Source organism: Calothrix anomala FACHB-343 (genome assembly GCF_014696435.1).
Classification (GTDB): Bacteria; Cyanobacteriota; Cyanobacteriia; order Cyanobacteriales; family Nostocaceae; genus Aulosira; species Aulosira anomala_A.
The window spans coordinates 1-57,671 of sequence record NZ_JACJQG010000055.1 but is presented as its reverse complement, the minus strand read 5'-3'; the positions used below and the strand labels follow the sequence as shown (position 1 = coordinate 57,671).

Below are 57,671 nucleotides of genomic sequence, written 5' to 3'. Positions count from 1 at the left end.
AATCGCCCAAAGATGGCTTCTAATTTATCAGTGGGAATTCCCCGCCCGCGATCGCTAATTTGAAAGAGTACGAAATCTGTTTGTTGTTGGACGCTGATAATGATAGTGGAATGGGAAGGTGAAAATTTCAGGGCATTACTTAAAAGATTATTAAGTGTTTGCATAATTGCATCAGCATTTGCGCAAACTTGAGCATCTATAACATTAATGTTAAAAGTAATATTTTGTTGTTCGGCGATCGCTTTTACCCCTTCAACTGATTGGTAAATTAAATCAGCCGCATTGCAGGTAGTTTTGTCTAAAACAGATCTGCCTGATTCTAAGCGCTCTAAATCGAGAATATCGTTAACTAAGCGGACTAAGCGATCGCTATCGAGGGCGGCAATCTCAATCATCCGCTTAAACTTGTCTGGCCTGTTATCGTAAATACCACTATTTAATAAACCCAAGGCGGCACGAATGGCTGTTAAAGGGGTGCGGAGTTCGTGACTGACAATACCGATAAACTCACTTTTAATTTGCTCAACTTTTTGCAGTTCGGTGATGTCTTCAGCAATCCCAGCAATTCGGACAATATCCCCCGATTCATTTTTAATTGGGAAAGCGCGATCGCGAATCCAGCGTATGGAATTATCGGGGCGGATAATCCGATATTTGACATCAGATCGCCCTGTACTGACTTGTTGGCTAAGTGAATTGTCAACAATTTGGCGATCGTCTGGGTGAATGCTATCTATCCACTCGCCAAAATTTTCATAAACGCTTTGACAAGTTTTTTGCCAGATATTTTCAAAAGCTTTGCTGATATAGATCACTTGCTGAGTTTGCAAATCTGTCATCCAAAATACTGCTTGGATGTGTTCTGCAAGCTGACGAAACTTTTCTTCGCTTTCGCGTAAAGCTTCTTCTGCTTGTTTGAGTTGAGTTAAATTGTGCAAGATAATCAGCGCACCAGAAATAGTACCATCTGCTTCCCGGTAAGGTGTATAGGTGATGCTCATAAATCGTCGAGGAAAACCAGCACGATCGCACCAATGATCGCTGTGAATAGTTTCTCCCGCAAAACATTTATCTAAGCGCGGCTTGACATTGGCTGTAAACAAATCCTCACCCAGGATCTCACCCATTGTCTGGCCAATCATCTCCCTATCAGACTGATGCCACCAATCTTTATAAGCTTGGTTGACAATTCTATAAGTATAGTTGCGGCTTATCAGTGCTGTGGCATCGGTAGTATGAGAAACGATGCGTTCATATTGATGCAGGATTTCTTCTGCTCGTTTGCGATCGCTAATATCTAATAATACGCCGAGCGATCGCAAAGCTTTTCCCGACTCATCATAAATTGCTCTGGCTCGTCCCATTAACCAATGTACTGAACCATCTGGATAAATTACCCGGTACTCGGCGGCGTAATCTGTATGGGTTTCGATAGAGGCAAAAAACCTCTGTTCTACCCAATCAACATCTTCTGGATGAATTCGACTGCGCCAAAGTTCATAATTAGGCTCAATTGTTTCCGGGGTAAAACCCAGTAAAGTAAACATATTATCGTCCCAGATGAGTTCGCCACTGGATAAATGGAAATCCCAACAGCCTATAAGAGTTAAATCTAAAGCTAGACGGCGGCGTTCCTCACTTTCAATAAAAGCTAATTGTGCTTGTTTGCGTTCGGTAATATCGTTATTGATTTCTAATATTTTTACAGGGTTACCAGCATTGTCTTTCTGTAAAACCCAGCGACTAGCGACAATAATCGCTCGCCCATGCCGGCTAAAATGGGTAAGTTCGCCTTCCCAATAACCTTTGGCCAAGAGTTCGGCTTCAATTTCTGCCTGTGGTTGGGGTAATTGACTTTGCAACAGCCCGTGTAAGTTTTTCCCCAACGCCTCAACTTTTTTCCAGCCATACATAGCCTCTGCACCCTCATTCCAAAAGAAAATTTCTCCGTTCAAGTCGCGGGTGATAATCGTGTCATGTGCGAGATCGAGTAGTTGCGCCTGTTCTAATAGCTGGAGTTGGTTTTTTTGCTGCTCTATGACTGTTTCTAGTAGGCGTTGGTTGACTTCGATTAGTTCCGCCGTGCGCTCTTTAACGCGAATTTCTAACTCTTGCTTGGCTTGTTGCAGTTGAGCTTCAGCTTGTTTGCGTTCGGTAATTTCCTCGCAGACTGTACTAATACCAATGATGCGTTCCCCTTGTTTTAAGGGCAAAAAGCTTTCTACCCAAATTCGCTGCACCCCAGGTTGAGCCGGAGTTGTCCCCATGATTTCTACATTCAACACGGGTTGACCGGTTTCCAGAAGAGAACGCAGCAGAGGTTCAACTGTATCTGCTAGTTCGGGTAGCAATTCTCGGATGGTGTGTCCTAAATGTGCTGCTACAGAAAAACCATTAATTTCTGCTAAACGTTGATTAATGCGAATAAAGCGGAGATCTGTATCCAAGACGCTTAAGCCGATGGGGGCTGATTGATAGATGGTTTCGATTTCTGCTAGTTGACGTTGCAGCTGAATTTGCTGTTCTTTGAGGGCAGCTTCTGCTTGTTTGCGCTCTGTAATATCTGTACAGGTACCAATCCACTCGCTAACTTTGCCGTGACGATCGCAAATTGGCACGCCGCGCACGGCAAAATCACGGTAAATGCCATCTTTCATCTGCAGGCGATATTCTGCAGCGTACAAGGTACCGTTGGTAAAAGATTCTTGCCAGCTTTGCAAAGTTTGTTCGCGATCTTCAGGGTGGACAAAATCTAGCCAACCTAAACCTAAGGATTCTTTGGCGGATTGTCCGGAAAGTTCTTCCCAAATTTCTGGGGCGCTAATTGTCATGCCATCGCCATCAGTGCGCCAGACAATCTGCGCCGAAGCATTAACTAAGGCGCGGTAGCGGTGTTCGCTTTGCTGTAAAGCTGTTTGAGCAAGTTTGCGATCGCTAATATCGCGACATACGCAAAATCGCAGTAATTCCCCTTCCCATTCCACAATGCTAGAGCTGATCTCGACATCGTAAATTGAGCCATCTTTGCGACGGTGGCGAGTTTCAAACACTCCTGTTTTCACGCTCAAAGTATCATGTAACATTTGCTGAATTTCTTGCGGCGTAAACACCGCATCCCAATCAAAAACGCTCATCTGGGCAAGTTTTTCGCTGCTGTAGCCCAGCATTTGCGCAAATCGCGGATTGGCATCGATGACATTTCCTTTGGCATCTAAAATAACGATGCCATCAAATGAGGTTTTGAACAGAGTTTGAATTCGTAGTAGTTGTTTGCCTAAAGTTTGTTCAGCTTGCTTGCGCTGATCTATTGCCATCACAGTTCCCGCCATCCTCAGCGGCTCACCTGCTGGGTTATAAAATGCTTGTCCTCTGACTTCCAGCCAGTGCAGGCTACCATCTGGCCAAATAATCCGATACTCGTGGTGGAAGTTGTTGCGATTTTGTAGGGCTTGTTTAACTACTTGCTCAAGTATGGGGCGATCTTCTGGATGTAAGTAAGTTAAAAATGTTTCATATCTACCATCAAAACTACCCACAACCAAGCCAAATAACTGGTGACATTCTGCTGACCATTTCACATCATTGGTGAGTAAATTCCAATCCCACATTCCCATGTGAGCGGCAGACAGCGCCATTCGCAGTTGTTCGGCATTTTCCTGGGCTAACTTTTGACTGAGTTGTTGGATTTTCTTTTTGCTTTCATGCAAACTGCCTGTGACTAAATTAATCGTCAAGCTAACTAGTAAAAATACCGTCAACCGCAGTAAGCTTTCTGGTTGCTCGAAGCGCAGTTGATGTACATTTTTAATCAAGAAGGTTTCAATTGCCAAGAATGACAGCACAATTGCCACCATTCCTGGGCGATAGCCGCCATACCAGCTGGTAATAATTATCGCTATGTAGAAAAAAGCATTAACGACTCTAAATAGCAGTGGTTCAAACCAGACTGTCAACATTAAGGCGATCGCAGTTGTCCCTATCGCCACAGCATAAGGTAACCATTGCCGATAATATCTGTTCATGGTTGAACCTCCCTAGCTCTTCCTGGTTGCCAGCGCTGGCGCAATCTTTGAATGCGGCTGATGACTCTGGTGACTAGTTCTGGCCCCAGTACTGGCTTGCTAATAAAATCATCGGCTCCCGCAGCAAAGGCTTGCTGGAGAGATGCAGCATCGGTATGACTTGTTACTACTAAAATTGGTAAATCTCCCCATTGGGCATCTTGCCTGACTACTTGACACAACTCTAAACCATTGACTACTGGCATTTCTAAATCTAACACCACTAAATCAGGCAATGTAGTAATTAGTACTTCCCAAAAATGCTGTGGTTCGCTTAAGGTTGTCACCTCTAACCCCCAAGGCGTGAGTAATGCTGATAAGCCAGTGAGAATTAGCGGATCGTCATCGACAATTAACACTTTGGCTTCGGAAGTTTGGCGTTGGGGAAGTACCCTGGCGATCGCCTGAAAGATTTGCTCGGTAGTTGCGGGTTTGTGTAAAAATTGCCTTGCCCCTAAGCGCGATACCGCCAAGCGATCGGCTAAACTATCGCGCCCAGTAAACACGACTATTGGTAAATTAGGCGATCGCAATCCCAATTCTCGCAGCAAAGTCAATCCATCTTCGGCTTTACCTGGAAAGCTCAAATCTAGTAACACCGTGTCTGGCGTTGTTGTAGCTAGGTAGGAGCGTGCAGCAGACAAATCAGGTGCAATTTCTAGCTTCATTCCCCAATTATCAGCTTCTTTGACTAATCTTTGGGTTAACAGCGTATCATCATCAATCGCCAATATGCAATAATTCACTGGCACAGTGACAGCTGGCACAGTTTGAGTTACAGGTGCCTTGGTTAATTCCTGTTGCAATGCCTTGACTAATTGAGAAAATTCAGTATTTTCTCTATCTGTTAATGGTTGATTTTGTAACAATAAATGCTCTATTTTCCTAGCTAACCGCGAACCTTCAGGATAGCCAAAGGTGCCCATTGCTCCCGCTAGTTTATGGGCTTCTTGCTTGGCTGTTTGCTGTAATTCCTCAGATAAATTTCCCGCTAACAGAGCAGAGTTTGCTTGGACTAATAACTCTACTTGTTGGGTAAAAGAATCCTGAAATCGCTGCAAAGCGCGATTAACGGCGGTTAAATTAGGTTTTTTACTTTCCTTCTCATTGCCACTGACGGTATTAGCGGCTAAGGCACGATTTGGTACAGGCTTGAGACGGTAACCAATGCCATAAATCGTCTCGAGAATATCTTCTTTTAACCCTGCGGCTTTAAGCTTTTTACGTAAATCTTTAATATGGGTAGTAACTGCATGTTCCACCGGCGCTTCATCGAATCCCCAGAGGCGATCGAGAATTACCTGACGGCTAAAAATCCGATTGGGGTTTTGTAAAAATAATTCTAAGAGATTATATTCTGTTACCGTCAGCCCAATTAACTGTTCCTCATAAGTCACTTTGCCTGCTGTTTGGTCTAAACAGAGATTTTCCCAAGTTAACTTACATGAGGCTATTGTCCCACTGCGGCGCAACAAAGAACGAATTCTGGCGAGTAATGCTTCTGGTTCATAGGGCTTAATCACATAATCATCAGCACCAGCATCTAAACCCGCAATAATATCTGCATTACAATTTTTAGCGCTGAGTAGCAAAATTGCCTTTTGGTAACCTTGCGATCGCAGTTGCCGACACAAACTGATACCATCTAGTTTGGGGATGAGCCAATCTAGTAAAATCAAGTCATATTCACCAGATATTGCCAGCTTTAATCCCGTTTCGCCATTATTAGCTAAATCAAGACTGTAATCATTTGCTGTCAGCAACTCTGCCAAGGCCATACTCAGTAATTTATCATCCTCAATCAATAAAATTTTCATGGGTGGCATCAATATAAGATGCTGACGACAATTTAAGTTTCATCTATTGTGAAATAACTTTTTAGATTATTTCATCCATAAAATTACTAGAGTGGGGCATTGGGCATGGGGCATGGGGCATTGGGCATTGGGCATTGGGCATTGGGCATGGGGCATTGGGCATTGGGCATTGGGCATTGGACATTGGGCATTGGGCAAAAGTCAAATAGAATTCTTAATTTTGAATTTTGAATTTTGAATTTTGAATTGATTTTGTCCCCCTTGTCCCCCTTGTCCTCCTTGTCCCCCTTGCCCCCTTCCCTGCCTAAATTACAAACGGCTCAACTGGACTATGAGACCAATTTTCCCCAGAGCGTTCTGTAACTAGGGGTCTGACGGTAAACTTGGGTGGTGTACCTTCATGAACATCGATGCGCGCGCAGGAATATGCTAGTTTCTTTTGGAAACCGTAGCCTGTGCGCCCTAAATAAAGTAGGGAGTCGGCGACTTTGCGGGTGGGAGTTTCGGGAATCTCGCTGAAAGTCTCTAATAATTCACTACCTTCTGGACGTTGGCGACGGGGGCGGCGACCGCTACCACCGGAGATAATATAGTTGATATGGGAGTCAGCGTAACCAGTATCAACGGTGCGGAGATATTCAAGACAGTGGGCATGACCGCTAAGAATTAAATCTACTATGGGGCGTTCTGTGACTTGCTTCCCTAGAGTTTCGGCTACTTGTTGAAATACCCAGCGCAAACGGTGACGCACGGCTAAAGTTTGGGCTTGATGCCATTTCGTGGCTTCGGTGACGTAGGGGGGATGGTGGAGATAAATAACCCGTCCGCGAACTTCTGAGTTATGCCAAGATTCAATTAACCGTTGACGCAACCAATCTAGTTGTTCTATGTCAATGGTGGCTGGTGTATGGGCTGTGAGTTGTTTTTCAATGTCGAGTTTCACCTCATTAATTTGGTCTAATTTGGCACTTAGGTCATCGAGTTGTTCCGCATCTTCCGGGTTATCGGGATTGAGGCGATCGCTCAATTCTAAAATCTGTTCTTCTTCTCTATCTATCTCCTGGCGCTGCTTTTGCAGTTCTCGCCGGGACAGATCCCCTGCTTGAGTTGTTGGTAAAGGCGAAGGATCGTTAAATGTATTGGAATCGAGAGCGAAAAAATCTATACCGCCATACCTAAAAGTGTAATAACGGTTAGGTAAACGGGTAAAAATTCCCGGTTCGTAGCGCAAACATCTGCCGGTATCTACTTTGGCGGTGTAATGATTGTCTAAATGCTCTTTTAACTGCTCAGGAGAGGCAATACTAGCGAGATAATCGAGAAACGCCTTAGCATAAGCATTGCCTTGATTGGAACCATGCCAACCAATTTCAAAATCCTTGTAGCGTAACATCCGCCGCAAGCGCAGGGTACTGCCTGTCAAGAGACGATACATCAAAGGCACATCATAATAATCGTGATTGCCCAAGACCGGCAGAAAAGGTAAATTAAACACCATGCGATCGTAAGCAATATTTTTGGGATTTTCTCCACCTACCAGGAATTCCCGGTAAGGTTCAATAAAATTTGCTGGGTAATATTCATGGGAACCTACCACATAAATTACATCGCCTGTGTGCAATACAAAACTGCTTTCAGCTTTATGTTCTAGCATCAGCTTTGCCACTAGACGCTGGGGGTGGTAACCGTAATGAGACTTAGTACCGCTATCGCCAATCACCAAAAAAGAGAATTCTGAATTATCATTTTGGCGATCGTCAATTACTAAACTAGTTTGGTCGATTCCCCGTTCTACAATATTGGGGTGCAACCAGCGTACCCTTTCCTGCATTTTGTGAATTTTCACAGGAACTGTAGGTTCAGATATTAATTTCATTAGTAATTACTCCATAATTTGGGCATGGGGCATGGGGCATTGGGCATGGGGCATGGGGCATTGGGCATTGGGCATGGGGCATTGGTGAATAGTGAGGCTGAAAGGTGCAAGGTTGAGGTTTAAAGATGCATCTTTCGAGATAAAAGCTGCAACTTCCGACATCAAAGGCGCAAATTCCGAGATAAAAGCTGCAACGTTCAGGTTTAAAGCGGCAACTTCCGAGATAAAAGTCGCAACTTCCGAGATAAAAGCCGCAACTTCCGAGATAAAAGCCGCAACTTCCGAGATAAAAGTCGCAACTTCCGAGATAAAAGCTGCAATTGACTTGTTCAAAACCGCAACCTCCGCGATTAAAAGTCTAACTTCCAACTTCAAAGCCCCTAATTCCTAGCCCAATGCCCAATGCCTCATACCCAACACTCAATGCCCAATGCCCAATGCCCCATGCCCCATGCCCTATTGATACCCCGCCGCTTGTAACCAGAAAAGCTTGGCATATTGTCCGTCAGCTGCCAATAATTCTGCATGAGTTCCCTGTTCTACAACTTTTCCGGCTTCAATCACCATGATTTTATCTGCCATGCGGACTGTGGAGAAGCGGTGAGAAATCAAGAATACCATCTGATTTTGGGTGACGGTGCGAAAATGATTGAAAATATCAAACTCCGCTTGGGCATCCATTGCTGATGTGGGTTCGTCTAAGACTAAAATATCGGCTCTAGTCCGCATAAAGGCACGGGAAAGGGCGATTTTTTGCCATTGTCCCCCAGAAAGTTCATGTCCGCCTTTGAACCATCGCCCTAGTTGGGTGCTAAAATTATCGGGTAATTGGTGAATAAACGGTTCCGCCATGCCTTTTTGCGCGGCATTTTGCCAGCGATGGCTATCATCTAAATATTCCACATCGCCAACGCCGATATTTTCCCCGACTGTGAACTGATAGCGGACAAAGTTTTGAAAAATCACGCCAATTCGCCGCCGCAAGACTTCTATATCCCATTCTTGCAAATCTACACCGTCAAGAAAAATCTTCCCGGAGTCTGGCGCGTATAGTCGGGTGAGTAATTTAATTAAAGTCGTCTTCCCGGAACCATTTTCCCCGACGATGGCGAGTTTTTCCCCCGGTTTTAAATGTAGAGAAATATTGTTTAATGCCGGCTTGCTGTTTCCGGGATAGGTAAAGGAGACATTTTCAAAGCGAATCCCATCTTCAGGATTGATACCAATGGTGACTGTACCCCAAGGTTGGGGTGATTCTTCTTCTAAGAAGTCGTAAAGATTAGAAAGATACAGGTTATCTTCGTACATCCCGCCAATAGAAGTTAAAGCAGCCGCAAAAGTTGACTGCCCTTGGCGAAAAACGGTGAGATACATTGTCATATCCCCTAAAGAAATTTTCCCTAGCACCGTTTCGATGACAATCCAAGCGTATGCGAGGTAAAAAGCGGCGGTACTTACCAAACTCAACAAGTAACCCCACAATCCCCGGCGCAGAGTTAAGTCCCTATCTTCACCGTAGAGTTGATGAAAAATGTTGCGATATCGCCGCAGCAGCATTCCCCCTAGTTGGAAGAGTTTAATTTCCGTGACATAATCTTCTCGCGCCAAGAGATTTTCTAAATAATGCTGCTGACGAGTTTCAGGCGCGCGCCAACTAAACAGGCGAAAAGCTTGGGTAGCAAATTTAGTTTCCGCAATAAAGGCAGGCATGGCGGCTACAATCAGCACAATCACCGCCCACACCGAGAACTTGACTAATAAAATTCCGTAAGTCACCAATGACAGGGCACTTTGCACCAGTCCAAAGGTACGATTTACCAAAGAAAGGGGACGTACCGAGGCTTCCCGGCGAGCATTGAGGAGTTTATCATAAAATTCCGAGTCTTCAAAATACTTTAAATCTAATGTCTGCGCCTTCTCCAAGATAAGTACATTCACGCGCTGACCGAGTAGTGCGCGTAACAGTGATTGACAGACAATCAAACCGCGCTGACTGCCAGCCAATAACATGACAGCGATCGCTTCTAATGCTACATATAATAATGGGCGGGAAATATCACCATTAATACCAGCTTGAGCCGAGAACACCACCGCATCGACTATTAACTTGCCGAGATAAGCGATCGCAGCCGGTAACAAACCAGCAATTAAAGTTAAACTAGCCAGAATAATTGTCAAACTACGACTAGTAGTCCACACTAGCGCAATAGCCCTTCCACTGTAACGGAAGACAGCTAGTGATTGTCGCAGAGCCTTTCGTGTCTTTTGAGTCTTCATTATTCTGTTTATAGCGCGAAAAACAGTGCGATCGCTGGGTAATATCGATGGAAGTATCTACAATCGCCAAACCGATATACCGCCCGCACCCTAGAAGGGTGGGGCTAACGCTACATGAGCTTACCTGCGTGGGCTAATTTTCTTCAGCCTACGAAGGTGGGCAAAAGGATGCGAACTTAAAAAAGAACCTCGTGAATGAGGCTTTGAACTCGGTTAATAGGCTTTGAACTGCCAAACTACTTGTAACAAATGAGAATTTTCCTCAAACCCCCGATTTACTCGTTTTTCACCTGATGAACGGAAGTATAACCGTATAGAAAACCCTTTATAATGTTATGTTATGCCAGTCAGAGATATCTTTCACAACGCAGTCAAAAAAGGGCTAGAAAAAGAAGGGTGGAAAATTACCCACGATCCCTTACCAGTCAGTTTCGAGTTAGGGGATATGTACATCGACTTAGGCGCAGAAAAAATTCTAGCAGCAGAAAGAGAGGGTGAAAAAATTGCTGTTGAAATTAAAAGCTTTTTTAAAACATCTGCGATTTCTGAATTTCACACAGCTTTAGGACAGTTTATCAACTATCGACTAGCATTATCTGAACAAGAACCAGACCGTACTCTCTATTTAGCGGTTCCCCTCGATACATATACTTCCTTCTTTACTATCAGACTTGTGCAAAATATTATCAAAACATATCAACTAAAATTGATTACTTATCAGCCTGCAACGGAGGAGATTATCGAATGGATAAACTAACAAAATACCAACAAATAATTCAGCAACTTCTCCAAGAATATGCGGCAATTTCTAGTAAAGACCCAGAAATTGAAACCCAATTAATTTTTGATACAGAACATCACCACTATCAACTTGTAAATGTCGGCTGGAAAAATCAACGTCGTGTTTATGGTTGTTTTTTACATTTAGATATTAAAGATGGTAAGGTTTGGCTGCAACACAATGGTACAGAAAATGAAGTAGGAGAAGATTTAGCTTCTTTAGGTATCCCCAAGCAAGATATTGTCATCGGCTTTCATTCGCCATTTAAACGCCAATTTACAGATTATGCTGTGGGTTAAATAACAAGTTTACTTGTATTTGAACCACAGTCAGAGGATATTAGGAATCGCTTACGTTTATTGACATTTGACCGAAAGCAAGAGGTAATTGTGCAATGGATACCTTAGAAATATATCAAAAAATTATCGAGAAAATTCTGAACGAATATATAAAAATACCCTACGCTAATCGGCAATTAGAAATAAAACTTATCATCGATCGCACAGCTACTAATTATATAGTCATGACTTTGGGATGGGAAGGAGAACAAAGAGTTCATGGTTGCATTATCCATATTGAAATTATTAATGGAAAAATTTGGATTCAGCGTGATGGAACTGAATATGGTATTGCTAATGAACTAGTATCAGCAGGAATTCCTAAAGATAAAATTGTTTTAGCTTTTCATCCCGAAGATGTGAGACAATACACTGATTTTGCAGTTGCTTGATTGGACAAAAATGCGATCGCACTTTTTTGATGAATGCGATCGCACAGTGTAAAGCTAAAAAATTAGAGAAATCAGTTATGCAATTATCATAACTAGGTTAGCTTCTTATTAAGCCACTCCATATCCCGTGTAAGGACGTTTATAAGGTGGCTGTAAACCCAAAACAATATCTTCTTTTGGTACTCCCATCTCCAAGAGTTCTTCTGCTAAATCTACATCTGTCATATTGTGCTGAATCCATATTTTATAGTTTTTAATATCAAAATGCATGACAATGTGATAAACCCGACTTAAACCATGCCAACCTATACGCATTAACTGATAATGATCGTGCAATGTATCAAATATTAACTCGTTTTCAACCTCTTCTCGATGAGGTTTGTAATTAGCATATTTAGTTAAAATTACTTGGACATATTGGCGATATTGTTCTAGTGTGTCCATGACACAATCACCTCCATAATTCACCAACAACATCCTCCCCACAGTGCAAGCATTTTTCTTTTCGCGATAACATATAAGCGCGAAGTTCTATCTGTGGGTGGATATGTAATGATGCCTATACGTCAAACCTTCTCCAAGTCTGACATTCAACTGTCTTACTTAGAGTGGCACCAAGGTCAAGAACCCTTATTGCTATTACATGGTTTAGCCGACAATGCTCTAGTATGGTCTAGCTTAGGGGATTATCTAGCCGCAGATTACCATATAGTTGCCCCAGATATGCGCGGTCATGGCGAAAGCAGCAAGCCGGAAGATGATTATAGCTTTGAAAGTGCGATCGCGGATTTAGAAGCCCTCATGGATAGTTTAGGATGGTCTAGTGCCCATGTTGTCAGTCATTCATGGACGGGTAAATTAGCCGCTATCTGGGCGAGACAAAATCCCGAACGGTTGCGGAGTATGATTTTGATAGATCCAATCTTCATCTGGAAAATGCCCAGCTACTTTAAACTGACATTTCCCCTGTTATACCGGGTGTTACCATTTCTTAAAAGTATGGGGCCTTTTGTTAGTTACGAGTCAGCCAAACAGCAAGCGCAACAATTAAGCCAATATCAAGGTTGGACTGATTTACATCAGCAAGTCTTTGATGCGGGAATTGAACAAAAGCCTGATGGTAGTTGGGGGAGTAAATTTACTATAGCCGCCCGCGATCGCATTTTTGAAGATGTTATGCGCCTACCTGGGTTAACAGAGCCAGTTTATTTACCAACTCTCTTCATCCAACCCCAAAAAGGCGTAAATCGTCAAGATTGGCAACTTAAACCCTACAAAACTCATCTAAAAAACTTAAGCATCTGCCAAGTTCCCGGAAATCATTGGCCTTTCTTGACACAACCAGAAGCCTTTAACCAAACTGTAGCAGCATTCTTAAATCAACACAAATGTAAAGTTTGAAGGATGCAGGATATAGACAGCTTGCACAAAGCTAGTACCGCAGGGCGGAATTCAAAATTCAAAATTCAAAATTCAAAATTAAGAAAGAGTAAGCTTTTTGTTGATTTGGAATGGGTAGTTTATTTCCGCCGACTTGCACTAGGATGTAGAGAAGTTTTGATATCAAAGTTTGTCTGTAATTAATTTTGCGGCAAAAAATTTCTAGCCATTCTTGCTTCTATATCCTTAATTCTTAAATATTACCTATTAACTAATCATGAGCCTTTGTATTAATCCAGTTTGTCCTCAACCCAATCAATCCAGCCAGGAGGAACATCGTTTTTGTCAAAGTTGTGGTTCCCAATTACAACTTTTAGGACGCTACCGTGTCACGCGCTTATTAAGTGAAAAAACTGGTTTTAGTAGGATATACGAAGCATACGAACAAGATACACCAAAAATCATCAAAGTTCTCAGAGAAAATTTATCTAATGAACCTGAGTTAGTCGAACTATTTCAGCAAGAAGTCACCGTACTCAAACAGTTAAATCATCCCGGTATACCTCAAGTCGATGGCTACTTTCAATATCAAACCCGCAACGGTTTATTATTGCACTGTCTAGCAATGGAGAAAATCGACGGACTGAATTTAGATCAATGGCTGAAACAACAAGAAAATCTCCCAATTGCCCAAACACAAGCTATATATTGGTTGAGACAATTACTAGAGATTTTAGCAGTCTTACATAGCCAGCAATATCTACATCGGGATATTAAACCTAGTAATATTATGCTGCGCAGTTCACCAGATACCCAAGGTAAAAAAGATGGGGGAGATTTGGTGTTAATAGATTTTGGCACAGCTAAAGAATTCGCCCAATCTTTAAATGGGGAAACTGCAATTTTATCATCTGGCTATAGCGCTCCAGAACAAATGCATGGCGCAGCCGTACCCCAATCAGATTTTTTTGCTTTAGGACGCACCTTTGTATTTTTACTCACAGGTTACCATCCTTTAGAAATGTACGATATTCAGCATAATGTTTTGCATTGGCGAAATCGGACAAATAATATTTCCAGTTTATTATTAAATTTAATTGATTGGTTAATGGCTCCGGAAATTGAAAACCGTCCCGCCACTGCTCAAGCAATTTTAGATAAATTAGCCGAAATTGAAAAAATATTAAATGCCAGTATAACTACAACTACAACAGTAACTGCACCGGATACTCACCAAACCGCACAGTTACCTGCACCAGCAATTAAAACTGTTAAATCTCCCGAAAAACCACCAGAAAAACTCCCCTTAATTGCATTAATCGCTGCTTTACTTGCATCATTAGGGTTACTAGGTTTAATAGCTTTATTTTTAGGAAATCTCAAATTTAATTCCTTACCTAATTATGGACAAGCACCAGAAAGAAAAGGTAAAGTAGATTATTTCCCTTATGTAGAAGGGCAAGATAGTCAAGGTAGAAGCGCTGAGTTTAATATCGCTGTTTTATCTATAGAATATAAATGGCTTTTAGGCAGTAACTTCCAAATTAAATATAACGATAAAGTTATCAGTCTGGAAGCCTTAAAGTTAAACTTAGAACAAGAAGGTATTCAGAAGATAATGGAAAATCCCAGTGAGATTATCTCTGTAGGTACAGCTTCTTGCGAAGGTGATACAGCAATTGAACAACGCCGCGCTTTAGAACGTTCTCAGCAAATCCAACTTTTAGCTAAGAAATTATTTAGTAATACACCCAGCGTTAAGGGTTATCGCTTATTAAATTTAGGACAATTTCAACGCAGTGATTGTCAAGCCAGTCAAGATTTAACTGCATATCAAAGAAGTATTATTATTATTGGCGTCAAAAATAAATCATCAGGTGTAATTGTTGATGAAGCCTTGAGAAATCGCTTAGAGAAGAAACCGTTTGCAGATTTTAAATTAGATGATTATTCTTTAGGTTCAGCCGAAAAATTTAAAACCATACCCAATAATTTATAGCGAATGCATGTAACAATCGTAGGGGTGGGGTTTCCCCACCCTTACCACAGGTTGAAAGGATTAGGTTGTCAACAGTCAACAGTCAACAGTCAACAGTCAACAGTCAACAGTCAACAGTCAACAGTCAACACCAATATTTTTCAAACCTGAAACTTGAATTTTGAATTTTGAATTTTCTAAGCGCCCATACCAGAATAATGCTTTAAACCCATGCGCCAAAGCAAGCGATTTACACCTAAAAATATTAATATCCACCCTAGCAAAGCTAAAAATCCCCGCCCTATATCTATAGGTAGCCCAATTAAAATATTGGCTGGTAAATCCACTAAATAAGGAAAAGGTGTCCAAATCAGTACGGCTTTGACACTTTCGGGAAATACTTCTAGGGGTGCAATAACTCCAGAGAGAAATAAATAAAATAATAACCAAAGATTATCTAAAGCAATAGCTCTTTCTGTCCAAAAAGCGAACATCGCAAAGGTATATTGAATCAGAAATCTTAAAATAAATGCCATGATTACTGATAATATAAATAGCAAGAACCTACCCAAATTTGGTATCCAAAAAGCTTGAGGATATAAAATAAAAAATAATACAATCAATATTAATGTAAACTGAAGCCTAGCAAATCTATCGGCAACATGTCCAGCAAAGTGATGCCATACAGGATCTAAAGGTTGGATTAATCTAGGTGAAAGTTTCCCTTCTACTACTTCTCGTTGAAAGTCCCAAATTACCCAAACAGCAGTAAATTGTCGAATAATAAAAACTGTTAAAAAATACCGAGCAAAATCTACAGGTGTTAAATTTAAACGTCCACTCTGAGCCGCTTGTATCCAAATACCCATGAATATAATTGGTAAAGAACCAGATAATACCCATAAAATCATTTCTGCTCGGTACTCAAGCATATAAGCGTAGTAAACTGAGAGCAAAGTTAGCGCTTTTCTAATTATTCGCTGCATGATTTACCGCATTTATTTTGAGAGTTTGTAGTAAGCACTTGAGTGCTTAAAAATTAAGGAATGAAGTCCTTACTACGAATTGATTTAACTCAGAGAATTGAGAAACTCAGCTATTCTCTCAACAGCAGTTTCTAAAATAGCTGGTTCATGTACTAACGCAAAACGAACATAACCTTCACCCGATTTACCAAAACCAGAACCAGGAGAAGCTGCTACACCAGTTTGCTTAACTAGTTGAATACAAAATTCTTGAGAATTTAAACTACAATTTGCAGGTAACTTTGCCCAAATATACATTGTGGCTTTGGGAGTGGGAACATACCAGCCAATACGGTGTAAAGCATTAATGAATGTATCGCGACGCTGACGGAAGATAGCAACTCCTTTTTCCACGCCAATTTGGGAACCTGTTAAAGCCGCGATCGCACCGTTCAAAATTCCCCGATACTGATTAAAGTCCACTGCTGCTTTGACTTGACGTAAAGCCCGGATTAATTCCGCATTACCAATCGCATAACCAATCCGGAAACCGCCCATATTATAAGACTTGGACAGGGTGAAAAATTCAATCGAGATACTTTTGTCTGGGTCAGCTTGTAAAATTGAGGGTACTAAAGCTTGGGTATCAGCCTGATTTTTATCCTCATTCTCTGGAAATACCAAATCTACATAGGGGAAATCGTGAACTAAGACGATATTATGTTGCTGACAAAAAGCTACAGCTTCTTGGAAAAATTCTAAAGTCGCGATCGCAGCTGTAGGATTATGAGGATAACTCAACACCATCATCCGCGACTGTGCCACAACCGGAGCCGGAATATCGTTAAATACTGGTAAGAAATTATTTTCTTCCAGTAATGGCATGGCATAAATTTGACCGCTAGCTAAGTAAACTCCGCCCATGTGAGAAGGATAGCCTGGGTCGAGTAATAAGGCGAAATCTCCCGGATTTAAGACTGCTAAAGGTAAATGTGCCGTACCTTCTTGGGAACCAATTAACGGCAATACTTCAGTTTCCGGGTCAACTTTAATACCAAATTTATTTTCATACCAATTAGCAGCCGCTTGCCGAAAACTTTTAGTACCGTGAAACAGCAAATAGCCGTGAGTACTCGGATCGTACAACGATTGCGCGATCGCTTCAATTACATGAGCTTCTGCTGGTAAATCTGAAGATCCTAACGATAAATCAATTATCTCTCGTCCAGCAGCCAAAGCCGCAGCCTTAGCTCTATCCATATCTGCAAAGACATTAGATTGCAGGGGTTGTAACCGCTTGGCAAATTCCATAGTTGTTAATACTCAATAGTTATAATCAATAGCCAACCAATTTTAACTTCAGGATGTTCAATGATAGATTAAGCCCGTACCTTTAGGTATGGGCTGGGATAAAAAATCTTCGATTTTACATCTACTCCCGAAGAAATTCGGAAGTAGAAAAGCTAATAAAGCCTAATTAAATTTTGGATTTTGATTTTTTCATCCAAAATTGACAACCTCAGATTAAGTCAGCAAGCTGGGCTTGAAACCCGTGACTAATTTTTATTGAAATATTCATCTAAGAGGCTGATTAATTTATCTTTACTCATGACTCCCTCAGTGGATGCCAATAGTTTTTCACCTTGAACTAACCTGATAGCAGGTACGCCTTCCACTTGGAATTTTTTAACAGTAGATGGGTTGGGGTCAATTTCCATTTTAACTACTTTTAGGCGATCGCCATACTTGTTAGCAGTCTGGTTAATTACTGGTGACATTAGTTGACAAGGCCCGCACCAGGAAGCCCAAAAGTAAAGCAATACTGGTAAATCAGCTTTTAAAACTTCGGTTTCAAAATTAGCATCAGTTATGGTGATTACACCTGTACTCATTACAGTCTCCATCGGGTGGCATCGATCAAAGTGGGCACACAAAATACTGTATCTCAATCTGAGTGGTCATTGGTCAACGGTCAACGGTCAACAGTCAACAGTCAACAGTCAACATTTGGACTATTGACTATTGACTATTGACTATTGACTTTTGACTTTTGACTAAAAAAGCAAAATCCCACAACCTAAAGGTGTGGGACTAGTTGGAAGAAGTTATAAAACAAAATTACATTTGATCCAATTGTTTGCGTAAGGATTCCAACTCAGAATCTACTACATCATTATTAGCTTTAGGTTGGGTAGTTTCTTGTTGTGGTGGTAGTTGGGGTTGATTGGCTGAACTAGCAGGGCCTAAAGTCATTTGGGCTTTTAAAGCGGCTAATTCATCATCAACATCGCTACCAGCTTCCAAACGCGCAAACTGGGTTTCTAAGTCAGCACCAGCTAACTCGGCGGCTGATTGAGCGCGTGCTTCTTGTAGTAAAACCTTCTCTTCCATGCGCTCAAAGGCTGCTAATGCACTGCTGGTATTCATCCCGCTTACCATATTTTGCAGTTGCTCTTGGGCTTTAGCAGTGGTAATCCGCGCTTTGAGCATTTCTTTCTTGGTTTTAGCTTCAGAAATCTTGCTTTCTAGCTGAATCAGGTTGCGCTTGAGGGTTTCGACTTGAACGTTTTGCTGATCTAAGCTAGCCTTGAGGGCGGTGCCAGTTTCAGTGTAAGTCTTTTTCCGTTCTAGGGCTTGTCTTGCTAGGTTCTCATCACCTTTTTGCAGGGCTAGTTGGGCGTTGCGCTGCCATTTGGTGATTTCATTTTGGGCATCATTGTACTGCTTATCAGTGCGTTTTTGGGCAGCGATCGCTTGAGCCACACCCTGACGTAGCTGAACTAAATCTTCCTGCATCTCCAGGATAGATTGCTCTAGCATTTTCTCAGGATCTTCAGCTTTATTTACCAGGTCGTTGAGGTTAGCACTGACTACTCGCTTAATACGATCAAATAATCCCATAAGTTTGTTTTTTCCTTGTGTTGTTTACGCAATTTGTTGGCAGTTAAGCTTTTACTGTTTAATAGCTACTTATTCCAATGTAATCTTTCCAGCCAGGAACAGTACCTCCCAACACCCCTTATTTGTTAAGATATACTCCCACTTACCCAATTGCCCATCATGTTGGCTCTTGACTTTTGGGTAGCTGTTGTTTTGGACGTACTTCCGCAGCATCATTTACAACCTGTAGTTTCATTGCTGCTAACTCGGTGTCAATATCATCCGTAGCTTCCAACGCCGCAAATTTTTTTTGTAACTCATCACCACCCAATTGAGCTATAACTTCTGATTGTGCCTCTAGCTGCAAAACCTTTTCTTCCATGCGCTCAAAGGCATTTAAGCTGCTAGTGGCAGAAACACTACTCAGCATCTCTTGAAGCTTAAAGGAGGCTTCTGCCGAACGAGCGCGGGCAATGTACAAATCTTTTTTCGTTTTTGCTTCCGCTATTTTTAACTCTAGCGTCCGCATATCCTTTTTCAGTTTATCCACCACTTCAGCTTGCTCTATTCTTTGACTCAAGAGCGCTTTGGCAGTTTCCTGATAAACTCGCCGTTTAGTTAGGGCTTCCTTAGCTAGAGCTTCGTTTCCTTGTTGCAGCGCCAATTGAGCGCGACGATACCATTCTTCGGCTGTAGACTCAGCCGCCGCCGCCTGTCGTTCCGTCCGTTTTTGAATGGCGATCGCACTTGCAACTCCCCGCCGCAGTTGCATCAAATTTTCCTGCATTTCCATCACAGTCTGTTCCAAAACCTTTTCTGGATCTTCTGTACTGTTGAGGAAACTATTCAGATTCGCTTGTACCACCCGCAGGATACGCTTCATCACTTCCATGTCGGCTCTCCATTCACTTTTGCCAGTCACGTAGGGGGCAGGGGAAGGGAAGGAGGACAGGGGGGACAAGGAGGACAAACAATTCAAAATTCAAAATTCAAAATTCAAAATTAAGAATTCTCTTTGACTTTTGCCCAATGCCCAATGCCCAATGCCCCATGCCCCATGCCCAATACCCTATGGCTGCTGCACTCTAGCTTGAATTCCGTTTTTCTCTAGTAGTTGTAGCTGTTTTTGAACTTCTTTTTGAGTTTTAAAAGCACCCAGGAAAATAAATTTGTTATCGGTTGATAAATAAGCATCGGGAACTACTCGCCGTACTGAGGCAAAAGTGCGATCGCTCTCATTATCAATCACTACATGATAAAAACCATCTGCTGAGGGTTTGAGTTGGGGATTGGGTAGTGTTTGACTGCTGGTTGGCGTGCTAGGCGTTACTGGTTGCGCCTGCGGTGATGGCGCTACTGTCAGGGGATTTACAGCTTGTGGGGGAGCTACTTGTGTAGGCGGTTGAATGGGGGGATTAACTGGTTGTATTGGCACAGGATTGGGCGCTGTGCGGGGAGTTTCTTGTCCTTTTGGTTGTAAGCCGACAACATCATTAGGATCGTTGACTTCGGGAAACTCTTTAGTCGCCAGATTGGGATACTTGGGTATGGGCGTGAGTACTGGTTCTGGTTGGGCTGGGGTATTGCCTACAGGAACTGTAGTTTTTTCTGTAGGGGTAGTAGAGGTAGAAGATTGAGAACTAAATAATTTACTCAGGTTCAAATGAGTCAAACCTTTGGGATTGAAAATTACATACCCCAACGTCAGACTTGCTACCAAAAGCAGTAGCATCGAACCTATACCCAACGGTGAGAGTAAACCATCATTAGCCGTGCTGGGCTTTTTCTTTTGCGGTTCTTCATCCGTGACGCTCCGCAGCAGTGCTTCGCTAGATTCTAAATAATCCTCCGGCTCAATCGGGGTGTCATCTGCTTTTAAGCCATTACTATTTTGCTGTGACTGTCCTGTTGGTATGATGCTGGTAGTAGGATTCACTGGGGGCGGCGGTGGCGGTGGCGGTGTTTGGGTCACTTCTGGAGTAGAAGATAACAGCAAATGATCCATTTCATCTAACTCGGCTGGCTCTGTAACTGCTTCCATTGCTGGCGTATCAGCTGTCACAGACGGTGCTACAGATGGTGGAATACTGGGTTTGGTTTGTGCTGCTTGAGACTGCTCCATAATAGCCGCCGCGATCGCTTGCGGTGAACTACCGACATAACTAATTACACGTGCAGAATTTGGTAACCTAGAAGTGTTGCGTGTACGTCGGTATCTAGCTAACTCCCGATCTAACTGGACTTCTAAACTCGCCAGTGCTGCTGCTAGTACTGGCTTTAAAGTCGGTGTTTTAGACAATTGAGTGTCAGAATTTACTCGCGGATTTTGACTCATTGCCTGCTCCCTAAAACTGATACAAAGCCGGACATATCTAGAGATGAATTTTTACTTTCTGCTGCTGCAAAGATGGTTAATAGTATCCCATCCACAGCTAAAACTAGTTGAACCAGCCGTGTTAAAGTCACGGTGAATCTCTTAATCATAATTAGAACAAATATCAACAAGTTGTTACAGTCACACATAAGTCGCCAATATCGGGAAAATGCCCCTGGACATTGGCTACCCTACAAGCATCTAAGCTAATGCGCATCTAAATTGCATAACTACTAATCAGGGCTGTCAACAGTCAACAGTCAACAGTCAACAGCCCTCACAATGGATTGTGCAACTTAAAAGTAGATTAGCTGCTTCCCCGTTGTAGCAAGTGGTGCGGAAACCTGCCAGACTGTGCTGCTTCAGAAATACAGCGCTCTCCGCAAGGCGCTGGCTAATTTTTTTAGTATCTTGAATGAATTTTTTTAGTATAGATCCCAGACCTCAGCTCAATTTTTACTCTTTTCTTGCAAGATGTCCTTTGAATCAGTTAATGATATTCTAGATATTCTCCAAAAGCAGGCTCAATGGCAAGAACAACCTTTGCAACTGGTGCTGAAAATTTGGGCAGAAGTTGTGGGAGTTGTTGCTAACAAACATACTCGACCATTATCAATCCAGCGAGATGTTCTGTGGGTAGCGACTTCTAGCGCAGCTTGGGCACAGAATCTGACTTTTAAACGTCAAACTCTATTGTTAACGTTAAATGAAAAACTCAGCATCTGTCTGGTGGATATTCGCTTTTCGACTGCTGGGTGGAAATCTTCGCCAGAAAAAGTCAAGTTACCAACAAAAGTTTTGCCATCGCAACATCCTAGTTATGTAGATGATGCGACTACCTCTAAAAGTGCGATCGCATCCCCTCATGCCAATAATACTGATATAAATAATGCCAATACAGCTTTTGGGCGTTGGGCAAAGTTAATCCAAACGCGATCGCAAAGTTTACCGCTTTGTCCCCAGTGTCAATCTCCCACACCTCCTGGTGAACTTCAGCGTTGGCAGATTTGTGCTTTTTGTGCCGCTAAACAGTTGTGAATGGTCATCAGTTATTTTTTTGTCCTTTTCTTAACCGCCTCAATCCCTTGCCTAATGGGAAAATTGCCTTTTATCTTGAGATTCCTTAATTTTTCTTTATATATCTGTGTTTATTTGTATCCGAAATTGGGATAAATAATAATGATTCATTTTTTTAGAACAGATTTTTACTCAACAACTTTACTGACAAACACTGTTGCTCGAAGTTGTTGCTAACAAAAACTATTGCTAGCAACTGTCTCAACGCGCAATAACACCACCAATCCCCAATCCCTATAACCCACCCATTGGAATTTTATGTTGAATTTATAAATTATTTTTCCGATGATTGCTAAATTACTATTGTGAGTTTTGTAGATATACTTATGCCATCTGCAAAATTCTCTAGTTAGGCAGTCTGGAAGATTTTTGAGCGTTTACTCTCAAGACCCTCAGACAAAAACATTATTGGCAACAAACTTGCTAATTTGCATTCAGTATCAATGATACTGAACTGATTTTTGACGGCTATCCTCAAAAATTTTAGTCAAGCAGGCGCTGAAATTAATTATCAGCAATCTCCAAAAGCCAGGGGCGGTTAAGGAAAAATTACCGCACAGAAATTACCAATTCCCTACCATTGGTAATAGTCTTTGAATTCTAGATAATTTCCAGTAAATTACCTCAAAAGTATGAGAACAAGCTGCTTGACTCTACCTCAGTTCCTATTCCTTAGGATATAAATTAATAAATTGGACAAATCCAAGTTTATTATTTTAGCCTTGATCCCCAATTGTTTTTAGTCAAAATTTAGCATGTCCATAAAACAATTAACATTGAAAAATATAACAGAATTATAAAAACATCCTAAAGCTAAAATTTGACTGGGGATCGCTACAACGTAGACCAATTAATGCATTTTGGCTCTACTACGTATTTATATCTAGAAGGAAAATATAGAGACATAAATTAGCCCTAAATGGGACTAAAAGATGAGCCTCAAATGAAACCTAATAAATTTTTGACATCTGCCTGTAGATATTGTCGCCATTATCAACCAGAAGGTCGCCGTGGCGGAATGTGCCAACAGTTAGGGGCCCCAGTTCAAGGAACTTGGAAAGCTTGCTCGTTAGCACTACCACCTTTTGCTCCTTCCTGGGAAACTTTAGAAGGTGCTTGGAGTTTACCAGATGCAACACCAGTTATAGTTGCATCTCCCAGCGTAGGTTCAGAATTAGAAAATAATACTCTTGTTTCCGTCCCAGAAACTCCTGTTTTTACAGCCGAACCGACAAAAACAGAGAAAGTACTGATTTAGCCATCTTTTATTCCCTGACTACTACCAATTTTGGATTTGCCAAAAAGTTTAGCCGCTATCTTAGACTGCTGTCTTAATTTATGGCTATCTTTTTTAGATAGGTTTGAGGTGAAAAATACTGCTAGTGTAGTGAAGATTTCTCCCGAAGAGAAACAATAACTATTGCATCCAAACTGGTATGAGTTTGTATTCTGATTGCAATTAATATTTGCCTTTAAAATTTTTGGTGCTGTCAATCTTCTGAGAAAATAGCCCCTATTAACAGGGGCTATTTTTGCCCTATTTTAGGGTAACCAAGGGAAATCGCGAAAATTAGGCGATCGCTTTTCTAAAAATGCTTGTTTCCCCTCAGCGCCTTCTTGTGTCATGTAATAAAGTAAAGTGGCATTACCCGCGAGTTCTTGCAAACCAGCTTGTCCGTCACAATCAGCATTCAATGCAGCTTTGAGACAGCGAATAGCAATGGGGCTTTTATCTAAAATTTCTTGCGCCCATTGAATACCCTCAGCTTCTAGTTGTTCGACTGGGACAATGGTATTAACTAAACCCATATCTAGGGCTTGTTGGGCGTTATATTGACGACAGAGAAACCAAATTTCTCTAGCTTTTTTTTGTCCGACAATGCGGGCGAGGTAGCTAGCACCAAATCCACCATCAAAACTCCCAACTTTCGGGCCAGTCTGCCCAAAAATAGCATTATCAGCCGCAATAGTCAGGTCACAAATCAGGTGCAAGACATGACCACCACCGATCGCATATCCTGCTACTAGAGCAATCACAACTTTTGGTAAGGAACGAATCAACCGTTGTAAGTCCAGTACATTTAAGCGGGGAGTTCCATCTTCATCTAAATAACCGCCATGACCCCTGACACTCTGATCGCCACCAGCACAGAAAGCGTATTTACCATCAGTATGGGGGCCTGCACCAGTAAATAAAATTACGCCAATAGAAGTATCTTCGCGGGCATCACAAAAAGCATCATACAGTTCAAATATAGTTTTGGGGCGGAAAGCATTACGTTTGTGGGGACGATTGATGGTAATTTTGGCAATACCATCGGTTTTTTGATACAAAACATCTTCGTAAGTTTTGGCTGTTTCCCAGTTAATTTCCATTGCTGTGGAATCCGCTATTGTGCTTGAGAATTTTAGCGCGGACTTAGGGACAAGCGATCGCTTCTAGCGCAATTAGCGAAGAAACAGATGGAAGGGAGATAAGGAAGACAAGGAAGCAAATAACTATTGACTTTTGCCCAATGCCCAATGCCCCATGCCCAATGCCCAATGCCCATTTTCAAACCAGGAACAGCGCCAATGCTACAGTTGTCCTATTCTGGAGAAGGGTAATAATCTTGTGGGTGAGACTGTGTTTTTCAGTGTTGTAATACCAACTTATAATCGCCAACCAATTTTAGAAAAGTGTCTCCGCGCTTTGGAAGTACAGAAATTTTCTTTGCCAACTGCGATCGCAGGTTACGAAATTGTCTTGGTAGATGATGGTTCTACGGATAGCACTTTGGAATGGTTAGCAGCCCATAAAGAAGAATTTCCTCACGTGCGATGTTTTGAACAAGACCACAAAGGCCCTGCGGCGGCGAGGAATTTGGGTGTAGAACAAGCACGAGGGGACACGATTATCTTTATTGATAGCGATCTAGTCGTACTAGAAAATTTCTTACAATCTCATGCTGATGCACTGGTGCAAGGGCAGAAGAAATTAGGAAGCGATCGCTTTTTTACCTATGGTGCAGTCATTAATACTTGTAATTTTGACAATCCCACTGCTGAACCTTATAAAGTCACAGATTTTTCTGCGGCTTTCTTTGCTACAGGAAACGTAGCCATTCCTAAACATTGGTTAGAAAAAGCTGGACTATTTGACACTAGCTTTCAACTTTATGGCTGGGAAGATTTAGAACTAGGCGTGAGGCTAAAAAATCTCGGTTTACAATTAATTAAATGTCCAGCAGCCGTAGGTTACCATTGGCATCCAGCCTTTAATTTAGAACAAATTCCTAACTTAATTGATAAAGAAATTCAACGCGGACGTATGGGCGTTTTATTTTATCAAAAGCACCCAACTTGGGAAGTGCGGATGATGATCCAAATGACTTGGTTACACCGCTTACTTTGGGGTATTCTCTCACTGAATGGTTCACTAAATGAGCGGACAATGGCACCATTTTTGCAATGGTTAATTAATTTAGGTAAACCCCAATTAGCTTTAGAAATTGCCCGAATCTTTCTCAATTGGTACAACGTTAAAGGCGTATATGAAGCCTACGCGCAATTAGAGGCTAGGGGTTAGAAATTTTCAAAGCTTTTTGCAGGGTTTGTTGGATTTACCCAAACTTTAACCAAGCTACGAATGTTATTTACTAATTCTGAAATATCATAATTGTGATAACTAATGCTATAGAAATCCGATTTGATTATTGAAAAAATTTAACTATGTGTAGTGGACTGACATAACTAAAATAGTGCATTAGATGTAGGTTGGGTTGAGGCTTTGCGAAACCCAACATGAATTTCAAAAACTCAACATAGATGCTGGTGTTGGGTTTCCTTACGTCAACCCAACCTACACAATTTTAGGTTTCTAACTCTAAAAATTACAAATGACCAATGACCAATGACTAATGACCAATCACTAATTCAAAGCTTCTTGATAAATTATTTCTTGAAACTGAATCATATCTTTTTGCGGGTCGGCAAGGCTGACTTTAACTAATAAATGTTCGCCTAAATTTACCGAACGTCTAAAAGACATGGGCAATTGTAACCCTAAATCTTCTAATAGAATTAGCGCTAAATTGCTGTCTTCCCGCAGCCACATTAATACTGTTACCTGCCAAACTTGCTCTGGGTAACGGCGTAAATATTCTAAAGCATAATATCTATTAGTTTGCCGTTCTACCATTGTCACTTCTTGAGTGATGCTGGTGACAGTCATCATCACTTCTTTGAGTTGTTCGGCGGAGAATGGTAAAACTTCGCCCCGCAAATGGGCTTTGAGTTGAAAATGGGTGAGTAAATCGCTGTAGCGGCGAATCGGAGAAGTGGCCTGAGTATATGTATCTAAACCCAAACCGGCGTGACGCACGGGGGTAATACTCATTTCGCTTTTAGGCATACAGCGACGCATAGCGCAGGCGCGAACAAACCCTGCGGGTAGCTGGAGTAATTCTTCTTCGGGCGGTAATTCTGGCTGTGGCTGACCGCGAAATGGTAAGGGTATTTTATGCTCTTGACCGTAGCGGGCGGCTACTTCACCGGCTAAAATCATCATTTCTGCGACTAATTGCCGGGATGAGGAATCATCTAAAATATCAATGCTGATTTCGTCGCCTTTGACTTTGATGGCGGCTTCCGGCATATTAATACTGATTGCGCCTTGGTTATAACGCCAAGTTCTCCGGCGCTGTGCCCAGGTGGAAATAGCTGCAATTTCTGGTTCTGCTTGAACGCCTAATTCTAGCATCTCATCTACATCTTCGTAGGTGAGGCGGTATGTGGGCTTAATTGTGCTGGGATGAATACTGTAATCTTCGACTTTGCCGGTGGAATCTAAAATTACGCCAAAACTGAGGGCACAGCAAACTCGCCCCTGTACCAAACTCATCGGCCCGGTTGCTAAAACTTCCGGGAACATGGGTACCATTCCTGTTGGCAAATAAACGGTACTACCGCGTTTTCTGGCTTCTAGGTCTAAATCATCCTCTGGCGCTAACAACCGCGTAGGATCGGCAATATGTACCCACAGCCGCTCTCTACCATCGGGGAGTAATTCCCAACTTAGACCATCATCGATTTCTGTGGTGCTTTCGTCATCAATTGTATATACCTTGAGATGAGTCAGATCTATACGGTCTGTATCTAGATCTGCGGGTGGGGAATCCAAACGCTGTTGCGCCACTTCTAATACCTTGCTAGGAAATTGAACCGGAATTGCTGAACGACGCAAAAACAAATTTTCATTGGGACTCCACCAACCCAAGTCAACTAATAGTTGAAATGCTCCTTGGGGCGTTGCTTGTCGTCCCAGCATGGTCATTGTTTCTAATACCGGGCCTGGGGGAGGATAGGCCCGAGATAAGGAATCGTAATTTACGCTCATCCGCACCACATCAGCGAGGAGGGCGGCGTATTTTTCAATCGCTTCTAAGCGCTGGCGGTCTGGACGTTGCCAATCTACTGTTTCACCTGCTAGGGCTTGTTCGACACGGGCTAAAAATTCCTGCTGTCCCCTGGCTTTTTGCGATTCTACTTCTAGCTGGTGTTTTCGTTCGGCTACCTGGGCTGTTGTCCGGGTTTCGTAACCGTCTCCTTTTTGCTTGAAATAGAGTTTGTCATCGGATAACAAGCAATGGGCGGCGTAACAATGAGGCGGTTCTGATTCGGAAAATAGTAGGTTAGCCATTTGTGATGGGGTTACCGATTCCCCATCCTCAACTAATAATTCCCAGGCTACTTCTAAGCTGGATGGGTCTAAATATGGCTTTACTTGTTCTAAAAACTGCGGTATGTCAGCCGACTTGTATGTTTGTCCGGTAACTGTATAGGTAATTTGTCTCGGCGCGAGGCTGTGGGATTGACCGCGTTCATCTACCACAAACCAACGGGTCTTTCCGTCTGGGCGATCTACTACTCCCAGACGGCGATCGCCTTGAACCCTAAATTCAACCAGCGTCCCCTTTTCCACAACTCTCGCGCTTAATTTAGTTAACTAGTAAATTTTAGATTTTGGATTGAATATTGACTACCAAATCCAAAATCTCATGATTTTTTATATGCAAAAGATGATTTTACACTGACTTCAGGAGATTTTAGATTGTGGAATCTGAAAATTTGCAGCCACTTTCATATTAAAAGTAGCTGCTAGAAAAGATCCATAACCTAAAATTCTCAATCGCCACTCGAATTAACCTTCTGCGTTGATGAACGGCAACAAAGCTACAATTCGAGCACGTTTAATTGCTAATGTCAAGTCTCTCTGTTGCTGACATGTTAGTCCTGTAATCCGCCGAGGTAGGATTTTACCGCGCTCGGTGATAAATTTGCGCAACAAATCAACATCTTTATAATCGATTGGTTCTCCCGGCTTAATCGGAGATAGACGACGACGATAGTAGCTCATTTTTACTTGATTTCCTTGTGGACTGTGTGTGTATTGCAATGAGAGCAGAACTTTTTCAGTTCTAATCGGTTGGTGGTGTTACGCCGATTTTTCGTAGTGGTATACCGGGAAACACCGGGAGAACGCTTGTTAGCGTTAGTGCGACATTCGGTACATTCTAGGGTCACGATTATGCGGACACCTTTACTCTTAGCCATAATCTTACAAACCGTAAAGCCTGGAGAGAATTAACACAAATGACTATCTTCTCACATTCCGTTGGATATTTTCAACTATTCGCTTGATTTTTATATCGAGGGAATAACCACGACGTGAGGAAACTATGGTAGTTCTCGCATAACGATCGTGCAATGCCTGATGCATTTGGCGATCGTAGAAGGCAGCTCCACAGTCAATAGCCAGAGGAAGTACTAGCAGTATAGCAGTGGGATTGGTACTAATGTTGCCTAGAGCAATGGAGATAAATAGCGCACTTACGCCAATAATTGTTTCTCGTTTAACTAGTGCTAGTAATTCGGGAATTCTCCCGATTATTTGCCCTTGTTCCACTTCCAATACTTTCAGATCAAATGCCCAACGCCCAAGGCTTTGTCCTTGATTGTTATAGGCTACTAGCACTCGTAAAACTAGCCAAGCTATCACAAATACGAAAATTTGGACAAATTGAATACCTGGGTTATTGCTTCTCAATAAAGAACTAATTAACCAAGCAACGAGGAAATCTAGCCCTAAGGCCATAGCGCGTCTTTTTATTTCCGCTTTGGGATAGTGTTTTTGGGGGACTCTGGCAATAGTCATAGAATTGATTCAATATTGTTTTCAGTATTTTTATGGATGTTTGCAGAATGATTTTGTGCCTTTATAGTTATTATTGAAGTGTGTTTTTAAGTACTGAATAGGTGTTAAATCACCAAAAATAAGGGAGTTAGTTATTTGAATAGTAGACCAGGAGAAATCAACAATATCGAGTATTATCACAGATGAATCCCATAGATTTATACTGAATTTGCCAGTGACGTAATTGCCAGACCCTGGGGAAAATACTTGGTGATAATAAGCACGACTAGTAATTATTTATATTTTGAGGATTATTCCTAATGAAATTTATCAACACAAAAGCAGTACAAATCCCAGTTAGTACAATTATTCCCATACTAACTGCCATTAGTGACCGCGATTATGCGCGTTTTCAACAATTACAAACAAATTTGGTCAAACAGCACGGTATGGAAGTATGGCAGGATGTTTTTGGTAGTCGTGTCTTCCCAGCATTAGACCAACAATCTAATAGATGGTTGTTGAAACTTTGGTGTAAGAGTTAGGGATGAGATTGAGAATTGGTATACTGAAACTTTGCTTCGGGTGCAATGACGATTGTTACAATGTTTTTTGGCAATATCGTAATAGCGATCGCTATGCATTCAGTCAGCGATACCGAAGCAATTATTTTAAATTTAGTCCAACCCCTAGATCATCAGCGTGACACCGAAGTTGTAGATTTATTCGCCGCCGCAGGTAGAATTTTAGCTGTACCCGTTACCAGTAATTTAGATTTTCCCCATTGGGATAACTCAGCAATGGATGGTTATGCTGTGCGCTACACAGATGTGCAACATTGTAGCGCCGAACAGCCAGCAGTTTTAGAAATTGTTGAGTCAATTCCGGCTGGATATCAACCCCAGTCTATAATTCAAGCAGGTCAAGCTGCAAGGATTTTTACTGGTGCGGTGATGCCTCAAGGTGCAGATACTGTAGTTATGCAAGAAAGGACAAGTCAACAGGAGAATTTTGTCCAAATTCTAGCTGCACCAAAACCACAAGAATTTGTCCGGCGTCAAGCTTCATTTTACCAAGCTGGGACACAATTATTACCAGCAGGGATTAAATTAAATGGGGCGGAAATTGCTGTGTTAGCGGCTGCGCAATGTGGGCGAGTGAGTGTTTACAGCACTCCAATTGTAGCAATATTTTCTACTGGGGATGAATTAGTAACCATCGATCAACCGCTAGCAGCAGGACAAATTGTTGATTCTAATGCTTATGCGTTGGCTGCTTTGGTGAGACAAAGCGGTGCTGAACCCTTAATGTTAGGGATTGTCAAGGATGAACCAGCAGCGCTGCAAAAAACAATTACTGAGGCGATCGCTCATGCTGATATAGTAATTTCTTCTGGTGGGGTTTCGGTTGGCGATTATGACTATGTTGAGCAAATTTTAGCAACGCTACAAGCGCAAATTCATATCCGTGCTGTGGCAATGAGGCCGGGTAAACCCCTCACTGTGGCGACATTTCCCCCAACGGTTGATGAGGGGGATAATAATCACAGAGTTCCTATATATTTTGGCTTACCGGGAAATCCTGCAGCTGTGTTGGTAACGTTTTTGCGGTTTGTGCAACCTGCAATTAAAAAATTAGCAGGATTAGCTCAAGGATGGAAAGTCGAGTTTGTGAAAGTGCGATCGCATCAAGAATTGCGATCGGATGGTAAACGGGAAACTTATATCTGGGGAAAATTACAGTTAGTTAATGGTGTTTATGAATTTTCTCCATCTGGCGGTAGCCATAGTTCGGGCAATTTAATTAATTTAGCACAAACTAATGCCCTAGCTGTTATCCCGGTGGGGAAAACGTTAATTTCAGCAGGTGAAGAGGTGGAAGTTTATTTTAATAGGGGCTAGGGGCTAGGGGCTAGGAATTAGGGTTAATTTTTCTTGCGTATTTTGGTGGATATGTCATCGTTTCTCCATATTTTGGTTTCATCAAAAACGCCCTTGATGACGGGGAAAGCTATCACTCAATACAGTTGAGTTACTAGAGAAAAGATTAAGATTCCTGTTGGTATGAACATAGTAAAACTTAACATTCTCAAGGAGCAAATCGGAACCAAATTTTTTCTGGTGTTTTTTTAGCGCCGCTTTTTTTTGGTGCTAGGATCTACGTCTATAAATAATCAAAAACAAGTGCTATAGCTGTGAAACAAAAGCCAAAACCAAGGATCGCTTTGCTTCGGGAAAAGGCAGGGCTAACCCAGCTTGAGTTGTCACGTCTTGTAGGTGTGACTGAAAGCACTATCCAGAACTGGGAAAGCGGTAGAACTGGGACGGATCATATTGAACGCATAATTAGGTTTTGCAAAGCACTCAATTGCCAAGTAGAAGACCTAATTGAATATATGGGCGATTCCCCAAAACAACCAGAAGCACAACCAAGTTCATTAAGTGAAATACATCATCTTTTAGGAACTGAGGAACCTGCACCTCCTACCAGTACTGATGCTGAAGTCGCACCAATAGGACATGGTAAATAATTACTAATTCGTAATTCGTAATTCGTAATTAAAAAATGGTGAATAGTAGACTTGTAGAGGTAACTCTGTGATAGTTGGCGTGTTTGCCATCAACTAATTACGAATTAATAATTACGAATTTTTAATTTTTACTGGTTGCCAAAAAGTATCGATGGTCACAAATTGATAGCCTTTTTGTAGTAGCTGGGGAATTAAAATTTCGCTGGTGGCAGCAACATCTTGACCGCCATAAGCACCATCATGTAAAACAATGATGGAACCATTTTTTACTTGTTGCGAAACGCGCTGCGTTACAGTGGAAATTCCTGGTCTAGTCCAATCAACTGGAACTACGCTCCACATGACTGGGCGATAATTCCACTGTAGTAAATATTTTAAAATTTTGGGTGTGAATAAACCGTTTGGTGGACGCACATCCCTGACTTGTTCTGGTGGAAGATTGCAAGCAGTATATATAGCAGCTTGGGTTTTTTCTAAGGTATCTCGCAGTTGTATTGGGGATAACAGGGGAAAAGATTGATGATCGTAACCATGCAATCCAATCCAGTGTCCGCGATCGCATATTGCTTTAGCAATCTCTGGGGAACGGTTGACACAAGCACCTAACCAAAAAAAACTAGCTCTAATTTGATAACGATCTAAAACAGCTAATAATTCAGGAGTATAGCGGGGATGAGGGCCATCATCAAATGTTAGAGCGATCGCGCGCGAATTATCGTCTCCACTCCACAAACAATTGCTAAATCTTGGTTGGAGAAGACGATAAAGAATTGGTAAAACAGAAGCTAGTTGCATTTTCATCAGATTGAGGATTATTTGCTGGTGATGTAGCCATTGCACAAGTTCAACACAACTGAGTTGCAAGAGATCGTACAGACATGGCAGATTTTCCACAAAGTCTTGTTTCGATCGTGACAGATTGCAAAAGATTTGTGTTGTCACAGCGCTAGCTACCGCAATCAGAAATAACATCTGAGATTGCAAGTTGCGATCGCTTGGTAAAGCTGTCTATTAATTTAGAGTAAATTATTGGCTTAACTGTAATTGGGTAACGGTTTCAAACTATCGATGGGTTAATTGGCTGAGTAAATGGCTGAGAATAGATCGGAATCAGAAACCCTCGATAGAACCGTTGATGTAAATGACATCTGGGAGATTAAAGGAGTTAGAAGCAGTAAACGCAGCTTTGAGAGGAGTTGGTGATGCGATTAATACATGCACTGGGATTTTTGGCACATTCGGAACATCAGGGATACAACGGACTATATATACATCAATTTACGGATAGACTACGGCACAAATGCTGATATTCTATGTGTTGACGGTTATCTCTTTACTAAATTAATGATGTAAAGGATGTTAAGCACAACACCCAATTTGTCTGTAATTGAACTCCTCCAAAACAAGAAAATTGCAGCTAAAGCGATTAAACGAAAGAACGGGCATTACGGTTATACTCCATTAACTCTCTACGTCCGCTACCACGGTGTGGTGCAGGCTTATCTGGTTGATTGGGTTTGGTTTTGGGTCTAGCTGAGAGCAAAGTTGGTGTAGCCGCAGAAACCAGGAACATATCGGACATTAAATTGGCCATTACTTGATAGCTAAAAATTAAGGTAGCCGTTACCAGGCTAGAGGCTAAAAGTGAAATTAACGCACGCATAGCAGATGTTTACTTTGGAACTCACATATTCACTGCTACTTAGTTTCTATTAGTGCATCCGGACAATTCCCTAAAAAGTATTGTTTTTTACAGAATAAAAATAAACTTTATCAAATATCCATATATTCGACTAGTAACCAATTACCAGCAGGGTTAATCCGACCGCAAACTGTCAGCAATTGCTGATGGTTACAAGCTTGTAGTTGTAAATTTACGTGCGATCGCAAGGTTACAAGCTGCCAAGTTGACTGTTGATAAGCTTTAGGAGTAATTATACTGAATCTGTAATTCTGCGGAGATATTAGTTGAAATACACCTGTGAAGGAATTAGACAACCGTGATAACACAGTTTTTGGACTATCGTAATAATACGGAGATGACGATGAAGTGGGAAAATTGCCATCAAGCGGATAGCTAGCTGGATTATTTAAAAAATGTATTTGCCATTGCTGCCACTGAATATCTGCGGGTGTTGAATTAAACAAGGGAATAATTGCTGCTGGAGAACGCTTGTCTTGAATTAAAGCCATTTGCAGCGCTGTTACTAGTAAATCGCGCGGTTGACAATTAAACTCTATACACATAGCCGCAGCCATACCTGCTGCTTGACCAATTCCCATGACGACAGGTTGTAATCTCGTAGCCCCATTAGCAATATGTGATACAGAAATATTCTTTTCGCAGACTAAAAAACCATCTGTATTGATAGGAATGAGGCTGCTGTAGGGAATGGTGAAGGGCGTTCCCGTCCAGCGTCCCCCCCAACGAATCGATTTTGGTTGGAGGGGAAAGTCAAAACCTGGGTAATGGTGATCGTTGGGATAATTGGCGATCGCAATTGTATCTATATTTAATGATGCTACCTGACCTCCAGACACAGGTAAGATATCTTGTTCTGTAATTGTTTTCATTCCCACCAAGCGCCGACTTTCCCGGTAATAGGGATGCAAAGCAAAAGCGCTAGGAGAATGGGGAAATACCTGTGTAGCTAAACCGTAACGCCGACCAAGTTGATTTTGGATAAAATGGGCAAAATTTTGACTATGCCAGCGAGATTCTTGAATGAACTCATCTCTGCTAGCTTTTGACTCTACTAGCCGCCCTAAATCTGCGCCATAGTCGTTACCGCATATCGGCCAATTCATCATCAATAAACCGCCTGGTAAGCGCCCGTAGTTGATAAATTGTTCTGCACCATAGTTATCCCAAGCGCCAACAAATAGAGATGGATCGTAATTCGGCGCTGGGGGAATTTCTGGGGCGGTATCTATGCCAAAATCCTGCATTAGCACTACCCCAGTAGGCGCTTGTACAGGGTATTTTTCCGTGAGATGATTAGGAGAATCTGGGGCGCTTAGTTCTTCCCATTGCTCTTGCCATTCCCAACCCCAACGATAAGGTATTTCTGCCAAAGCCAATAAATCGCCTAACTCTGTACCATCGAGAGTAATTTTGGCTTGGACAGTAAAATCAGAAAATCTTACGCCAGTGACACAATTTCCCTCGCGCAACACCTCTAGGGGAACTTCTCCCGCAATCCAATGCAGATTTGCTAATTCTTGCACCCAATCCGCGAAAATCTGCGCCCCTACTCGCGGATCGAAACTAAAAAAGCTTACCCAGCTATGATCTAAACCTTCTGGCTGACGTTGCTGCAATTCTCGTAAAAATTCGCCCCACAACCCCGTCTGAAACGCTTCTAATTCATTTCCATCGGGAACAGATACCCCGGCTGAGGTTAACATTCCCCCCAACCAAGCAAACTCACTCACCAAGATAGTTTTCGCACCGCGTCGCGCTGCTTGAATCGCTGCTGCTGTACCCCCAACTCCCCCACCGACAACTAAAACATCAGCTTGATATGTCTGATTCAGCATTGCTTAACCCTATTCGTAGATGACGACAAGATAATGTTTGTTTCGGATATTGCGTTTATGTATTATGAAATATATAAAAACCACAATCCCGAAAATATCATGTTCCAGATCAACCAACCCCTAGATTTAGTGATTCCGCCAGAGCAAGAAACTCAGTCTATCAAAGAACTGGCACGACGAGATGACAATCGTAAGCAAGGTCTGAAAGAATTAACCCAGTTTCTTGAAGAAGAAGGGTTTTATGCGGAAGAGGCTGGTGAAGTAAAGCAGTAATTATGGATTATTTGTATCTGATTTTGTAATCTTGCTTGCTTTATTTATCCAGAATTTATGAGGATAGCAAATGAAGGTTTTTTTAGCTGATACAGATCATCTCGAAAGCCTATCAATATTGTTTGATAAATATCGTGTTTTTTATGGGCAGCTATCAGACATTGAAGCTGCAAAAGAATTTCTAAAAGAGCGTTTCAAGCATAATGGTTCAGTAGTATTTGTAGCTCAGGATAATGGAGAAATCATAGGGTTTACTCAACTTTATCCTAGCTTTTCTTCAGTTTCGATGAAGCGAGTCTGGATATTAAACGATTTGTATGTAAAAGAATCATATCGTCGTCAGAAAGTAGCAACATTATTGATCCATGCTGCACAAGAGTATGCAAAACAGAGTGGTGCAGTTCGGATAGTTTTAGCTACTCATATTTCTAATACAACTGCTCAAAAGCTCTATGAATCACAAGGATATATCAAAGATGTAGAATTTTACCATTACGCTTTACGATTGCAGTAGTAGCATCACATCTTTACTATGTTCCACCAAGTTTTGCAACCTTGGAGATTGATGAGGTACTGTATTAAAAGCAAAAATCTCAAATTTGATAGGTTAACTTTGACCAGTAAATGTTACATCTAGTAACGTTGAGCGGTGAAAAATCAACGTGAAAGCACAGGTATTTAGAGGCGTAAATCAACTTTCCTACGAAGAAATCCCAGTCCCGACTCTGGAACCGGATGAAGTGCTGGTGAAGGTGGGGGTAGTAGGATTGTGTCAGTCAGATATTAAGAAAATTCGTTATCCCCTGTACGAACCGCCGCGTATTTTTGGACATGAAACGGCGGGTACAATCGCATCTGTGGGTGCTGATGTCAAAAATTGGCAAGTAGAACAAAGGGTGGCGGTAATGCACCATATTCCCTGTATGCGTTGCGCCTACTGCCTCAATGAAAATTATTCCATGTGTGATGTTTATAAAAACATCTCGACTACAGCCGGATTTAACGCCAGTGGCGGCGGTTTTGCGGAATATGTCAAAGTCCCAGGACATATTGTGCAAAATGGCGGCTTAATTCCGATTCCCGATGATATCAGTTTTGAAGCTGCGAGTTTTGTGGAACCGACTAATTGCTGTTTAAAAGCAGTCAAAAAAGCGCAAATTGCACCGGGACAAACGGTATTAATCACAGGTGCGGGGCCAATTGGCTTAATGTTTATTATGTTGGTGAAGTATTTTGGTGGTAGAGCGATCGCTACCGACTTACTACCCTCTAGAATTGAAAAAGCTTTAAATGTTGGTGCAGAAGCAGCTTTTGATGCACGCGACGCTGATTTACCTGCAAAAATTCAAGCTATCACTGGTGGTTTGGGTGTAGATGTTACCTTACTCGCCGTACCTAGCGAAAAAGCCTTCTTTCAAGCTTTAGATTGCACTCGCAAAGGTGGTAAAATTCTGTTTTTCGCGGAGTTTCCCGACGAAATCGAAATTCCCGTCAATCCCAATATTTTATATCGCCGGGAAATCGACTTAATGGGCAGTTATAGCTCATCCTACCGCTTACAAAATCTTTCAGCCGATATTGTCTTTAATCGCCGGATTGATGTAGAAGCCTTAATTAGCGATCGCTATCCTCTACAAGATTTATCACAAGCTGTAGAACAAGCGATCGCACCCAAACCAGACACCTACAAAATCTTGATATATCCCTAAATATTCGGTCAACAGTCAACAGTCAACAGTCAACAGTCAACCGTCAACCATCAAAAATGCCCATCACCCTCATAATCGTCGCTCTACTCGCCTTCTACGTTGCCTTTAACCTTGGTGCTAACGATGTTGCTAACGCAATGGGAACTTCTGTTGGTTCTAAGGCTGTAACTTTGCGACAGGCGTTAATAATTGCTGGGGTGTTGGAGTTTGCGGGTGCGGTATTGTTTGGACAAGAGGTAACGGAAACTCTCGCCACAAAAGTGGCTAATCCGGCTTTATTTGCGGCTACACCGCAAGTTTTACTCATGGGGATGGTGACGGTATTATTAGCCTCTGGGGTGTGGCTACAAATCGCCACATCGCGGGGGTTACCTATATCTTCCTCCCATGCGGTTGTCGGTGCGATCGCAGGTTTTAGTTGGGTAGCTTTGGGAGTAGGTGCAATTGATTGGTCATCGATTGGTTCAATTACTATTGGCTGGATTTTAACCCCTGTAATTAGCGGTGCGATAGCGGCTTTATTTTACAGTCAAATCAAGCGTTGGATTTTGGATCAACCAAATCAACTGTTGCAGTTAAATGAATGGCTTCCTTGGTTGAGTGCGGTACTTATCGGCACATTTGGCGTGATTGTTCTGCCATCGCTGACTGAACCTTTAAGCAATTATTTGATTAACCAAGTTGGGTTAAATCTCCCAGCTTACGATATTCCTATTTTTACAGGTGCGATCGCCGCCGTGGGACTCACCTTTTATAGCTGGCGACAATTACAAGACAATACAACCCCCAACGCCACTGAGAGGATATTTGGGCGGTTTCAATTGCTGAGTGCTTGCTTTGTCGCCTTTGCACATGGTTCTAATGATGTGGGAAATGCGATCGCACCTCTAGCCGCGATCGTTTATATTAAGCAAACTGGTAGCGTACCGATAAATGGCATTACCATCCCCATCTGGATTTTAATCCTTGGTGGGGTCGCAATTGTTAGTGGTTTAGCTGTTTGGGGTAAAAAAGTTATTGCTACCATTGGCGAAAATATTATTGCCTTACAACCTAGTAGTGGATTTTGTGCGGAACTTGCCACCGCTACAACGATTCTCATCGCGTCCCGTCTCGGTTTACCTGTATCCACTTCCCATGCCCTAGTTGGTGGCGTGGTGGGTATTGGACTCGTGCAAAATCTCAAGTCGATTCAATTCCAAACTTTAAAAGGTATCGCCGCCGCATGGTTAATTACTGTTCCCATCAGCGCCATTCTCAGCGCTGCTATCTTTAGCATTGTCAAGATATTTTTTCTATCAAGTTGATAACAGAATCCTCATTAATTATTTACACTTTTCTCATTTTCTTTGTGTCTGTATCAAAAATAGCTAAATGCAAATTTAAACACGCTAAAGCTAAAATGCTTTTTGCATAATTTCTGTTAATTAATTAGAATAATTTTCATAGGTTGACAATATTCGGAATTAGCGCAAACCAATAATTTAACCACATTTACAGATATAAACTGTCACTGAAGTTACATTCAATACTAATTATTAATCAGGCAGAAGGCAGAAGGCAGAAGGCAGAAGGAGAAGCCAAATAAATAAAGGCACAGAGATTTAATTCAAACATAGTATTTTTGCTGTGGCGGCTCTCAAAATACCTTCTCATCTTTTGTTTATCAATAAATTTAGTTGCCTTAAACCCTCTTGGCACAAGGAAAAAGTATTTTTATAACTTCTGCCCTCTGCCCTCTGCCTTTCTTGAGTTAGTCTAGTTACAAAATTGATATACCCTAGTGGTAGCAAAGTATCCATTTACAAGTTTTTAACAATTCCTATCTGTACAAAAAGAATACGTATTGATTTGGGGTAAGATTTTTTCTCATGAAAAAATCCTGCTAAAAACATAGATGATTGAAATAAGACTGACAGAATGTTTACCTGTGATGCCAAACTAAACACACTAGATTAACTAATTAGCTAAATTATATGCTTTGCAACCCCGCGTGCAGCATGACAAAATTACGTTGATATGCGTAAGTCCTGTTAAAATTTTTGGTTTATCTAACGAACTCTAGGAAATTAATATGAAGGCCAAGCAGTTATACGGGAAGCAGCTTTATCGTCAAAATGTTAGAGGTTAAAAGCGAATGGGGCGATTTGAGAAGCAACCAGACAACCCGCGAGTGAGAAGCGATTTATCTAGAGCAGCAGAAAATGCGCTATGGGCGGTTGTTGAGGATTTAGAAAATCTTCAGCAGCACATTTTGCGATCGCTACAAGAGGAAGTAAAACAGCTTCAGGGCGAAAAAACTCGTTTAAGTGACGATATTCAGCGACTGCTTGACGAAAAAGAACAGTTACAACAGGTAAAGCAAATCACCGAACAACAGGTGTTAATTCGTCAATTAGCAGAAGCTTTAGCAAAACATATATCTTCCCATCTGCAATCCTCGCTAACGACAATCGCTAGCGAAGCAATAGAGAAAAACTCATACCAAAGCTTAAACGCAGCTGCAGAAAACAACGATAATGTCGAGCAGATGCTCAGTTCTTTGGATGATAGCCTGACTAACACCTTTAATTTACTGCAACAGGAGCTGAAGAACTACCAAAGTAATCTTTCCCAACAGCTGTATCGGATGGAAGGTCAACAACAGCAAGGGGAATCTATTATAGCGGAGTTAATTAGCCGGCTGCAAGGACTGGAAAAAACAATTGCTGAAACTTCAGTCAAAACTCAACCTTTATCACCACCGACGGTATTACAAGTAGAAGTACCACCACCAACCGTCATCTCACCCCCTACTGTCATCCAACTTCCCCCAGCAGCAACGCAGATGACTGGGGAAAATTCCGCCAGTTTACAACAGAACAGCATTACTAGCGAAATTCCCGAAAATAACACAGCACCATTAGAAGTCACCGTTTTACCAGAAAGGGAAATTGTCAGCGAACCAGTTTCTGTGATTGTTCCGGAATCATCAGCAAAGGAAACATTCAGCAGCAAAGAAAATGAACCAGTTTCGGTACTTGTTCCAGAAATTTCCCAGAATGAACCAACACCAGAACCTACTTCAGCGCTAGTCAACAGTAATGAATCTGAACCGATTTCGGTACTTGTTCCAGAAATTTCCCAGAATGAACCGACAGCAGAACCTACTTCAGCGCTAGTCAACGGTAATGAATCTGAACCACTTTCTGTAATTGTTCCGGAATTAGCAGCGAGTGAAACTACACCGGAACCGATAGCTGAAAAAGAAGCAACATCAACCACATTCAACAGCAACAATTCTGAGCCAATTTCTGTGCTTTCTCCAGAATTATCGGCAAATGAAACTGCGCCAGAACCTATTATTCCGTTACCTGAAGCTACACCACCACCAGTAAGCAATAACCAAGAACAGCCAATTTCTCTCACCTCTAGAGATGAATCACTAAGAAAAACTCCAACCGAAACGACTTTATCAACCCGTAAACAAGGATTAGCAGCGCCTTCATTACCTTTAACTAGCTCCGCCAACTTATCATCAATTCAGATAGGTTTCTTGTTGATTGTGCTGTCAACAGCAGCATCGGCGCTGTATAACGTAGCCATTAAGGTAATATTCCAGCAAGAATCAGAAATTTTGGGATTAGTGCAAGTAGAGCGATTGCTACTGCCAACTTTAGGTAATGTATTATTAATTTTAATGCTGCGGTTGCTAGTAGTTGTACCACTAATGTTATTATTAGCGCCGATGATGCATCCTAGAGTTTGGGAAGATTTACAAACTCTATTTACCTCCCTCGGTAAAGATTCTAGCCCTACCAAAAGCAAGACACTCAAAGTTTTGCAATTTTCCATTGCTAGCGGTTGCTTTTTGTTTTTATCGCAAGTGCTGATTTACATTGCGATTAGCCAAGTAACTACCGGAATGGCGATCGCACTTTTCTTTATCTATCCCGTGATTAGCGGACTGTTATCATGGTTCTTATTCCGCGATCGCCCGAATAAATTCCGTAATGCAGCTATTGGCGCTTTATTTTGCGGCGAGTTACTAATTTTAGGCGGTGCTAGCGGTGTTGGTAATGTATCCCTGGGAAGTACCACAGCCATTTTATCAGGACTCGCCTTTGCAGTTTACGTCATCCTCACCAGAATATGCGCCAGCAAATTGCACCCAGTATCCTTTACAGTGATTAACTTCACTACCATGTTGCTGTTGAGTGTCATTGGTTTAATGATTCCCTTCCCAGGAGATTTAAGCTTAAATTTTCAACCTGCTAGATTATTAGAAGTGATTTTATGCGCCTTCATTTTAGGCGTACTCACATTATTTGGTTACATCTGCAATAATGTAGGAATTCGCCAACTAGGCGCACCCCGTTCAACAATTATTGGTGCAAGCGTTCCATTTTTGACGGTAATTTTTGCAGGTTTGTTAATTCAAGAAAATTTAGAATTAGTCCAAATTTTGGGAGTCCTTTTAGTTACTTTTGGCGCAGCAGCCTTTAGCTTTGAAAAAATGCGAACTCAGGTTAATTCTAATTCACAAACTTAGAGGCGTGAAATTTTGATCGTAGTGAAAGCAGGAGGCTTTTTACCTCCTGCATAGCTAATACAACTTTAGATTTTAAATTTTAGATTTTGGATTGGGAATTACCTGATTTTTCAGCCTTCCGCGAATCCATCTTTTACCTAATTTGTGCAAATTGAGATAATAAAATTTATGTTAGTGAAGCTACACTAAATTCTCTTAATTCCTCTTGGCGTCTTCTCTGCGAGACGCTGCGCGTTGGCGGAAGCCTCTCGCAGAGAAGGCGGTTTTTTTTATATTCCAGAATTCATATCAATTGCGAAATTGGTTAATTAAAATTACAGCGTTTGCATCAAATCGAAAAATCCATAAAGACTAATAAAAAGTAATATAAACGCTGTAAACTTGGTCATTTTAGATTGCTGAGAAGGAGCGATCGCTTCTCTGACTAGAATAGAAATAGATGCCCCTACTACTAAGCTTAAACCCAGTACCATATAAGGTCTATCGGGTAAAACAGTGGCAATTCCTAACATCACAATCGCCACCGTTAACATTAATAATTCCACAAACCGAGGTGGATTGTACTGGCTAGATAAAATAAAAGTATTCAACCAAAAATGCCAATATCTCATAGTTAATTATTATTGTCATTAGTCATTAGTCATTAGTCATTGGTCATTGGTCATTTGTGAGGGTTTCAAGTTGGGTAGGTTTATTTTGATTAAATTAGTTACTATTAGACTTATAATCATTAGGAAAAAAATATTCTTTATAGCCAATTAATTGCTGCTAAATACGCTACCAATACTCATTTTCAATGCCCAATGCCCAATGCCCCATGCCCAATGCCCAATTAAGTTATTAGTAAACAATTATCGCTGTTTACTAATAACTAATAACTGTCAACTGTTAGCTGATTACCGAACACCAGTTTTAACTTGACCTGTGCCGTTTTTTTGTGCAGTATCATTTTCCGGTAGTTCCACACCAAAGACTCGCGCGAAAGCTTTTTCTACCTTATAACCAGAATCAATGGATTCTAAGGGGTCTTTGCGTAATCTATGACGCAGACATAGGGTAATTACACGGCGAATGTCATCAACTGTAACTTCGGTACGTCCTTCAAATGCAGTGATGGCTTTAGCGGCGCGGTTAGTTACAATGTCACCCCGCAAACCGTCTACATCCAATTCCGAACAGATTTCCGAAATTTTTACCCGCAAATCGTAGTCGCTGGTAACTTTTGGTAACAAATTTTGTGCATTGACAATTTGCTGTTGTAATGCTTCTTGCTGGGTTTGGTACTGTTCGAGAAATCCGTGGGGATTTTGGTCAAATTCTGACCTTTGCTCCACAATTTGCACCCGTAAAGCTGGTTCCTTCACCGTGTGGATTTCCGCGTGCATTCCAAAACGGTCAAGCAACTGGGGACGCAATTCGCCTTCTTCTGGGTTACCAGAACCAACCAGCACAAACCGCGCTGGGTGACGGATGGAAATACCTTCCCGTTCTACTGTGTTCCAACCACTAGCAGCAGAGTCAAGCAATACGTCTACTAAGTGGTCATCTAATAAGTTAACTTCATCTACGTAGAGGATACCCCGGTTAGCTTTGGCTAATAGTCCCGGTTCAAAGGCTTTGACACCTTCAGATAAAGCTTTCTCGATGTCGATAGTACCGCAAACCCGGTCTTCTGTAGCGCCTAAAGGCAGATCTACCATCTGCACTTTTTTAGCAACTACAGGAATTTCTGCTCCCTCCTGTAACAGCTGGCGAACTTCATCACTCATTACATCGGGGTCATTGGGGTCACTGTTGAAGGGGTCGTTAGCAACAACAGAGATTTCCGGTAGTAGGTCGGCCAGGGCCCGGATAGTTGTGGATTTGCCGGTACCGCGATCGCCCATAATCATAACACCACCAATTTTGGGGTCGATCACGTTCAACAGCAGAGCCAGTTTCATTTCTTCCTGACCAACAATTGCTGTAAACGGAAATACCACACGTCGCGTACTCGCTGTGGTTTGAGCAGTAGGACTCACTAAATTACCTTATCAAGATTTTTCTTATTACCGTTCTTTATTGTGCCATAGCTGGGGCTATAGAGAGTCCATTATCGAAAGTCTATAGTCAAAAGTCAAAAGTCCATAGTCAATAGCAGAGAATTCTTGACTATGGACTAATGACTAATGACCAATGACCATTTTTAAGGATTATAGGTAGTAGTTCTCGGTTTGCGCGCACCAGCAACTGCTCCTAGTAATGAAGCAATTAAACCCAACAATGAACCAAATACAAACCACCACAAGCCTCTCGAAGTAGCCGCAGCAATCTCACGAGCTTGTTGAGCGGATACGTTTGGTATATTCTGTTGCACATTCCCCAAAGGTTGTTGTGTTTGGTTTAGCACTGCTGCTGCATTAGAAGCTGCTACGCCAAATGCGCCTGAGACACCGCTTGCTAATAGCCAAGAGCTAAGTGCTAAAGTAGTAGCCCAAAGAATCGCGCCGTTTAGTAAAGCAGTGTTGCGGTTCATCGGCCCGCAAGCACGAGTTGTTACCCAACCACCAGTAAATAAGGAAATTAATAGCGCGATCGTAGACCACAAGCCTACATTACTAGCAACATCAGGTGCAATAGTTCTCGGTGCGCCTGAACCTGCAACATTTCCCGCACCAATTGCACCAAATAATGCACTTAAAATTAATTGTGTAACTAACGCCACCAATACACCAGAAATAATGGGGCCCCATCTTACAAGGTCGTGATATTCCGAAACTCTACCTGTAACGACCTGCTCAGGAGGAATAACTTGGTCTCCTACCCGATTTGCATATGACATAAATTATTTTCTCCCTGATTACTTCAGCAAAGTGTTTCCAGCTATATTTTTGCTTGTGTTCAAATTAAATTACTAAATATAATTATTTCTATCTATCAACAGAATGAGTTAAGTACTCTATCTTTGGTAAGAAAGTTTTTAGTTAATTATTTTTGTCCAGCAAATTTAAAAACTGTTGATAAGCGAAATTTTTATTAAAAAATATTACGGTTATTGTTGACTATTATTTTTTAATTTTGCAGAGATTAATTGGATTTATCGCAGTGATTTAGATGAATGTTTTATGCAGGATTTTTCGCAAAAATAAAATTGGATTTATCTACAGCAGATTCTAATTTGATGAGGTGCGATAATTTTAGGGCATGGCAGTGCCAATGCCCCTACAGCATTTACTTATAATAAGCTGTAAATAAGTCGGTAGAAATAAACGAAACTATATTAATAAACATAAATAAAATTTAAATCCTTACCAATGACAAATGACCAATGACCAATGACCAATCACAAATGACAGCCTCAGCCAGTTATATTTAAATTCGCCGTCCTACTTAACGCATTTTTACGGCTGTACCTGTAGCGGTAATCAATAATAAGACTCCAGACTGATCGACATTGATTGTACCAGTATCGATTTCAATACCGATTACAGCATCCGCACCTAAACGTTGTGCCCGTAGTTGTAATTCTTCTAATGCTTTGCGTTGCCCTTGTTCAAATAAACGTTCATAACTGCCAGTACGTCCACCGACAATATCACGAATACTTGCTAAAAAATCCCGTAAGAAATTGCTACCATAAACAACTTCTGCTGTCACAATACCTAAATATGATTGAATTACTGCACCTTGAATTACATCAGTTGTAGTCAAAATCATAATTTAGCCTCATAAATAATTAGTAATTGGATTAATTATAATAATCCGCAATCATTTACAGCCACTTACTAATGAGATAATTCTGTAATTACATTGCATAAGGTAGTAGCTGATAGCGATCGCGTTACAATCTTGAAGCAATTAATTATCAGTATTTGAAGACAGATGTGCGATCGCGCAGCAAATTTCCGCTACCTTACCCAAAAGAGTAACATCTCCTCTACATAACTTTACATTTCTTCACGTATTAATATAGATAATTTTCTCATCAAGTTACTTGAGTAACAATTTCTCTGTATGATTGCTGTTACAAATTACTTGAGTATTAAGAATTTAGTTAAAGTAAAGATTGTGTTGATTGCCTGTTACAACTTCATTTGTTAGTTTTAAAAGGGCTGGGTCGGCAATGCTTACCCTACAAATAAATTACAATCTGAAGATAAAGGTGGTAAAAAATGGGGCGCATAAATCCCTACACGCTACAGATGCAGATTACTCGCATGTTTGAGCAAGGGCAATCTTTTTTTGCGACAACTAAGGTGCAAGAATGGTTAAAAGAACGCAATCACAATCCACTAGAATATGACATTCTTTTCCATAAAAAACCTGCTCCCCCTGGTTCTAAAGAAGTAATGGTAGTGGAAATAGAATTACGCCGTAAAGATGGACAACCTGTAGATCCGTGGTTGCAAGAACAAGCTAATCTTCATGCTTGATTGGGCTTGGTTTTTTATGAGAATGGGCAAGGGGCTATGGTGAATATCATTAATTATGATGGATATTTATTCAGTACTTTCAGACTTTAAAATCCAGAAATAAAGTCCTAACTACAAAAATCATCCATCATCATGAATGTGAAACATTCTCGCCCCTAGCCCCTAGCCCCTAGCCCCTAGCCCCTATATTATTAGGCTTTTTTCAACCAGCTAAACATAGCGCGTAATTCTTTACCTACTTCCTCAATGGGGTGTTCGGCTTCTTGACGACGCATGGCGGTAAATCCAGGTTTACCAGATTGATTTTCTAACACAAATTCTCTAGCAAATTGTCCAGATTGAATTTCGCTGAGAATCTTCTGCATTTCCGCTTTGGTTTGCGCAGTTACCACTCTAGGGCCGCGTGTATAATCGCCGTATTCAGCAGTGTTAGAGATGCTATCGCGCATTGTGGCTAAACCGCCTTCGACAACTAAGTCAACAATCAGTTTAACTTCATGCAGACATTCAAAATAAGCTAATTCTGGTTGATAGCCAGCTTCTACTAAAGTTTCAAATCCGGCTTTAATTAAAGCACTCAAACCGCCACATAATACTGCTTGTTCGCCAAACAAATCGGTTTCGGTTTCTTCGCGGAAGGTAGTTTCGAGAACACCCGCACGAGTACCACCGATACCTTTAGCGTAAGCCATAGCGCGATCGCGTGCCCGACCGCTAGCATCTTGATATACAGCAAATAATGCGGGTACGCCTTGTCCTTGTTCGTAAGTCCGGCGGACTAAATGACCGGGGCCTTTAGGCGCTACCATGACTACATCTACATTTGCAGGCGGTACAACTTGTCCAAAGTGAATATTAAAGCCGTGAGCAAAAGCTAAAACGTTCCCTTCTGCTAAATTCGGTTCAATTTCGTTTTTATAAACTGTTTTTTGCACTTCATCAGGCAATAAAATCATGATGAAGTCAGCAGCACTAGCCGCATCCGCAACACTCTTGACGGTTAATCCAGCTTCTTGGGCTTTGGCAGCTGACTTACTGCCCGGATATAGCCCTACAATCACATCTAAACCACTATCCTTAAGATTTAGCGCGTGAGCATGACCTTGCGAACCGTAGCCGATGATGGCAATTGTTTTTCCAGCCAAAAGGTCTAAATTGGCATCTTCATCATAATACATCCGGGCCATAGAGCATCTCCTGTCAGCAAGCATCATTTATTGGCAGGCTTTTGATTTTACCTCAAATTGAGTAACTACGGATAAGAATTAAAAATGGGGCATGGGGCATTGGGCATGGGGTTAGGGGACAAATGACAATTGTACAGACGCGATTCATCGCGTCTCTAATGACTATTGACTAAGTCTCGCTATCGATTTTTTGGATTTCTGCTTCTGAGAGGTGGACGTTAATTGCTTTGACTGAGTCTTCAATACTAGAGATTTTGCTAGCACCGGGGATGGGTAAAATAGCGGGTGATTTTGAACGCAACCAAGCAAGGACGATACAATATACTGATACGCCTTTTTCTTTGGCTAAATTTGCGATCGCGGAAATATCTTGCAAGTTTTGATGGCGACGACTACCACCGAAAGGACTCCAAGGTAAAAAGGTTAATCCTGCTTGTTCGCAATACTTTAACACGCCGTCAATTTCTGGTTGTCTTTCCCAAGGACTATATTGATTTTGCACAGAAACAATTTCCACTACATCCTGTGCTTGTTGAATTTGTTCTACAGAAAAGTTAGAAACTCCCACATAGCGAATTAAACCGTTTTCTACCGCTTCTTTTACTGGTGCGAGGGATTCTGCGATCGCATATTTTGGATCGGGGGCGTGATATTGCCAAATATCTATCGGTTTACTACCGCCCAAGGCTTGAAAACTTTCGCGAATTGTTTGCCGTAAATGTTTGGGGTTACCGTTGCGCGTCCAATTTCCATGAGGACGCATCAAACCGCCTTTGGTGGCGACAACTACATGGCTAACATCGCCTTTATAACTGCTAAGTGCTTGATTAATTAATCTTTCGTTGTGGTGCTTATCCGATTCATCTAAGCAGTAAGAATCGGCGGTGTCTATGAAGGTAATACCCAAGTCTAAAGCACGATGAATAACTTGAATAGATTCTGCTTCTGCTGGACGATTTGCTATTGACATTGGCATTCCACCCAAACCAATAGCACTGACAGATACACCCGTTTTTCCTAATTGTTTGGTTTCCATGCTTTTAGCTCTTGTTTGCAGTCCCACTAATGTATTAGCTGTTTTCAACTATTTTGACAATTCATCCTTAGATAGGTGTAATACCAATTCAATATAAACAGGACTTACGCAAAAATTGCCAAACAGCTTAATTTATTGAACCGCCAGACGCCAAGAACGCCAAGAATTTATAGAGTGTGCGTAAATCTTAATAAAAATGCACCTAATTCTTCTCAAAGATATAGAACTGTACAAACTCTGTGTACCTTTGCGTTAACCTTAGCGCTCCTTTGCGTTCAAAAAAAATATAGCTTTGTGCAGCCTCATATTTATTTGCTATAAATCCTCAAAATATTACCTTCCTCTATTCTGATTGACAGGATTAAACTGCTGCCATAATCCTAAACGCTTATTTTTAGCATTTGCTTCTGCAATTAAATATTGCATTCTGCTTTCTTCGCAATAACCTAAAGTTTCGCGATCGACAACAGCATTACCTTCCTCTACTAAGCGAAGATTGACTGAACGATTATCAACAAAAACCTCACCCATTATGCGCCCATTTTCTTCGCGATTTAGGGTTTTAATTACTACTGGACTACCTGTTGGTAAAAATCGTTTGAGTTTGTTAGTAGCGGCAGTAACATACTGCTGTTTTGTTTCTTTGGGTGTATTAATACATACTAGTTTAACTGTGGATGTTTGACCTGCATCATCTTTAATGCGGATTGTATTGCTATCTACTACACCGATGATGGTAGCCAAGATTAACATTAACTCGATTAAACTCATGGATTTTTAAGTATTATTTAATGCTTCTCCTTAAGTTTAAATCAGTAATTGTCTAGAGATTGTGAGAGAAATTACGCAATTTAGCAGCAGCAACTTTTCATAAAATCTCAAATCTCAAAACTTCTGTTACAAAAATAGCAACAATACCCGCTTTCAGATTTGCTCTCAGCCATACTGAGATTAAATTCATCTATCTATGGTTTAAGTTATGCCAGCCTCGATGATATTACCGCGCAAATCTGGTTTAGCTGTGACTGTGCTGCTAGGAGGTTTAATTTTTACCAAAGACCTGGGTCTAAAGCCCCGTCCTTAGAGGACGGCTTTAATTATGCTAGAATATTTGCGTAGGAGTTTTCCACACAAATGATTGTTTTAGAATTCAAAGCCAAGGGGAAAACAACTCAATACACTGCTATTGATGAGGCGATGAGAACCGCTCAATTTGTCCGCAACAAAGCTATCCGTTTTTGGATGGATAACCGAGGTGTAGGACAAAAAGACTTATATCGTCTGAGCAAGTCATTGAGAGGTGAATTTCCATTTGTAAAAGCTTTGAATTCTAGTGCTTGCCAAGCCTCTATCGAACGGGCTTATAGTTCTATCGCTCGTTTCTACGACAACTGTAAAAAGTCTGTTGCGGGTAAAAAGGCATATCCAAAGTTTAAGAAAAATTATCGTTCAGTGGAATATAAAACATCTGGATGGTCACTTTCCGAGACTAGGAAACAAATAACCTTTACTGATAAAAAAGGGATTGGCAAACTCAATCTCAAAGGAACGTGGGATTTGAACTTCTACCAATTAGAACAGATAAAACGAGTTAGGTTAGTACGTCGTGCAGACGGGTATTATGTTCAATTTTTGGTGAGTGCAGATAACAAAGTAGAAACACAACCAACTGGTAAAACTATCGGTTTGGACGTTGGACTCAAAGAGTTCTACACAGACAGTAATGGACACAGTGAACCTAACCCAAGGTTTTATCGCACAGGAGAAAAGCGTCTCAAGTTTAGACAAAGACGTGTTCAAAGTAAAAACAAAGGCGGATGCAACCGTAAGAAAGCCATTAATAAATTAGGTCGAGTACACCTCAAAATAAGTAGGCAACGTGAAGAACACGCTAAGAGACTAGCGCGTTGCGTAATCCAATCTCACGATTTGGTCGCTTATGAAGATTTGAGGATTAAAAATTTAGTCAAGAATCACTGTCTCGCCAAATCTATTAATGATGCTGGTTGGTATCAATTCAGGAAATGGTTAGAGTATTTTGGGGTGAAGTTTGGCAGAATAACTGTTGCGGTTAATCCTGCCTACACATCGCTTGAATGCTCTCATTGTGGGGCAATAGTCAAAAAATCTTTATCCACAAGAACCCATATTTGTGAATGTGGATTTGTGATGGATAGAGATTGGAATGCTGCCATCAATATTCTGAAATTAGCCTTGAGTACGGTAGGGCATACCGGAACTTGGATCTTAGATCCGAACGCTACCCTTCGGGAACGCCAAGGGCGAACAGGAGATTCGACCTCTACTCATGCTGGAGTAATCCTGTCTGAGCAAGTTGGGTCAAAGATTGAAGAATCTTCGCCCTTATAGGGCGGAGAGTGTCAATGAAGTTAGGTATTTGGCTAATTGCTTACAGTCCTTATTTTTTGGTTTTAGTTGCTGCTATTTATGGTTTGAAGCGGTGGCGACGCAATTCTCAGGCTGTTACACCAACACCACCAGCAGAAAATAATTAAATTCTAGAAAACTTGTCTCAAGTTGTTCAACGTTTATGGTTATGATTATCGTTTTACGCAAAAGATTGTAGATTGGGAAAATTTTAGTGCTGGGGGGAGTAAATCAATGAGGTTCCAGTAATCTCCCAACCCTTGAGGTATGGCAACTGTGAAACAGATTGTACCAATTAACACGAAATAATTAGACACAGGAATGCCAAGATCAAAAAAAGGACGCCCGATGCTATTGAAACTACTATGCCAGAACTACACCAATCAATTGCACAGCACTACCACGAACGCACTAAATACGATCCTCAGACACTAGCTGCCAAAAGTCAGAGCTTAGATTGGGCAAAGCAACCAGTACCATTTAAAGAATACAGAATTGGCTCATCTTTTGACCTTAAACCCTACTTGCAAGCTAATTCTGAGGCGTCTACAGATAATGAAGATGCTAAATGGTGGCAAAGACTGTCAAGGCTATTGTTTTGTAGCTATGGGCTAACGGCAAGAATGCCTTCTATGGGTGGGGTATATTTACGATCAGCCCCTAGTGCTGGTGGGTTATACCCGGCTGAGGTATATGTAGTTTCGCGCGGTACGGAGTTACTACCAGCCGGGTTATATAATTACCAAAGTCGCACTCATTCTTTAATGCAGTATTGGGAAAGCGATGTTTGGCAAAGTTTACAAGCAGCTTGTTTTTGGCATCCATCTCTGGAAAATACTCAGCTAGCAATTGCGATTACGGCTGTATTCTATCGTTCCGCTTGGCGGTATGAAGATAGAGCTTACCGCCGCATCTTTTTAGATACCGGACATTTATTGGGAAATATTGAGTTAGCTGGGGCGGTTAACGATTATCGTCCCCACTTGATTGGTGGATTTATTGATGAAGCGGTTAACGATTTACTGTATATCGATCCGCAACAAGAAGGCGCGATCGCAGTTTTATCTCTAGCAGACTTGTTAGATATTAAACAAAATTTACCACTAGGACGCACAGCTTTACCTTCAGCAACCGAAACCAATTACCCAATTATTCCTGATGGCGAACTGCTGAAATATTTTCATCATCACACACAAATTGAATCGGGAACAACAGGTAAACTCAATTTACCAGAAGTGCAACAAGAGAAATCTTTAGAAGATAAATATAACTTCCCTTTCTGTCTAAAAATTCCCACAGCTACCATGTCGATTAACTGGGGTGAAAATCTCTCAGAATTGGAAAATACCATGCATAGGCGGCGTTCTACCCGTGCCTACAGTGGTGAAGATTTGAGCTTTGAGGAACTAAAAGCTTTACTTGATTTCACCTATCAACCGCAAAATTATATCTACCAAAATTTAGACCGTTCTCCAGATTACTTTGACTTAAATTTAATCGAAACATTTATTGCTGTTTGTGGAGTCAAAGGATTAGAAGCAGGTTGTTACTATTACGCACCAAAAGCCCAAGAATTGCGCCAAATTCGCTTTAAAAACTTCCGCCGAGAATTACATTTTCTTTGCTTAGGGCAAGACTTAGGCCGAGATGCTGCTGCTGTAGTCTTTCATACAGCCGATTTAAAATCTGCGATCGCGCAATATGGCGATCGCGTTTACCGTTATTTACACATGGATGCCGGACATCTCGGACAAAGGCTAAATTTAGCCGCTACCCAATTACATATCGGTGTAAGCGGCATTGGTGGCTTTTTTGACGACAAAGTCAATGAAGTCCTGGGTATTCCCGCAGACGAAGCAGCACTTTACATCACCACCTTGGGAAGGCCTAGGTAATTGGTATGGGGCAAATATAACTCTTAATTTTGAATTTTGAATTTTGAATTTTGAATTATTTGCCCCCCTGCCTCTTCAAGGCTCCTGCTGTATCACACCGCCGACAACTGGCTTAACTTGCTGACCAGAAAAGGGATCTGTGCCGCCACTCCAATTAAAATCGCTGATACGGAAGCTAATACCGCCTAATTGCAGTACGGGATTGTAACGTAATGTCAAGCCATAGGTGCGGCGGCTGTATTCCAAAATATAGTCGGTGCTACTTTCTCTACCTGTATCTAAGTTAACTGAGGTCTGAAAGCCAATGCGAAAAGGGCCATAGATTTGCTGCGTAATGCCAGCACTCAATACTCTAGTATCAACAGCTCTGTCAAATAAGAAAGGGGATAGTCCACTGTTAAAACCTTGGGAATAGCTGACATTAAAGGCGGTGTAGTCTAAATAAGGGCGGGAAAAATGACCAATCTGCCCTTCTAAGCCAATGGTGCCAATTAAGGTGCTTTGGTTATCACCGTTACTGTAATAACTAGTAGTACCAGTCACACCTGCGATCGCGCGCAAGTAGGGAACAACTGAGTTAGGTGTGTATCGCAATCCCTCAGTAGCCGTAGGTGGTAAAGGTTGTCCTTGCCATAATAATAAACCACCGCTCAACGCTGCACTACCTTGGATGCGTCCTAAAGAAATGCGATCGTTATCTCTATCTGGTGAGAGTAAGTCAGGGCGATCGGTATTAGCATTGATATACTGGGCACCTGCTTGATAGCTAAGATTAATACCACTGTTACCCAAGGGAATGATGGGTGAAATGACTACACCCCCAAGGCTGCTTTGCACAGTTTGATAGCCGAGAGTACCGTTATAAAGGCGATCGCGGTAGCTGTATTCTAAGTTCAATAAATGGGGATTGCGATCGCCTAATGTCTGCTTCAGGCGCAAGCTAGCCCGCAAGTTATCTTCAACTTTACTCAAATTTAGGCTGGTTAACTCGCCGTTACCCTCAATCACAGATTTAGGGTTCAAATTCACATTTAGTCTACTTCTAATCCCAAATAGCCCAGCGAAGTCATCCGTACCTTGTTCTACAGCTTTTTGCAAGAAAAACTGGGGCGTAATTGTCCAGTTTGTCTTGTCTGTAGAGATTGCGGGAAAGCCGCGTTCTAAATATAATCCACCTCGTTGATCGCCATCAAAACCAGGAGACACCAGCGCTGGTGTTACGTCTCTTTCCCGGCGATCGATTTCTTGTTGTTCTCGCGGAATCCCAATCGCAACTTTTTGGTCGAAAACTACCCGCGATCCTTGACTTCTGACTCGATCTACTAAGGGCGCTTCTCTAACTAACGTGACATTAGCCGCCCGTAATACTAACTCTGGCGGTGAAAACGGATCGTTGGTGATGCTAACATCTTTAGCTTGCCAGCCACGGGGATAAAATTGAATCTGTTCAGCTTCAAAGCGTAGGCGATTAACTATTCCCCCTGATTTTGGTTGAGCAATGTTTCTCGCATCGGCTCTACCACCTACTACCACATCAATTCCGCCAGGGCTATTAACACCAGTTAGGGGCTGATTTGCCCGAATGCGATCGCTCACTGGGCGCTGTGATACTCCCCCTGCTGTGACATCTGTAGGTAAAAAAGCTACATCTCTTTCGGCTGTGGGTAGGTAAATTTCGCCTCTACCCTTTTCCAATTCCCCGCTATCTTGAATAAAGTTATAAGTAAAGCGTTGTCCTCGCAATACCTGATCGCCCCTGGTTAAAGCAACGTTACCTTCTCCCACCGCAATCAAGTTATCTAAACTGATTTGTAAGCGATCGGCATCTACTACCGCCCCGTCAAATCGCACAACTACATTACCTTCCGCCGTTACTATCCGTCTTTGGTCATCATACACTTGGCGATCGGAAATTACTTCCACCGTTCTGGGTGTGGCTGGTGCCGTGGTAGCTGGGGGAGTTGTCCCATATGGTTGACTTTGGGGCTGTTTTGTGCTATCTGCTGGCGGCTGCGGTTGTGGCGTCTGAAATTCTATCGATGAGGGTGCAGGCGAGTCGGGTGTAGGATTGCGAGATTTAAATTCAATAGTATTTTGTACTAATTGCGGTTGCTGAGGATTTTGAGCAACTACTTGCGGGTTAGCTGGAGTTTTACTAGAAACAAATGAATTTTGGTTATTTGTAGCGTTTGGGTTAGATAAAACTTTAACATCTAGGCGATCGCTATTATTTTGCAGAGGATAAGCAATGCCCATAGGCTCCCCCAATAATGCCGCACTCATGGGAGTATCAATGGGATTATCAACAGGAGAGAATTCCGGCGGAAAAGTTTTCGGCGGATTGGGTGGATTGAGATTGGGAGAAACTACAAATTTATCCCTAGTCAAATTTGGGGAACTTGGCTGAGTTTGAGACTTTGCTTGTTGCTGTTGGGATGTTTGTTGATTTTCCTGCGTCCCAGTATCTGTAGCAATTAAAGAATTAAACTTGGTGTCATTAGCAGAAGAGGTCAAATTTGCAGGTTGTCTTGCTTCCGTAATTGGAGGCGGTGTAGGCGGCAGAACTGGATGAAGCATATTTCAGCACAATCAAGCTAACAAATAGCCAATAAGTAGCCGGAAGGACGAACAACACCTTTAGCCTTCCCACTTTGCCGCCTATTTGCAGCAAGCTGGCTCAAGAAGGACACTAAAATTTACCACGACAATTGCTAGGAGAGATTGCTTTGAGGTAAACTTTTGGGCATTCTCTCCGTTATAGCAAATACCGTTAGCTTTGCCATTGCTCGCGCCTAAAAGGCGAATTTCTTAACTCTTCAGGCAAGATGACCGAGTAGGTTAGCAAATGGCTGGGGTAATTATCCCCATTTAAGCAACTTAGTGTCCATAGCTTCTGGTGTGTTCTGCCTTCCGGCTTTTGAGAGCGGATTATCAGTCGCGCTTTTACTCGAAATCCCGACGACCGGGGTTACGAGCTGGGTCATTAGACAAGAAACCAAAGACGAAGATAGCCACAAAGAAGGCAACAACAATATAAACTGTGATTTTTAAAGTAAGCATCAGAGATATCTCCAAAAGGTATGAGAAACAGAAAATCTCTCTCTCGGTATCTGCTAGGCAGAAATGATAGCTCCTTTATATTACCCAAATCTCGCCCCTTTTTTGGAAGTCTCTATTGAGACAGGTCAATGTTTATCGTGAAACTGTTGACTGTTAACTGTTGACTGTCCTCACGTTTATTGACTGAGCCAGTTGGGTAAGCGCTATATTTTGGAGATGTCCCGATTAAAAACTTTTGAGGTTGCTACTCTTGAGACGTTTACTCGCTGCATAGGTTTCCGAGTAGATGCAGAAATTAGTCAATGGTCAATAGTCATTTGTCATTAGTTATTTGCTTCCTTGTCTCCCTTCCCTAGTCTTCCTTGTCCCCCTTGTCTCCCTTGTCCTCCCTATCCCCTCATCCCTATTTCCTCGCTGACGCGGCTTTTGATAACTTTGGCTGGTATTCCTACAGCTACAGAGAAGGGGGGAATATCTTTTGTAACTACTGCACCTGCACCAATGACACTACCTTGACCAATAGTCACGCCATCTAATACGCTGACTCCATGCCCTAGCCAACAATCATCTTCTATAACAATTCCTTGGCGTGTAATGCCTTGATTGCGAATTGGCTCTAAAGGATTGGTAAAAGTATGATTATTAGCATATATGCCGCAGTGCGATGCAATCATACAATGTTTACCTATTTTGATGTTTCCTGGCCCGGCAATACAGACGTTAGGGCCAATGAATGTTTCATCATCAATATATATAGAAGTACCATCTAAGCAACCGATATCAACGTTACGCTCTATGGCTACTTTGTTACCGAGATAAATTTGATTATTTTCGCCTCTGCCATCGAGACGCACGCCTTTAAAAATAAACACTTGTTTGCAGATTTCTATAGAATTACTACCCAGAAATTCCACACCATTTTGAATATAAACCTGACTATCTAAGCGAGCGAAAATACTGCGATATAAGAGATTCCGCAGTTTCGCGCCGAGAGCGATCGCGGGGATATCACCTAATAATGTAGTCAGCAAAATTTCCGGGAAGCGTTGGATTTTGGCTGAAAATTTGGGCTTTTTCATGGTTACTAATGCCTTAAATAAATTGCAGTAATTAATCGACTACTTCATTGACAGTTGGCTCGTTTTGATAATTTGCAAATACCCAGATTTAGGAGTAAATCAGTTATCTGAATCTCGCAAATACTAGTCCAACTTGATGGAAGCAATTATTGAATTGTTGAAAAAATAATTTGCAATGAGCAATTTTTCGCCAGTAAATAATGTTCAACTTACCTATAAAAACACTAAGAATTTATAGGCATCACCTAATTTTGCTGATTGAGTCTGAAAGATTTTGCCGCTAATTAATGTCGAATTCTGGATTTTATAGCCAAAATCTCTCTATTAGTATTGATATCTCATCAAATACTACTAATATTGGCGTAGAGAAATTCAACTTAATTTTTGTTGAACTCCTCAACCAAGGCGCAATCATTCAATTAGCAATAAGGTAGTTGATATATTTACTCAGTACTCAATTACACAAGCTTTTAGTTAACAATAATACATTTTGACAGTTCTAATTCAAAGGTCAAATCGCTGGGAGCATCCCAATTTTGACGCAATACCCTTCTAGGGTATTGCTATACCAACAAAGCCTGCCTTCGCAGGCTAAAAGTTTGATAGCCTGCGAAGGCAGGCTTCGTATTTCTAGCCCCACCCTTATAGGGTGAGGGCGTTT

At 41.6% G+C, this 57,671-nt stretch carries 55 protein-coding genes (1 of these 55 running past the window's edge); 21 read left to right on the top strand and 34 right to left on the bottom strand.

Annotated elements, in window-relative coordinates; translation table 11 throughout:
• From H6G08_RS26195 to H6G08_RS26175, 6 genes are all read right to left on the bottom strand, one after another.
• Window positions 1–4,022, bottom strand: partial view of a PAS domain S-box protein gene (locus tag H6G08_RS26195; protein WP_190548372.1) — the 5' portion only. It extends 163 nt beyond the left edge of the window; only the first 4,022 of its 4,185 coding nucleotides appear in the window; it begins with the start codon at window positions 4,020–4,022; its stop codon lies off the left edge, out of view.
• Window positions 4,019–5,878 carry a response regulator gene (locus H6G08_RS26190; RefSeq protein WP_190548369.1) on the bottom strand — a complete coding sequence of 620 codons (1,860 nt, stop codon included), beginning with the start codon at window positions 5,876–5,878 and terminating at the stop codon, window positions 4,019–4,021. Before H6G08_RS26190 ends, H6G08_RS26195 begins: the two co-directional genes overlap by 4 nt.
• Window positions 5,879–5,939: 61 nt before the next feature.
• Window positions 5,940–6,062: a hypothetical protein gene (locus H6G08_RS38335; RefSeq protein ID WP_277877857.1), complete on the bottom strand. Its 123-nt coding sequence runs from the start codon at window positions 6,060–6,062 to the stop codon at window positions 5,940–5,942.
• A gap of 120 nt (window positions 6,063–6,182) precedes the next feature.
• Window positions 6,183–7,754 carry a metallophosphoesterase gene (locus H6G08_RS26185; RefSeq protein WP_190548367.1) on the bottom strand — a complete coding sequence of 524 codons (1,572 nt, stop codon included), beginning with the start codon at window positions 7,752–7,754 and terminating at the stop codon, window positions 6,183–6,185.
• Window positions 7,755–7,760: 6 nt separating this feature from the next.
• On the bottom strand, window positions 7,761–8,087 hold the full coding sequence (locus H6G08_RS26180) for a hypothetical protein (protein ID WP_190548365.1): 327 nt from the start codon (window positions 8,085–8,087) through the stop codon (window positions 7,761–7,763).
• A 123-nt stretch (window positions 8,088–8,210) separates the two neighbouring features.
• Entirely contained in the window at window positions 8,211–10,031 is a 1,821-nt protein-coding gene (locus H6G08_RS26175; RefSeq protein WP_190548363.1) for an ABC transporter ATP-binding protein, read from the bottom strand.
• Between the two features lie 340 nt (window positions 10,032–10,371).
• Here H6G08_RS26175 and H6G08_RS26170 point away from each other — a divergent pair, with 340 nt between their 5' ends.
• The 3 genes from H6G08_RS26170 to H6G08_RS26160 all read left to right on the top strand — a co-directional run bounded on the left by H6G08_RS26170 (window position 10,372) and on the right by H6G08_RS26160 (window position 11,542).
• Entirely contained in the window at window positions 10,372–10,788 is a 417-nt protein-coding gene (locus H6G08_RS26170) for an element excision factor XisH family protein (protein ID WP_190548361.1), read from the top strand.
• Window positions 10,776–11,111, top strand: a complete 336-nt coding sequence (locus tag H6G08_RS26165) for a XisI protein (RefSeq protein WP_190548359.1) — start codon at window positions 10,776–10,778, stop codon at window positions 11,109–11,111. The genes H6G08_RS26170 and H6G08_RS26165 overlap by 13 nt, the downstream gene beginning before the upstream one ends.
• 95 nt (window positions 11,112–11,206) lie before the next feature.
• Entirely contained in the window at window positions 11,207–11,542 is a 336-nt protein-coding gene (locus tag H6G08_RS26160; protein ID WP_190548356.1) for a XisI protein, read from the top strand.
• A gap of 108 nt (window positions 11,543–11,650) precedes the next feature.
• On the opposite strand, the gene H6G08_RS26155 is transcribed toward H6G08_RS26160, so the two are convergent.
• Window positions 11,651–11,986, bottom strand: a complete 336-nt coding sequence (locus H6G08_RS26155) for a XisI protein (protein ID WP_190548354.1) — start codon at window positions 11,984–11,986, stop codon at window positions 11,651–11,653.
• Window positions 11,987–12,097: 111 nt separating this feature from the next.
• Between H6G08_RS26155 and H6G08_RS26150 the strand changes: the two genes are divergently transcribed.
• The 3 genes from H6G08_RS26150 to H6G08_RS26140 all read left to right on the top strand — a co-directional run bounded on the left by H6G08_RS26150 (window position 12,098) and on the right by H6G08_RS26140 (window position 15,071).
• Window positions 12,098–12,943, top strand: coding sequence for an alpha/beta fold hydrolase (locus H6G08_RS26150; RefSeq protein ID WP_190548388.1), 846 nt, complete (start codon window positions 12,098–12,100; stop codon window positions 12,941–12,943).
• A gap of 256 nt (window positions 12,944–13,199) precedes the next feature.
• On the top strand, window positions 13,200–14,921 hold the full coding sequence (locus H6G08_RS26145) for a serine/threonine protein kinase (protein ID WP_190548352.1): 1,722 nt from the start codon (window positions 13,200–13,202) through the stop codon (window positions 14,919–14,921).
• Window positions 14,922–14,924: 3 nt separating this feature from the next.
• Window positions 14,925–15,071 carry a hypothetical protein gene (locus H6G08_RS26140; protein WP_190548350.1) on the top strand — a complete coding sequence of 49 codons (147 nt, stop codon included), beginning with the start codon at window positions 14,925–14,927 and terminating at the stop codon, window positions 15,069–15,071.
• 26 nt (window positions 15,072–15,097) lie between these two features.
• Here the strand turns inward: H6G08_RS26140 and H6G08_RS26135 are convergent, their stop codons facing one another.
• From H6G08_RS26135 to H6G08_RS38330, 7 genes are all read right to left on the bottom strand, one after another.
• Window positions 15,098–15,886 carry an ABC transporter permease gene (locus H6G08_RS26135; RefSeq protein WP_190548348.1) on the bottom strand — a complete coding sequence of 263 codons (789 nt, stop codon included), beginning with the start codon at window positions 15,884–15,886 and terminating at the stop codon, window positions 15,098–15,100.
• Window positions 15,887–15,970: 84 nt separating this feature from the next.
• Window positions 15,971–17,176, bottom strand: a complete 1,206-nt coding sequence (locus H6G08_RS26130) for an LL-diaminopimelate aminotransferase (protein WP_190548346.1) — start codon at window positions 17,174–17,176, stop codon at window positions 15,971–15,973.
• A gap of 245 nt (window positions 17,177–17,421) precedes the next feature.
• Window positions 17,422–17,757 carry a thioredoxin family protein gene (locus H6G08_RS26125; protein ID WP_190548344.1) on the bottom strand — a complete coding sequence of 112 codons (336 nt, stop codon included), beginning with the start codon at window positions 17,755–17,757 and terminating at the stop codon, window positions 17,422–17,424.
• A gap of 226 nt (window positions 17,758–17,983) precedes the next feature.
• Window positions 17,984–18,766 (bottom strand): PspA/IM30 family protein, encoded by a 783-nt coding sequence (locus H6G08_RS26120; RefSeq protein WP_190548342.1) that lies wholly within the window; start codon window positions 18,764–18,766, stop codon window positions 17,984–17,986.
• Window positions 18,767–18,923: 157 nt separating this feature from the next.
• Entirely contained in the window at window positions 18,924–19,637 is a 714-nt protein-coding gene (locus tag H6G08_RS26115; RefSeq protein ID WP_190548340.1) for a PspA/IM30 family protein, read from the bottom strand.
• Window positions 19,638–19,814: 177 nt separating this feature from the next.
• A complete protein-coding gene (locus tag H6G08_RS26110) occupies window positions 19,815–21,080 on the bottom strand; it encodes a hypothetical protein (RefSeq protein WP_190548338.1) in 1,266 nt (421 codons plus the stop codon).
• Window positions 21,077–21,211: a hypothetical protein gene (locus tag H6G08_RS38330; protein ID WP_277877856.1), complete on the bottom strand. Its 135-nt coding sequence runs from the start codon at window positions 21,209–21,211 to the stop codon at window positions 21,077–21,079. Before H6G08_RS38330 ends, H6G08_RS26110 begins: the two co-directional genes overlap by 4 nt.
• Window positions 21,212–21,593: 382 nt before the next feature.
• Here H6G08_RS38330 and H6G08_RS26105 point away from each other — a divergent pair, with 382 nt between their 5' ends.
• Together H6G08_RS26105 and H6G08_RS26100 are read left to right on the top strand one after the other, a co-directional pair.
• A complete protein-coding gene (locus tag H6G08_RS26105) occupies window positions 21,594–22,157 on the top strand; it encodes a DciA family protein (RefSeq protein ID WP_190548336.1) in 564 nt (187 codons plus the stop codon).
• Window positions 22,158–23,139: 982 nt separating this feature from the next.
• Window positions 23,140–23,454 carry a hypothetical protein gene (locus tag H6G08_RS26100; protein WP_190548333.1) on the top strand — a complete coding sequence of 105 codons (315 nt, stop codon included), beginning with the start codon at window positions 23,140–23,142 and terminating at the stop codon, window positions 23,452–23,454.
• A gap of 284 nt (window positions 23,455–23,738) precedes the next feature.
• Here H6G08_RS26100 and menB read toward each other — a convergent pair whose 3' ends face one another.
• A complete protein-coding gene (menB, locus tag H6G08_RS26095; protein ID WP_096642301.1) occupies window positions 23,739–24,572 on the bottom strand; it encodes a 1,4-dihydroxy-2-naphthoyl-CoA synthase in 834 nt (277 codons plus the stop codon).
• Window positions 24,573–24,822: 250 nt separating this feature from the next.
• Between menB and H6G08_RS26090 the strand changes: the two genes are divergently transcribed.
• A complete protein-coding gene (locus tag H6G08_RS26090) occupies window positions 24,823–25,764 on the top strand; it encodes a glycosyltransferase family 2 protein (protein WP_313942794.1) in 942 nt (313 codons plus the stop codon).
• A 342-nt stretch (window positions 25,765–26,106) separates the two neighbouring features.
• Here H6G08_RS26090 and H6G08_RS26085 read toward each other — a convergent pair whose 3' ends face one another.
• From H6G08_RS26085 to H6G08_RS26070, 4 genes are all read right to left on the bottom strand, one after another.
• Complete coding sequence (locus H6G08_RS26085; protein WP_190548329.1) at window positions 26,107–28,158, bottom strand: ribonuclease catalytic domain-containing protein; 2,052 nt, start codon at window positions 28,156–28,158, stop codon at window positions 26,107–26,109.
• A 219-nt stretch (window positions 28,159–28,377) separates the two neighbouring features.
• Window positions 28,378–28,593: a 30S ribosomal protein S18 gene (rpsR, locus tag H6G08_RS26080; RefSeq protein ID WP_062296148.1), complete on the bottom strand. Its 216-nt coding sequence runs from the start codon at window positions 28,591–28,593 to the stop codon at window positions 28,378–28,380.
• A gap of 2 nt (window positions 28,594–28,595) precedes the next feature.
• Window positions 28,596–28,790: a 50S ribosomal protein L33 gene (gene rpmG, locus H6G08_RS26075; RefSeq protein ID WP_086683484.1), complete on the bottom strand. Its 195-nt coding sequence runs from the start codon at window positions 28,788–28,790 to the stop codon at window positions 28,596–28,598.
• Window positions 28,791–28,833: 43 nt separating this feature from the next.
• The gene (locus tag H6G08_RS26070; RefSeq protein WP_190548327.1) at window positions 28,834–29,391 is read right to left on the bottom strand and encodes an RDD family protein; all 558 of its coding nucleotides are present in this window, start codon (window positions 29,389–29,391) and stop codon (window positions 28,834–28,836) included.
• A 299-nt stretch (window positions 29,392–29,690) separates the two neighbouring features.
• Between H6G08_RS26070 and H6G08_RS26065 the strand changes: the two genes are divergently transcribed.
• The 3 genes from H6G08_RS26065 to H6G08_RS26055 all read left to right on the top strand — a co-directional run bounded on the left by H6G08_RS26065 (window position 29,691) and on the right by H6G08_RS26055 (window position 31,900).
• Window positions 29,691–29,915 (top strand): hypothetical protein, encoded by a 225-nt coding sequence (locus H6G08_RS26065; protein WP_190548325.1) that lies wholly within the window; start codon window positions 29,691–29,693, stop codon window positions 29,913–29,915.
• Between the two features lie 93 nt (window positions 29,916–30,008).
• Window positions 30,009–31,271 (top strand): molybdopterin molybdotransferase MoeA, encoded by a 1,263-nt coding sequence (locus H6G08_RS26060; RefSeq protein WP_190548386.1) that lies wholly within the window; start codon window positions 30,009–30,011, stop codon window positions 31,269–31,271.
• A gap of 293 nt (window positions 31,272–31,564) precedes the next feature.
• Window positions 31,565–31,900, top strand: a complete 336-nt coding sequence (locus H6G08_RS26055; protein ID WP_096642294.1) for a helix-turn-helix transcriptional regulator — start codon at window positions 31,565–31,567, stop codon at window positions 31,898–31,900.
• A 111-nt stretch (window positions 31,901–32,011) separates the two neighbouring features.
• On the opposite strand, the gene H6G08_RS26050 is transcribed toward H6G08_RS26055, so the two are convergent.
• The 4 genes from H6G08_RS26050 to H6G08_RS26040 form a co-directional block, all read right to left on the bottom strand.
• Window positions 32,012–32,695 (bottom strand): polysaccharide deacetylase family protein, encoded by a 684-nt coding sequence (locus H6G08_RS26050; RefSeq protein ID WP_190548384.1) that lies wholly within the window; start codon window positions 32,693–32,695, stop codon window positions 32,012–32,014.
• A gap of 315 nt (window positions 32,696–33,010) precedes the next feature.
• Window positions 33,011–33,136 carry a hypothetical protein gene (locus tag H6G08_RS38325; RefSeq protein ID WP_277877855.1) on the bottom strand — a complete coding sequence of 42 codons (126 nt, stop codon included), beginning with the start codon at window positions 33,134–33,136 and terminating at the stop codon, window positions 33,011–33,013.
• Window positions 33,137–33,326: 190 nt separating this feature from the next.
• Entirely contained in the window at window positions 33,327–33,563 is a 237-nt protein-coding gene (gene patX / locus H6G08_RS26045; RefSeq protein ID WP_190548323.1) for a heterocyst-inhibiting protein PatX, read from the bottom strand.
• A gap of 110 nt (window positions 33,564–33,673) precedes the next feature.
• Window positions 33,674–35,440: an FAD-dependent oxidoreductase gene (locus H6G08_RS26040; RefSeq protein WP_190548321.1), complete on the bottom strand. Its 1,767-nt coding sequence runs from the start codon at window positions 35,438–35,440 to the stop codon at window positions 33,674–33,676.
• Between the two features lie 99 nt (window positions 35,441–35,539).
• Here H6G08_RS26040 and H6G08_RS26035 point away from each other — a divergent pair, with 99 nt between their 5' ends.
• From H6G08_RS26035 to H6G08_RS26015, 5 genes are all read left to right on the top strand, one after another.
• Entirely contained in the window at window positions 35,540–35,713 is a 174-nt protein-coding gene (locus H6G08_RS26035) for a hypothetical protein (RefSeq protein ID WP_190548319.1), read from the top strand.
• A gap of 70 nt (window positions 35,714–35,783) precedes the next feature.
• Entirely contained in the window at window positions 35,784–36,227 is a 444-nt protein-coding gene (locus tag H6G08_RS26030) for a GNAT family N-acetyltransferase (RefSeq protein WP_190548317.1), read from the top strand.
• 148 nt (window positions 36,228–36,375) lie between these two features.
• Window positions 36,376–37,422 carry a zinc-dependent dehydrogenase gene (locus tag H6G08_RS26025; protein WP_190548315.1) on the top strand — a complete coding sequence of 349 codons (1,047 nt, stop codon included), beginning with the start codon at window positions 36,376–36,378 and terminating at the stop codon, window positions 37,420–37,422.
• 56 nt (window positions 37,423–37,478) lie between these two features.
• Entirely contained in the window at window positions 37,479–38,729 is a 1,251-nt protein-coding gene (locus tag H6G08_RS26020) for an inorganic phosphate transporter (RefSeq protein WP_190548313.1), read from the top strand.
• A gap of 830 nt (window positions 38,730–39,559) precedes the next feature.
• Entirely contained in the window at window positions 39,560–41,953 is a 2,394-nt protein-coding gene (locus H6G08_RS26015; RefSeq protein WP_190548311.1) for an EamA family transporter, read from the top strand.
• Window positions 41,954–42,267: 314 nt separating this feature from the next.
• On the opposite strand, the gene H6G08_RS26010 is transcribed toward H6G08_RS26015, so the two are convergent.
• The 4 genes from H6G08_RS26010 to H6G08_RS25995 all read right to left on the bottom strand — a co-directional run bounded on the left by H6G08_RS26010 (window position 42,268) and on the right by H6G08_RS25995 (window position 45,649).
• A complete protein-coding gene (locus tag H6G08_RS26010) occupies window positions 42,268–42,564 on the bottom strand; it encodes a hypothetical protein (protein WP_190548309.1) in 297 nt (98 codons plus the stop codon).
• A 285-nt stretch (window positions 42,565–42,849) separates the two neighbouring features.
• Window positions 42,850–43,974, bottom strand: a complete 1,125-nt coding sequence (gene bchI / locus H6G08_RS26005) for a magnesium chelatase ATPase subunit I (protein ID WP_190548307.1) — start codon at window positions 43,972–43,974, stop codon at window positions 42,850–42,852.
• Between the two features lie 164 nt (window positions 43,975–44,138).
• The gene (locus H6G08_RS26000) at window positions 44,139–44,774 is read right to left on the bottom strand and encodes a hypothetical protein (protein WP_190548305.1); all 636 of its coding nucleotides are present in this window, start codon (window positions 44,772–44,774) and stop codon (window positions 44,139–44,141) included.
• Window positions 44,775–45,322: 548 nt separating this feature from the next.
• Complete coding sequence (locus H6G08_RS25995) at window positions 45,323–45,649, bottom strand: YbjQ family protein (protein ID WP_096643982.1); 327 nt, start codon at window positions 45,647–45,649, stop codon at window positions 45,323–45,325.
• Between the two features lie 455 nt (window positions 45,650–46,104).
• On the opposite strand from H6G08_RS25995, the gene H6G08_RS25990 reads away from it, so the two are divergent.
• On the top strand, window positions 46,105–46,365 hold the full coding sequence (locus H6G08_RS25990; RefSeq protein ID WP_096643983.1) for a hypothetical protein: 261 nt from the start codon (window positions 46,105–46,107) through the stop codon (window positions 46,363–46,365).
• Between the two features lie 191 nt (window positions 46,366–46,556).
• Here the strand turns inward: H6G08_RS25990 and ilvC are convergent, their stop codons facing one another.
• The 4 genes from ilvC to H6G08_RS38745 all read right to left on the bottom strand — a co-directional run bounded on the left by ilvC (window position 46,557) and on the right by H6G08_RS38745 (window position 49,553).
• Complete coding sequence (gene ilvC, locus H6G08_RS25985) at window positions 46,557–47,552, bottom strand: ketol-acid reductoisomerase (RefSeq protein ID WP_190548303.1); 996 nt, start codon at window positions 47,550–47,552, stop codon at window positions 46,557–46,559.
• A gap of 169 nt (window positions 47,553–47,721) precedes the next feature.
• On the bottom strand, window positions 47,722–48,588 hold the full coding sequence (locus H6G08_RS25980; protein ID WP_190548301.1) for an aldo/keto reductase: 867 nt from the start codon (window positions 48,586–48,588) through the stop codon (window positions 47,722–47,724).
• Between the two features lie 333 nt (window positions 48,589–48,921).
• Entirely contained in the window at window positions 48,922–49,359 is a 438-nt protein-coding gene (locus tag H6G08_RS25975; RefSeq protein ID WP_190548299.1) for a thermonuclease family protein, read from the bottom strand.
• A 107-nt stretch (window positions 49,360–49,466) separates the two neighbouring features.
• Window positions 49,467–49,553 (bottom strand): hypothetical protein, encoded by an 87-nt coding sequence (locus H6G08_RS38745; RefSeq protein WP_390626223.1) that lies wholly within the window; start codon window positions 49,551–49,553, stop codon window positions 49,467–49,469.
• A 169-nt stretch (window positions 49,554–49,722) separates the two neighbouring features.
• Here H6G08_RS38745 and H6G08_RS25965 point away from each other — a divergent pair, with 169 nt between their 5' ends.
• The 3 genes from H6G08_RS25965 (at window position 49,723) to H6G08_RS25955 (ending at window position 52,871) form a co-directional block, all read left to right on the top strand.
• Complete coding sequence (locus H6G08_RS25965; protein ID WP_190548296.1) at window positions 49,723–50,958, top strand: RNA-guided endonuclease InsQ/TnpB family protein; 1,236 nt, start codon at window positions 49,723–49,725, stop codon at window positions 50,956–50,958.
• 14 nt (window positions 50,959–50,972) lie between these two features.
• Window positions 50,973–51,104 (top strand): hypothetical protein, encoded by a 132-nt coding sequence (locus H6G08_RS38320; protein WP_277877854.1) that lies wholly within the window; start codon window positions 50,973–50,975, stop codon window positions 51,102–51,104.
• Between the two features lie 237 nt (window positions 51,105–51,341).
• Window positions 51,342–52,871: a SagB/ThcOx family dehydrogenase gene (locus H6G08_RS25955; protein WP_190548294.1), complete on the top strand. Its 1,530-nt coding sequence runs from the start codon at window positions 51,342–51,344 to the stop codon at window positions 52,869–52,871.
• A 75-nt stretch (window positions 52,872–52,946) separates the two neighbouring features.
• Here H6G08_RS25955 and H6G08_RS25950 read toward each other — a convergent pair whose 3' ends face one another.
• The 3 genes from H6G08_RS25950 to H6G08_RS25940 all read right to left on the bottom strand — a co-directional run bounded on the left by H6G08_RS25950 (window position 52,947) and on the right by H6G08_RS25940 (window position 57,010).
• On the bottom strand, window positions 52,947–55,448 hold the full coding sequence (locus tag H6G08_RS25950; protein WP_190548292.1) for a DUF3769 domain-containing protein: 2,502 nt from the start codon (window positions 55,446–55,448) through the stop codon (window positions 52,947–52,949).
• Window positions 55,449–55,814: 366 nt separating this feature from the next.
• Entirely contained in the window at window positions 55,815–55,931 is a 117-nt protein-coding gene (locus tag H6G08_RS25945; protein WP_096643989.1) for a photosystem II reaction center protein I, read from the bottom strand.
• 389 nt (window positions 55,932–56,320) lie between these two features.
• Window positions 56,321–57,010 (bottom strand): acyltransferase, encoded by a 690-nt coding sequence (locus tag H6G08_RS25940; RefSeq protein ID WP_190548290.1) that lies wholly within the window; start codon window positions 57,008–57,010, stop codon window positions 56,321–56,323.
• Between the last annotated feature and the right edge of the window lie 661 nt (window positions 57,011–57,671).

Bases quoted from the DNA above. Each gene is read 5' to 3' on its own strand.
- H6G08_RS25995 (WP_096643982.1), bottom strand. From the start codon at position 45,649: ATGATTTTGACTACAACTGATGTAATTCAAGGTGCAGTAATTCAATCA.
- H6G08_RS26115 (WP_190548340.1), bottom strand. From the start codon at position 19,637: ATGGAAGTGATGAAGCGTATCCTGCGGGTGGTACAAGCGAATCTGAAT.
- H6G08_RS26130 (WP_190548346.1), bottom strand. From the start codon at position 17,176: ATGGAATTTGCCAAGCGGTTACAACCCCTGCAATCTAATGTCTTTGCA.
- H6G08_RS26190 (WP_190548369.1), bottom strand. From the start codon at position 5,878: ATGAAAATTTTATTGATTGAGGATGATAAATTACTGAGTATGGCCTTG.
- rpsR (WP_062296148.1), bottom strand. From the start codon at position 28,593: ATGAGCTACTATCGTCGTCGTCTATCTCCGATTAAGCCGGGAGAACCA.
- H6G08_RS26050 (WP_190548384.1), bottom strand. From the start codon at position 32,695: ATGCAACTAGCTTCTGTTTTACCAATTCTTTATCGTCTTCTCCAACCA.
- H6G08_RS26070 (WP_190548327.1), bottom strand. From the start codon at position 29,391: ATGACTATTGCCAGAGTCCCCCAAAAACACTATCCCAAAGCGGAAATA.
- patX (WP_190548323.1), bottom strand. From the start codon at position 33,563: ATGCGTGCGTTAATTTCACTTTTAGCCTCTAGCCTGGTAACGGCTACC.
- H6G08_RS26035 (WP_190548319.1), top strand. From the start codon at position 35,540: ATGTTCCAGATCAACCAACCCCTAGATTTAGTGATTCCGCCAGAGCAA.
- H6G08_RS26015 (WP_190548311.1), top strand. From the start codon at position 39,560: ATGGGGCGATTTGAGAAGCAACCAGACAACCCGCGAGTGAGAAGCGAT.
- menB (WP_096642301.1), bottom strand. From the start codon at position 24,572: ATGGAAATTAACTGGGAAACAGCCAAAACTTACGAAGATGTTTTGTAT.
- H6G08_RS26030 (WP_190548317.1), top strand. From the start codon at position 35,784: ATGAAGGTTTTTTTAGCTGATACAGATCATCTCGAAAGCCTATCAATA.
- rpmG (WP_086683484.1), bottom strand. From the start codon at position 28,790: ATGGCTAAGAGTAAAGGTGTCCGCATAATCGTGACCCTAGAATGTACC.
- H6G08_RS26000 (WP_190548305.1), bottom strand. From the start codon at position 44,774: ATGTCATATGCAAATCGGGTAGGAGACCAAGTTATTCCTCCTGAGCAG.
- H6G08_RS25945 (WP_096643989.1), bottom strand. From the start codon at position 55,931: ATGCTTACTTTAAAAATCACAGTTTATATTGTTGTTGCCTTCTTTGTG.
- H6G08_RS26010 (WP_190548309.1), bottom strand. From the start codon at position 42,564: ATGAGATATTGGCATTTTTGGTTGAATACTTTTATTTTATCTAGCCAG.
- H6G08_RS26165 (WP_190548359.1), top strand. From the start codon at position 10,776: ATGGATAAACTAACAAAATACCAACAAATAATTCAGCAACTTCTCCAA.
- H6G08_RS26065 (WP_190548325.1), top strand. From the start codon at position 29,691: ATGAAATTTATCAACACAAAAGCAGTACAAATCCCAGTTAGTACAATT.
- H6G08_RS26155 (WP_190548354.1), bottom strand. From the start codon at position 11,986: ATGGACACACTAGAACAATATCGCCAATATGTCCAAGTAATTTTAACT.
- H6G08_RS26120 (WP_190548342.1), bottom strand. From the start codon at position 18,766: ATGGGATTATTTGATCGTATTAAGCGAGTAGTCAGTGCTAACCTCAAC.
- H6G08_RS26105 (WP_190548336.1), top strand. From the start codon at position 21,594: ATGTCCTTTGAATCAGTTAATGATATTCTAGATATTCTCCAAAAGCAG.
- H6G08_RS26135 (WP_190548348.1), bottom strand. From the start codon at position 15,886: ATGCAGCGAATAATTAGAAAAGCGCTAACTTTGCTCTCAGTTTACTAC.
- ilvC (WP_190548303.1), bottom strand. From the start codon at position 47,552: ATGGCCCGGATGTATTATGATGAAGATGCCAATTTAGACCTTTTGGCT.
- H6G08_RS25955 (WP_190548294.1), top strand. From the start codon at position 51,342: ATGCCAGAACTACACCAATCAATTGCACAGCACTACCACGAACGCACT.
- H6G08_RS26110 (WP_190548338.1), bottom strand. From the start codon at position 21,080: ATGAGTCAAAATCCGCGAGTAAATTCTGACACTCAATTGTCTAAAACA.
- H6G08_RS26145 (WP_190548352.1), top strand. From the start codon at position 13,200: ATGAGCCTTTGTATTAATCCAGTTTGTCCTCAACCCAATCAATCCAGC.
- H6G08_RS26020 (WP_190548313.1), top strand. From the start codon at position 37,479: ATGCCCATCACCCTCATAATCGTCGCTCTACTCGCCTTCTACGTTGCC.
- H6G08_RS26175 (WP_190548363.1), bottom strand. From the start codon at position 10,031: ATGAAGACTCAAAAGACACGAAAGGCTCTGCGACAATCACTAGCTGTC.
- H6G08_RS38320 (WP_277877854.1), top strand. From the start codon at position 50,973: ATGAAGTTAGGTATTTGGCTAATTGCTTACAGTCCTTATTTTTTGGTT.
- H6G08_RS26160 (WP_190548356.1), top strand. From the start codon at position 11,207: ATGGATACCTTAGAAATATATCAAAAAATTATCGAGAAAATTCTGAAC.
- H6G08_RS25965 (WP_190548296.1), top strand. From the start codon at position 49,723: ATGATTGTTTTAGAATTCAAAGCCAAGGGGAAAACAACTCAATACACT.
- H6G08_RS26170 (WP_190548361.1), top strand. From the start codon at position 10,372: ATGCCAGTCAGAGATATCTTTCACAACGCAGTCAAAAAAGGGCTAGAA.
- H6G08_RS26185 (WP_190548367.1), bottom strand. From the start codon at position 7,754: ATGAAATTAATATCTGAACCTACAGTTCCTGTGAAAATTCACAAAATG.
- H6G08_RS38335 (WP_277877857.1), bottom strand. From the start codon at position 6,062: ATGTCCAATGCCCAATGCCCAATGCCCAATGCCCCATGCCCAATGCCC.
- H6G08_RS25975 (WP_190548299.1), bottom strand. From the start codon at position 49,359: ATGAGTTTAATCGAGTTAATGTTAATCTTGGCTACCATCATCGGTGTA.
- H6G08_RS26125 (WP_190548344.1), bottom strand. From the start codon at position 17,757: ATGAGTACAGGTGTAATCACCATAACTGATGCTAATTTTGAAACCGAA.
- H6G08_RS26150 (WP_190548388.1), top strand. From the start codon at position 12,098: ATGCCTATACGTCAAACCTTCTCCAAGTCTGACATTCAACTGTCTTAC.
- H6G08_RS25950 (WP_190548292.1), bottom strand. From the start codon at position 55,448: ATGCTTCATCCAGTTCTGCCGCCTACACCGCCTCCAATTACGGAAGCA.
- H6G08_RS26040 (WP_190548321.1), bottom strand. From the start codon at position 35,440: ATGCTGAATCAGACATATCAAGCTGATGTTTTAGTTGTCGGTGGGGGA.
- H6G08_RS25980 (WP_190548301.1), bottom strand. From the start codon at position 48,588: ATGGAAACCAAACAATTAGGAAAAACGGGTGTATCTGTCAGTGCTATT.
- H6G08_RS25990 (WP_096643983.1), top strand. From the start codon at position 46,105: ATGGGGCGCATAAATCCCTACACGCTACAGATGCAGATTACTCGCATG.
- H6G08_RS26060 (WP_190548386.1), top strand. From the start codon at position 30,009: ATGCATTCAGTCAGCGATACCGAAGCAATTATTTTAAATTTAGTCCAA.
- H6G08_RS26140 (WP_190548350.1), top strand. From the start codon at position 14,925: ATGCATGTAACAATCGTAGGGGTGGGGTTTCCCCACCCTTACCACAGG.
- H6G08_RS26100 (WP_190548333.1), top strand. From the start codon at position 23,140: ATGAAACCTAATAAATTTTTGACATCTGCCTGTAGATATTGTCGCCAT.
- H6G08_RS25940 (WP_190548290.1), bottom strand. From the start codon at position 57,010: ATGAAAAAGCCCAAATTTTCAGCCAAAATCCAACGCTTCCCGGAAATT.